This window comes from Streptomyces sp. NPDC051921 (genome assembly GCF_040680975.1).
Taxonomy (GTDB): domain Bacteria; phylum Actinomycetota; class Actinomycetes; order Streptomycetales; family Streptomycetaceae; genus Streptomyces.
Genome location: NZ_JBFAXU010000008.1, coordinates 113,428 through 169,322 on the forward strand (window position 1 = coordinate 113,428; position 55,895 = coordinate 169,322).

The 55,895-nt window shown below is 72.6% G+C and carries 54 protein-coding genes, 1 tRNA gene and 3 pseudogenes (2 of these 58 only partly in view); 26 read left to right on the plus strand and 32 right to left on the minus strand.

The window, feature by feature from the left end:
• Positions 1-1,718, plus strand: the 3' portion of a protein-coding gene (locus AB0M16_RS13130) for a glycoside hydrolase family 3 C-terminal domain-containing protein (protein WP_365342014.1). 721 nt of this gene lie to the left of the window's left edge; 1,718 of the gene's 2,439 nt are visible here — the last part of the coding sequence; its start codon lies off the left edge, out of view; it ends in the stop codon at positions 1,716-1,718.
• Positions 1,719-1,779: 61 nt separating this feature from the next.
• Here the strand turns inward: AB0M16_RS13130 and AB0M16_RS13135 are convergent, their stop codons facing one another.
• Complete coding sequence (locus tag AB0M16_RS13135) at positions 1,780-2,649, minus strand: SGNH/GDSL hydrolase family protein (RefSeq protein WP_365342016.1); 870 nt, start codon at positions 2,647-2,649, stop codon at positions 1,780-1,782.
• 262 nt (positions 2,650-2,911) lie between these two features.
• Between AB0M16_RS13135 and AB0M16_RS13140 the strand changes: the two genes are divergently transcribed.
• The gene (locus AB0M16_RS13140; RefSeq protein WP_365342018.1) at positions 2,912-3,406 is read left to right on the plus strand and encodes a DUF3145 domain-containing protein; all 495 of its coding nucleotides are present in this window, start codon (positions 2,912-2,914) and stop codon (positions 3,404-3,406) included.
• Between the two features lie 274 nt (positions 3,407-3,680).
• Here the strand turns inward: AB0M16_RS13140 and fabF are convergent, their stop codons facing one another.
• From fabF to fasR, 5 genes are all read right to left on the minus strand, one after another.
• The gene (fabF, locus tag AB0M16_RS13145; RefSeq protein ID WP_365342020.1) at positions 3,681-4,943 is read right to left on the minus strand and encodes a beta-ketoacyl-ACP synthase II; all 1,263 of its coding nucleotides are present in this window, start codon (positions 4,941-4,943) and stop codon (positions 3,681-3,683) included.
• A 79-nt stretch (positions 4,944-5,022) separates the two neighbouring features.
• Complete coding sequence (locus AB0M16_RS13150; protein WP_365342022.1) at positions 5,023-5,271, minus strand: acyl carrier protein; 249 nt, start codon at positions 5,269-5,271, stop codon at positions 5,023-5,025.
• Positions 5,272-5,328: 57 nt separating this feature from the next.
• The gene (locus AB0M16_RS13155; protein ID WP_365342024.1) at positions 5,329-6,360 is read right to left on the minus strand and encodes a ketoacyl-ACP synthase III; all 1,032 of its coding nucleotides are present in this window, start codon (positions 6,358-6,360) and stop codon (positions 5,329-5,331) included.
• Between the two features lie 18 nt (positions 6,361-6,378).
• Positions 6,379-7,332: an ACP S-malonyltransferase gene (locus AB0M16_RS13160; protein WP_365342026.1), complete on the minus strand. Its 954-nt coding sequence runs from the start codon at positions 7,330-7,332 to the stop codon at positions 6,379-6,381.
• Positions 7,333-7,421: 89 nt separating this feature from the next.
• Positions 7,422-8,603: a fatty acid biosynthesis transcriptional regulator FasR gene (gene fasR / locus AB0M16_RS13165; protein ID WP_365342028.1), complete on the minus strand. Its 1,182-nt coding sequence runs from the start codon at positions 8,601-8,603 to the stop codon at positions 7,422-7,424.
• Positions 8,604-8,693: 90 nt separating this feature from the next.
• Here fasR and AB0M16_RS13170 point away from each other — a divergent pair, with 90 nt between their 5' ends.
• Positions 8,694-9,353 carry a pirin family protein gene (locus AB0M16_RS13170; RefSeq protein WP_365342030.1) on the plus strand — a complete coding sequence of 220 codons (660 nt, stop codon included), beginning with the start codon at positions 8,694-8,696 and terminating at the stop codon, positions 9,351-9,353.
• Between the two features lie 205 nt (positions 9,354-9,558).
• On the opposite strand, the gene AB0M16_RS13175 is transcribed toward AB0M16_RS13170, so the two are convergent.
• Entirely contained in the window at positions 9,559-10,728 is a 1,170-nt protein-coding gene (locus tag AB0M16_RS13175) for an Ig-like domain-containing protein (RefSeq protein WP_365342032.1), read from the minus strand.
• Positions 10,729-11,007: 279 nt separating this feature from the next.
• On the opposite strand from AB0M16_RS13175, the gene AB0M16_RS13180 reads away from it, so the two are divergent.
• The 5 genes from AB0M16_RS13180 to AB0M16_RS13200 all read left to right on the plus strand — a co-directional run bounded on the left by AB0M16_RS13180 (position 11,008) and on the right by AB0M16_RS13200 (position 16,775).
• Positions 11,008-12,141, plus strand: a complete 1,134-nt coding sequence (locus AB0M16_RS13180; protein WP_365342345.1) for a peptidoglycan bridge formation glycyltransferase FemA/FemB family protein — start codon at positions 11,008-11,010, stop codon at positions 12,139-12,141.
• Entirely contained in the window at positions 12,138-13,886 is a 1,749-nt protein-coding gene (gene murJ / locus AB0M16_RS13185; protein ID WP_365342034.1) for a murein biosynthesis integral membrane protein MurJ, read from the plus strand. Before AB0M16_RS13180 ends, murJ begins: the two co-directional genes overlap by 4 nt.
• 128 nt (positions 13,887-14,014) lie before the next feature.
• Complete coding sequence (locus AB0M16_RS13190; RefSeq protein ID WP_365342036.1) at positions 14,015-14,695, plus strand: response regulator transcription factor; 681 nt, start codon at positions 14,015-14,017, stop codon at positions 14,693-14,695.
• Positions 14,696-14,703: 8 nt separating this feature from the next.
• The gene (locus AB0M16_RS13195; RefSeq protein ID WP_365342038.1) at positions 14,704-16,173 is read left to right on the plus strand and encodes a HAMP domain-containing sensor histidine kinase; all 1,470 of its coding nucleotides are present in this window, start codon (positions 14,704-14,706) and stop codon (positions 16,171-16,173) included.
• Positions 16,170-16,775, plus strand: coding sequence for a hypothetical protein (locus AB0M16_RS13200; RefSeq protein WP_365342040.1), 606 nt, complete (start codon positions 16,170-16,172; stop codon positions 16,773-16,775). Before AB0M16_RS13195 ends, AB0M16_RS13200 begins: the two co-directional genes overlap by 4 nt.
• A gap of 30 nt (positions 16,776-16,805) precedes the next feature.
• On the opposite strand, the gene AB0M16_RS13205 is transcribed toward AB0M16_RS13200, so the two are convergent.
• Entirely contained in the window at positions 16,806-17,621 is an 816-nt protein-coding gene (locus AB0M16_RS13205) for a serine hydrolase domain-containing protein (RefSeq protein ID WP_365342042.1), read from the minus strand.
• A 52-nt stretch (positions 17,622-17,673) separates the two neighbouring features.
• On the opposite strand from AB0M16_RS13205, the gene AB0M16_RS13210 reads away from it, so the two are divergent.
• Positions 17,674-18,084 carry a MerR family transcriptional regulator gene (locus AB0M16_RS13210; RefSeq protein ID WP_365342044.1) on the plus strand — a complete coding sequence of 137 codons (411 nt, stop codon included), beginning with the start codon at positions 17,674-17,676 and terminating at the stop codon, positions 18,082-18,084.
• Positions 18,081-19,109 carry an aldo/keto reductase gene (locus AB0M16_RS13215; protein ID WP_365342046.1) on the plus strand — a complete coding sequence of 343 codons (1,029 nt, stop codon included), beginning with the start codon at positions 18,081-18,083 and terminating at the stop codon, positions 19,107-19,109. The genes AB0M16_RS13210 and AB0M16_RS13215 overlap by 4 nt, the downstream gene beginning before the upstream one ends.
• Positions 19,110-19,901: 792 nt before the next feature.
• Here AB0M16_RS13215 and AB0M16_RS13220 read toward each other — a convergent pair.
• The 7 genes from AB0M16_RS13220 to AB0M16_RS13250 all read right to left on the minus strand — a co-directional run bounded on the left by AB0M16_RS13220 (position 19,902) and on the right by AB0M16_RS13250 (position 27,891).
• Positions 19,902-21,116, minus strand: coding sequence for an acyltransferase (locus tag AB0M16_RS13220; RefSeq protein ID WP_365342048.1), 1,215 nt, complete (start codon positions 21,114-21,116; stop codon positions 19,902-19,904).
• Positions 21,113-22,093 (minus strand): alpha/beta hydrolase, encoded by a 981-nt coding sequence (locus tag AB0M16_RS13225; RefSeq protein ID WP_365342050.1) that lies wholly within the window; start codon positions 22,091-22,093, stop codon positions 21,113-21,115. Before AB0M16_RS13225 ends, AB0M16_RS13220 begins: the two co-directional genes overlap by 4 nt.
• A 482-nt stretch (positions 22,094-22,575) precedes the next feature.
• Entirely contained in the window at positions 22,576-23,259 is a 684-nt protein-coding gene (locus AB0M16_RS13230) for a response regulator transcription factor (RefSeq protein WP_365342052.1), read from the minus strand.
• Between the two features lie 44 nt (positions 23,260-23,303).
• Positions 23,304-24,608 (minus strand): sensor histidine kinase, encoded by a 1,305-nt coding sequence (locus tag AB0M16_RS13235; RefSeq protein ID WP_365342054.1) that lies wholly within the window; start codon positions 24,606-24,608, stop codon positions 23,304-23,306.
• A 307-nt stretch (positions 24,609-24,915) separates the two neighbouring features.
• A complete protein-coding gene (locus AB0M16_RS13240; protein ID WP_365342056.1) occupies positions 24,916-25,785 on the minus strand; it encodes a DUF4429 domain-containing protein in 870 nt (289 codons plus the stop codon).
• Between the two features lie 85 nt (positions 25,786-25,870).
• Complete coding sequence (locus AB0M16_RS13245) at positions 25,871-27,073, minus strand: alpha/beta hydrolase (RefSeq protein WP_365342058.1); 1,203 nt, start codon at positions 27,071-27,073, stop codon at positions 25,871-25,873.
• Positions 27,074-27,261: 188 nt separating this feature from the next.
• Entirely contained in the window at positions 27,262-27,891 is a 630-nt protein-coding gene (locus tag AB0M16_RS13250; RefSeq protein WP_365342060.1) for a TetR family transcriptional regulator, read from the minus strand.
• Between the two features lie 126 nt (positions 27,892-28,017).
• Between AB0M16_RS13250 and AB0M16_RS13255 the strand changes: the two genes are divergently transcribed.
• On the plus strand, positions 28,018-29,643 hold the full coding sequence (locus tag AB0M16_RS13255; protein WP_365342062.1) for an MFS transporter: 1,626 nt from the start codon (positions 28,018-28,020) through the stop codon (positions 29,641-29,643).
• 151 nt (positions 29,644-29,794) lie between these two features.
• Entirely contained in the window at positions 29,795-30,163 is a 369-nt protein-coding gene (locus AB0M16_RS13260; protein WP_365342064.1) for a peptidase inhibitor family I36 protein, read from the plus strand.
• Here the strand turns inward: AB0M16_RS13260 and AB0M16_RS13265 are convergent.
• Together AB0M16_RS13265 and aceE are read right to left on the minus strand one after the other, a co-directional pair.
• Entirely contained in the window at positions 30,144-31,091 is a 948-nt protein-coding gene (locus AB0M16_RS13265) for a potassium channel family protein (RefSeq protein ID WP_365342066.1), read from the minus strand. The genes AB0M16_RS13260 and AB0M16_RS13265 overlap by 20 nt on opposite strands.
• 175 nt (positions 31,092-31,266) lie before the next feature.
• A complete protein-coding gene (aceE, locus tag AB0M16_RS13270; protein ID WP_365342068.1) occupies positions 31,267-33,999 on the minus strand; it encodes a pyruvate dehydrogenase (acetyl-transferring), homodimeric type in 2,733 nt (910 codons plus the stop codon).
• A 417-nt stretch (positions 34,000-34,416) separates the two neighbouring features.
• On the opposite strand from aceE, the gene AB0M16_RS13275 reads away from it, so the two are divergent.
• The 6 genes from AB0M16_RS13275 (at position 34,417) to AB0M16_RS13300 (ending at position 38,927) form a co-directional block, all read left to right on the plus strand.
• A complete protein-coding gene (locus AB0M16_RS13275) occupies positions 34,417-34,839 on the plus strand; it encodes a DUF3052 domain-containing protein (RefSeq protein ID WP_365342070.1) in 423 nt (140 codons plus the stop codon).
• A gap of 144 nt (positions 34,840-34,983) precedes the next feature.
• Positions 34,984-35,454 (plus strand): peroxiredoxin, encoded by a 471-nt coding sequence (locus AB0M16_RS13280; RefSeq protein ID WP_365342072.1) that lies wholly within the window; start codon positions 34,984-34,986, stop codon positions 35,452-35,454.
• Positions 35,455-35,613: 159 nt separating this feature from the next.
• Complete coding sequence (locus tag AB0M16_RS13285) at positions 35,614-36,189, plus strand: TerD family protein (RefSeq protein WP_365342074.1); 576 nt, start codon at positions 35,614-35,616, stop codon at positions 36,187-36,189.
• A 128-nt stretch (positions 36,190-36,317) separates the two neighbouring features.
• Positions 36,318-36,893, plus strand: coding sequence for a TerD family protein (locus tag AB0M16_RS13290; RefSeq protein WP_365342076.1), 576 nt, complete (start codon positions 36,318-36,320; stop codon positions 36,891-36,893).
• 30 nt (positions 36,894-36,923) lie between these two features.
• Positions 36,924-38,069, plus strand: coding sequence for a DUF475 domain-containing protein (locus tag AB0M16_RS13295; protein ID WP_365342078.1), 1,146 nt, complete (start codon positions 36,924-36,926; stop codon positions 38,067-38,069).
• A 123-nt stretch (positions 38,070-38,192) separates the two neighbouring features.
• Positions 38,193-38,927: a Tellurium resistance gene (locus AB0M16_RS13300; protein ID WP_365342080.1), complete on the plus strand. Its 735-nt coding sequence runs from the start codon at positions 38,193-38,195 to the stop codon at positions 38,925-38,927.
• A gap of 12 nt (positions 38,928-38,939) precedes the next feature.
• On the opposite strand, the gene AB0M16_RS13305 is transcribed toward AB0M16_RS13300, so the two are convergent.
• Positions 38,940-39,821, minus strand: a complete 882-nt coding sequence (locus AB0M16_RS13305) for a TerD family protein (RefSeq protein WP_365342082.1) — start codon at positions 39,819-39,821, stop codon at positions 38,940-38,942.
• A gap of 154 nt (positions 39,822-39,975) precedes the next feature.
• Between AB0M16_RS13305 and AB0M16_RS13310 the strand changes: the two genes are divergently transcribed.
• Genes AB0M16_RS13310 through AB0M16_RS13320 form a run of 3 tightly spaced genes read left to right on the plus strand, consistent with a single transcriptional unit; the run spans position 39,976 to position 44,516 of the window.
• Positions 39,976-41,178, plus strand: coding sequence for an HpcH/HpaI aldolase/citrate lyase family protein (locus AB0M16_RS13310; protein WP_365342084.1), 1,203 nt, complete (start codon positions 39,976-39,978; stop codon positions 41,176-41,178).
• A gap of 18 nt (positions 41,179-41,196) precedes the next feature.
• Positions 41,197-43,647 (plus strand): phosphoribosyltransferase, encoded by a 2,451-nt coding sequence (locus tag AB0M16_RS13315; protein WP_365342086.1) that lies wholly within the window; start codon positions 41,197-41,199, stop codon positions 43,645-43,647.
• Positions 43,644-44,516, plus strand: a complete 873-nt coding sequence (locus tag AB0M16_RS13320) for an HAD family hydrolase (protein WP_365342088.1) — start codon at positions 43,644-43,646, stop codon at positions 44,514-44,516. Before AB0M16_RS13315 ends, AB0M16_RS13320 begins: the two co-directional genes overlap by 4 nt.
• Here AB0M16_RS13320 and AB0M16_RS13325 read toward each other — a convergent pair.
• Positions 44,479-44,762: pseudogene (locus AB0M16_RS13325) on the minus strand (DedA family protein); the annotation flags it as partial. The gene AB0M16_RS13320 and the pseudogene AB0M16_RS13325 overlap by 38 nt on opposite strands.
• Before the next feature lie 7 nt (positions 44,763-44,769).
• Here AB0M16_RS13325 and AB0M16_RS13330 point away from each other — a divergent pair.
• Positions 44,770-44,934: pseudogene (locus tag AB0M16_RS13330) on the plus strand (sensor histidine kinase); the annotation flags it as partial.
• Positions 44,934-45,558 (plus strand): annotated as a pseudogene (locus AB0M16_RS13335) (response regulator transcription factor); the annotation flags it as partial. The pseudogenes AB0M16_RS13330 and AB0M16_RS13335, both read left to right, overlap by 1 nt.
• 286 nt (positions 45,559-45,844) lie before the next feature.
• On the opposite strand, the gene AB0M16_RS13340 reads toward AB0M16_RS13335, so the two are convergent.
• Together AB0M16_RS13340 and AB0M16_RS13345 are read right to left on the minus strand one after the other, a co-directional pair.
• Positions 45,845-46,063: a zinc ribbon domain-containing protein gene (locus AB0M16_RS13340; protein WP_365342090.1), complete on the minus strand. Its 219-nt coding sequence runs from the start codon at positions 46,061-46,063 to the stop codon at positions 45,845-45,847.
• 9 nt (positions 46,064-46,072) lie between these two features.
• The gene (locus tag AB0M16_RS13345) at positions 46,073-47,428 is read right to left on the minus strand and encodes a hypothetical protein (RefSeq protein ID WP_365342092.1); all 1,356 of its coding nucleotides are present in this window, start codon (positions 47,426-47,428) and stop codon (positions 46,073-46,075) included.
• Between the two features lie 169 nt (positions 47,429-47,597).
• Between AB0M16_RS13345 and AB0M16_RS13350 the strand changes: the two genes are divergently transcribed.
• Positions 47,598-47,672 (plus strand) — tRNA-Val (locus tag AB0M16_RS13350).
• 72 nt (positions 47,673-47,744) lie between these two features.
• Here AB0M16_RS13350 and AB0M16_RS13355 read toward each other — a convergent pair.
• The 10 genes from AB0M16_RS13355 to AB0M16_RS13400 form a co-directional block, all read right to left on the minus strand.
• Positions 47,745-48,896 carry a tyrosine-type recombinase/integrase gene (locus AB0M16_RS13355; protein ID WP_365342094.1) on the minus strand — a complete coding sequence of 384 codons (1,152 nt, stop codon included), beginning with the start codon at positions 48,894-48,896 and terminating at the stop codon, positions 47,745-47,747.
• Complete coding sequence (locus tag AB0M16_RS13360) at positions 48,896-49,084, minus strand: helix-turn-helix domain-containing protein (protein ID WP_365342096.1); 189 nt, start codon at positions 49,082-49,084, stop codon at positions 48,896-48,898. Before AB0M16_RS13360 ends, AB0M16_RS13355 begins: the two co-directional genes overlap by 1 nt.
• Positions 49,081-50,448: a replication initiator protein RepSA gene (repSA, locus tag AB0M16_RS13365; RefSeq protein WP_365342098.1), complete on the minus strand. Its 1,368-nt coding sequence runs from the start codon at positions 50,446-50,448 to the stop codon at positions 49,081-49,083. The genes AB0M16_RS13360 and repSA overlap by 4 nt, the downstream gene beginning before the upstream one ends.
• 90 nt (positions 50,449-50,538) lie before the next feature.
• Positions 50,539-50,850, minus strand: a complete 312-nt coding sequence (locus AB0M16_RS13370) for a SpdD-like protein (RefSeq protein WP_365342100.1) — start codon at positions 50,848-50,850, stop codon at positions 50,539-50,541.
• A gap of 44 nt (positions 50,851-50,894) precedes the next feature.
• Positions 50,895-51,053, minus strand: coding sequence for a hypothetical protein (locus AB0M16_RS13375; protein ID WP_107063396.1), 159 nt, complete (start codon positions 51,051-51,053; stop codon positions 50,895-50,897).
• A gap of 13 nt (positions 51,054-51,066) precedes the next feature.
• A complete protein-coding gene (locus tag AB0M16_RS13380; RefSeq protein WP_365342103.1) occupies positions 51,067-51,261 on the minus strand; it encodes a mobile element transfer protein in 195 nt (64 codons plus the stop codon).
• A 17-nt stretch (positions 51,262-51,278) separates the two neighbouring features.
• On the minus strand, positions 51,279-51,944 hold the full coding sequence (locus AB0M16_RS13385; RefSeq protein ID WP_365342105.1) for a DUF2637 domain-containing protein: 666 nt from the start codon (positions 51,942-51,944) through the stop codon (positions 51,279-51,281).
• An 88-nt stretch (positions 51,945-52,032) separates the two neighbouring features.
• Positions 52,033-53,388: an FtsK/SpoIIIE domain-containing protein gene (locus AB0M16_RS13390; RefSeq protein ID WP_365342107.1), complete on the minus strand. Its 1,356-nt coding sequence runs from the start codon at positions 53,386-53,388 to the stop codon at positions 52,033-52,035.
• 2 nt (positions 53,389-53,390) lie between these two features.
• Positions 53,391-53,747, minus strand: coding sequence for a hypothetical protein (locus AB0M16_RS13395; RefSeq protein ID WP_365342109.1), 357 nt, complete (start codon positions 53,745-53,747; stop codon positions 53,391-53,393).
• 138 nt (positions 53,748-53,885) lie between these two features.
• Complete coding sequence (locus AB0M16_RS13400) at positions 53,886-54,665, minus strand: GntR family transcriptional regulator (RefSeq protein WP_359721109.1); 780 nt, start codon at positions 54,663-54,665, stop codon at positions 53,886-53,888.
• 18 nt (positions 54,666-54,683) lie between these two features.
• Between AB0M16_RS13400 and AB0M16_RS13405 the strand changes: the two genes are divergently transcribed.
• Both AB0M16_RS13405 and AB0M16_RS13410 read left to right on the plus strand, forming a co-directional pair.
• Positions 54,684-55,151, plus strand: a complete 468-nt coding sequence (locus tag AB0M16_RS13405; RefSeq protein ID WP_360606504.1) for an NUDIX domain-containing protein — start codon at positions 54,684-54,686, stop codon at positions 55,149-55,151.
• A 20-nt stretch (positions 55,152-55,171) separates the two neighbouring features.
• On the plus strand, positions 55,172-55,378 hold the full coding sequence (locus AB0M16_RS13410; RefSeq protein WP_365342112.1) for an e9imm peptide: 207 nt from the start codon (positions 55,172-55,174) through the stop codon (positions 55,376-55,378).
• Between the two features lie 497 nt (positions 55,379-55,875).
• Here the strand turns inward: AB0M16_RS13410 and AB0M16_RS13415 are convergent, their stop codons facing one another.
• Positions 55,876-55,895, minus strand: the final stretch of a protein-coding gene (locus AB0M16_RS13415; RefSeq protein WP_365342114.1) for a DUF6119 family protein. Its footprint extends 1,717 nt past the window's final position; 20 of the gene's 1,737 nt are visible here — the last part of the coding sequence; its start codon lies off the right edge, out of view; its stop codon occupies positions 55,876-55,878.

Here is a 55,895-nt window from a genome sequence, read left to right on the forward strand (position 1 = left end):
ACATCGAGGGCGGCCTGGACGTCGCCATGCCCGGTCCGCGGACCGTCTACGGCGAGGCGCTCGCCACCGCCGTCCGCGCCGGCGAGGTCGACGAGACGGCCGTCGACGCCGCCGTACGCAACGTCCTCCGGCTCGCCGCCCGCGTCGGCGTCCTCGACGGCGCCCCGGCCGCCGTCACCGAACCGCCCGCCCCCGTGGACGGGGACGCCCTCGCCCGCGAGATCGCCCGCCGCGGCTTCGTCCTCGTCCGCAACGAGAACGGCGCGCTGCCCCTGGAGCGGGGGAGCGTCGCCCTGTCCGGCGCGGCCGCCCGCGACGCCCGCGTCCTCGGCGGTGGTTCCGCCCAGGTCTTCCCCGAGCACACGGTCTCCCCGCTCGACGGCCTCACCGCCGCCCTCCCCGAGGGCAGCCTGTCGTACGTCGTCGGCGCCGACCCCAGCGACGAACTCGCCCCCGCCGACCAGGGCTTCACCCTCCGGGCCGTCTGCCGTGACGCCGCCGGCGACGTCCTCGGCGAGGGCAGCCTGCCCAACGGCCAGGTCCAGTGGATCGGCGACGACCTCCCGGCCGGCGTCACCCACGACGCCCTCGCGTCCATCGAGGTCGTCGGCACCTTCACGCCGCGCGAGAGCGGCGAGCACTCCTTCGGCACCCGAGGCCTCGGCGCCTACGCGCTGACCGTCGCCGGACGCGTCCTGTTCGACGGCGTGCAGGCCATGGGCCCCGAGACCGACCCCTTCGAGGCCTTCTTCGGATCCCCCGTGGAGCGCGGCACGGTCGCCCTCACGGCCGGCGAGACCGTCGAGGTCTCCCTGCTGCACACCCTGGACAAGGAGTTCGCGGCCCCGCTGCCCGCCGTCATGTTCTCCTTCGTCCACCTCGGTCCGCGCCGGGACCCCGACGAACTGATCGCCGAAGCCGTCGAGGCCGCCCGCGCCGCCGACACCGCCGTCGTGGTCGTCGCCACCACCGAGCGCGTCGAGTCCGAGGGCTTCGACCGCAAGGACCTCGCCCTGCCCGGCCGCCAGGACGACCTCGTCCGCGCCGTCGCCGCGGCCAACCCGAACACCGTCGTCGTCGTCAACGCCGGCTCCCCGGTGGAGCTGCCCTGGCGCGAGGACGTGGCCGCCATCCTGCTCACCTGGTTCCCCGGCCAGGAGGGCGGCGCCGCCCTCGCCGACGTCATCACCGGCGCCGAGGAGCCCGGCGGCCGCCTCCCCACCACCTGGCCGGTCGCCCTCGCCGACGTCCCCGTCACCGAGGTCACCCCGACCGACGGCGAACTCGACTACGCCGAAGGCGTGTTCATCGGCTACCGGGCCTGGGACAAGGCCGGCGCCGTCCCCGCGTACCCGTTCGGTCACGGCCTGGGCTACACCACCTGGACGTACGACTCCCTCGTGGCCACCCCGGAGAGCGCCACCGTCCGCCTCACCAACACCGGCGCGCGCGCCGGCCGTGAGGTCGTGCAGATCTACCTCGCCCCCGTCGCCGACGGCGTGGAGCGGCCGGCCCGCTGGCTCGCCGGCTTCGCGAGCGTCGAGGCCGGGGCGGGCGAGACCGTCGAGGTCACGGTGGAACTCCCGCGCCGCGCCTTCGAGATCTGGGACGAGGAGAAGGGCGGGAGCGGAGCCTGGACCTTCGTGCCCGGCGGCTACGAGGTCCTCGCCGCCCACTCCCTCTCCGACGCCCGGCTGACCGCGCGTCTGGACGTCTGACGCCGTCCGACGCCGGCCCGTGAAGACCGGCCCCGGAGCGCACCTGACACCCGCTCCGGGGCTACTTCCGCGTGACCTGCCGGTACGCGATCTCCGCGAGCCGCGCCTGCCCGTCCCTGCTCGGATGGAAGAAGTCCCACGGGCTCAGCTGCGCGCCCTCGAAGGCGAAGCCGAAGACCGCCCCGCCGTCGTACCGGCAGCGCGTGTCCTTCGCGCACACCTCGCCCAGCACCCGGTTGTACGCGACCACCCGGTCCCGCACCCGGGCCCTGCGCCTCTCGGCCGCCGGGCCCAGGTCCTCCGCGTCCGCGAGCATCGCACCGCAGATGCCCAGCTTCCACACCTGACGGCCCATCGGACTGACCCGCCCGGTTTCCCACAGGCGCCTCAGGTCCGGCAGGCTCGACACGTACACCTGCGCCTTCGGCGCGCCGGACCGCAGCCGGCCGAGCGCCGCCGTGAAGGAGGCGCGGAACTCCTCGACCGGGGTCATCTGTTCCGGACGGGCCCGGCACGCGTCGTTCGCGCCCATCATGACCGTCACCAACTCCGGCCGTTCGGCCGCCGCCGCGTCCATCTGCTCCGGCAGCTCCGCCATCCGTGCCCCGCTGCGGGCCAGGTTCCAGCTCTTCCCGGCGACCCCGGACGGGCCGAGCAGGCGCAGTGCGAGGCTGTTGACCGCGCGGTCCGTACCCGTCGCCCAGGACACCTCCGGGCAGTCCGCCAGGACCGTACAGGCGTCGAAGGCGCGGGTGATGGAGTCCCCGACGGCGGCCACGGAAGCGGGCGCGGCGTTCCACGCGGGCGTCGGCCTCGGCCGCGGCGCGGGGGCCACCGCGTCGGGGCCGCCCACCGAACATCCGGCCAGCGGTGCCGCGCACAGCATCGCCATCGCGGCCGCGGTGGTACGGAAACGGCGTCGCCCACGCATCCCTGGGGCCCCTCCTCGGCGTCCTGGCGAGTGAAAGCTTGGTGTCCACCCGCCCCCGACCGACCGTACGTCACCCCGATGCGGGCGTGGCACGGTAGCTTTTCCCCCGTCGAACCTGAGGCGCCCCTTGCCGATCGGCTCCGGTAAATTACATCACGTCACATGCTGTCCCCTTTTTGGGGGTTTGCGTAGCCCCCTCTTCGTGATGTTGTTTACTGAGGCCGCTGGGAAGGCGAACCTCGTCCCCACACTGGAGGTCCCGGTGACGACACGTGGAGTCCTGTACGTACACTCCGCACCGCGTGCGCTCTGCCCGCACGTCGAATGGGCGGTCGCGGGCGTCCTCGGTGCGAGGGTCCAGCTCGACTGGATCCGCCAGCCGGCGTCCCCCGGGACCTGGAGAGCCGAATTCTCCTGGCAGGGGGAGACCGGCACCGCCTCCAAACTCGCCTCCGCCCTGCGCGGCTGGCAGATGCTCCGCTTCGAAGTCACCGCGGAGCCCTGCCCCACCGCCGAGGGCGAGCGCTACAGCGCCACCCCCGAGCTCGGCATCTTCCACGCCGTCACCGGCATCCACGGCGACATCCTGATCCCCGAGGACCGGCTGCGCGCCGCCCTGGCCCGCGCGGCCCAGGGCGAGACGGTCCTGGAGGCCGAGATCGCCAAGCTCCTCGGCAAGCCCTGGGACGACGAACTGGAACCCTTCCGCTACGCGGGCGAGGGCGCCCCGGTGCGCTGGCTCCACCAGGTCGTCTGACCTCCCGTCCCCACGACGCGCGGACCCACGGCGGCCTCGACGGCCGCCGCCCTGCTGTCGGGGGGCGCCGCCCACCACCGTGCGGCCGACCGGCCGTCGGGACATCCGCCCACCCCGGGGCGGCACGCCGAAGGCCCCTGCCGGGACGTCCCGGCAGGGGCCTTCGAAGCGTTGTCACCGACCGTGGACACGACCGGCGGACGGAGTCCGGCGCGGCGCGCCGGAGCCCGCGAGGCGCCCCGGCGCCGAGTGGCGCGCGGGCCGCGTCGGGAACTCAGACCGTGCGGAAGGCGAGGACCACGTTGTGGCCGCCGAATCCGAACGAGTTGTTGATCGCGGCGATCGTGCCCTGCGGCAGCTCGCGCGGCTCGCCGCGGACGATGTCGGCGTCGACCTCCGGGTCCAGGTCGTCGACGTTGATGGTCGGCGGGGCCAGACGGTTGTGCAGCGCCAGGACCGTCGCGACGGTCTCGATGCCGCCCGCGCCACCCAGGAGGTGGCCCGTCATGGACTTCGTCGCGGACACCGCGACGTGGTCCAGCTCGTCGCCCAGGATCTTGCGCAGCGCCTTGATCTCGGCGACGTCGCCCTGCGGCGTCGACGTGGCGTGGGCGTTGAGGTGGACGACCTCGGACGGCTTCAGGTCGGTCGCGTCGAGGAGGTTCTGCAGCGCCGCGGCGATGCCCCGGCCGGTCGGCTCGGGCTGCGCGATGTGGTGGCTGTCGGCCGACAGGCCCTGCCCCAGCACCTCGCAGTAGATCTTCGCGCCGCGCGCCTTCGCGTGCTCCTCGGACTCGATCACGATCACGCCCGCGCCCTCGCCCAGGACGAAGCCGTCACGGCCCTTGTCGTAGGGGCGTGAGGCCTTCTCGGGCTCGTCGTTGCTCTTGGACATCGCCATCATGTTGGCGAAGGCCGCGATCGGCAGCGGGTGGATCGCCGCCTCGGTGCCGCCCGCGACGACCACGTCGGCACGGCCGGTGCGGATCATCTCGACGGCGTAGCCGATCGCCTCGGCACCCGACGCGCACGCGGAGACGGGGGTGTGCACGCCCGCGCGGGCGTTCACCTCCAGGCCCACGTTGGCGGAGGGGCTGTTGGGCATCAGCATCGGCACGGTGTGCGGGGAGACCCGGCGGACGCCGGACTCCTTCAGCACGTCGTACTGGTCGAGCAGGGTGGTGACACCACCGATGCCGGAGGCGATGACGGAGCCGAGCCGCTCGGGCACGACCTTCTCGTCCTCGCCGGCCGGGCCGGTGTAGCCCGCGTCGGCCCACGCCTCACGGGCCGCGATCAGCGCGAACTGCGCCGAGCGGTCCAGCTTGCGGGCCAGCGGGCGGGGGAGCACCTCGCTCGGGTCCACCGCGGCGCGCGCCGCGATGCGTACGGGAAGCTCCGCGAAACGCTCGCCCTCCAGGGGCTGCACGCCGGAACGGCCCGCGAGGAGGCCTTCCCAGGTGGAAGCGGAGTCGCCACCCAGCGGAGTGGTTGCGCCGATACCGGTGACGACCACGGTGCGATTGGTCGAGCTCACAGGAAATCTTTCTCCATGTGTGTGATGGTCGGAAAACGGCGCCACCGCTGGGTGGCGGACCGGGTCAGCAGAGGCCGAATCAGGCCTGGTGCTTCAGGATGTACTCGGTCGCGTCGCCGACCGTCTTGAGGTTCTTGACGTCCTCGTCCGGGATCTTGACGTCGAAGCGCTCTTCGGCGGCCACGACGACCTCGACCATGGACAGGGAGTCGACGTCCAGGTCGTCGGTGAAGGACTTGTCGAGCTCGACGTCCTCGACCGGAATGCCGGCGATCTCGTTCACGATCTCGGCGAGACCCTTGACGATCTCTTCCTGGGTGGCGGCCATGCTGGCGCTCCTTCTTGTGTGTGCTGAGGTGACAAGCTTCCGGATGATCCGGAGTGCCTAGGGGAGAGTAACGACCGTCGCGGCGAAGACGAGACCCGCCCCGAAGCCGATGATGAGCGCCGTGTCGCCGCTCTTCGCCTTCCCGGTCGCCAGGAGCCGCTCCATCGCGAGCGGGATCGAGGCGGCCGAGGTGTTGCCGGTGGTCTCCACGTCACGGGCGACCGTGACGTGCTCCGGCAGCTTCAGCGTCTTCACCATCGAGTCGATGATCCGCATGTTGGCCTGGTGCGGGATGAAGACGTCCAGGTCGTCCGCCGAGATGCCGGCGGCGTCCAGGGCCTGCTGGGCGACCTTCGCCATCTCGAAGACGGCCCAGCGGAACACCGCCTGGCCCTCCTGCGTGATGGCCGGGAACTTGATCTCGCCCTGCTCGTTGAGGGGCAGCTTCGACACGTCGCCGACGTGGAACTCGTTCCACGGCACGGTCTGCTTGATCGTCTCGGACTTGTCGCCCTCCGAGCCCCAGACCGTGGGGCCGATGTGCGGCTCGTCCGAGGGGCCGACGACCACGGCGCCCGCGCCGTCGCCGAACAGGAAGGCCGTCGCGCGGTCCTCCAGATCCGTCAGGTCGCTGAGCCGCTCCACGCCGATGACGAGGACGTACTCGGCCGAACCCTCGACGATCATGCTCTTGGCGAGGGTGAGGCCGTAGCCGAAGCCCGCGCAGCCGGCGGAGATGTCGAACGCGGCCGGCTTGCCGGCGCCGACCTTGTCGGCGATCTCGGTGGCCACGGCCGGGGTCTGCTTGAAGTGCGACACCGTCGAGACGATGACCGCGCCGATCTGCTCGGGGTCGATGCCGGCGTCGGCGATCGCCTTGCCCGAGGCCTCCACCGACATCGCGGTGACGGTCTCCTCGGGGGACGCCCAGTGCCGGGTCGCGATGCCGGAGCGGGACCGGATCCACTCGTCGGACGAGTCGATCTTCTCCAGGATCACCTCGTTCGGCACCACGCGGGTCGGGCGGTAGCCGCCGACACCGATGATGCGGGCGTACGGGGCGCCCTTGCTGGGCTTGATCTTGGCCATGCTTCTCGACACTCCTTGTCAGGCCGTGGCGGTCGTCTCGGCGACGAGCGTGCGGGCCGCGTCGAGGTCGTCCGGGGTCTTCAGGGCCACGGTGCGCACGCCGGGCAGCGCGCGCTTGGCCAGGCCGGTCAGGGTGCCGCCGGGGCACACCTCGATCAGGCCGGTCGCGCCGAGCTCCTGGAAGGTCTCCATGCACAGGTCCCAGCGAACCGGGTTGGCGACCTGGCCGACGAGGCGGGAGATGACCTCCGCGCCGGTCGTCACGACCCGGCCGTCCTTGTTGGAGACGTACGCGGTGGCGGGGTCGGCCGGGGACAGCGCCTCGGCCGCCTCCTCCAGCTTCGCGACCGCCGGGGCCATGTGGTGCGTGTGGAACGCGCCCGCGACCTTCAGGGCCACGACGCGGCGGACACCCTCGGGCTTGTCCGCCTCCAGGGCGGCCAGCTGCTCCGCGGTGCCGGCGGCCACGATCTGGCCCGCGCCGTTCACGTTCGCCGGGGTGAGGCCCAGCTTCTCCAGGTGCGGGACGATCACGTCGGGTTCGCCGCCGAGCAGCGCCGACATGCCGGTCTGCGTGATCGCGGCGGCCTCGGCCATCGCGAGACCGCGGGTGCGCACGAGACGCAGCGCGGACTCGGCGTCGAGGACGCCCGCGAACGCGGCCGCGGTGATCTCGCCGACGCTGTGGCCGGCGACGGCGCCGGGGGCGACGTCACCGAGGCCGAACGCGGCGTCGGGCGCCACGTCACCGAGGGCGGCGGCGGACAGCAGGCCGGCCGCGACGAGCAGCGGCTGGGCCACGGCGGTGTCGCGGATCTCGTCCGCGTCCGCCTTCGTGCCGTAGTGGGCGAGGTCGAGCCCGATGGCGTCGGACCAGGCCGCGATGCGGTCGGCGGCACCGGGGAGTTCGAGCCAGGGGGTCAGGAAGCCGGGCGTCTGGGCGCCTTGGCCGGGAGCGACGAGTACGAGCACCCTCACACTCTCTCTTGGGGACGGTCCCGGACGCCCGTGAGGACAAGGACGAAGAACCGCCGGGGGAATTGTTGGCGTTCGACAAAAGTCTAGGACTGCGTCTCCGCGTCGGCCAAGCGCCCGAGGATCAGCGCGATCCGCAAGGTGAACGCCGAGCGGACATCAGAGGGTGACCAGCCGGTGACGTCGGTCACACGTCGAAGCCGGTAGCGCACGGTGTTGGGGTGCACGAAGAGCATGCGGGCCGCGCCCTCCAGGCTGCTCGCCTGCTCCAGATAGACGCTCAGCGTCTCCAGCAGGGCCGAGCCCGCTTCCTCCAGCGGTCTGTAGATCTCCTCCACCAGCTGCTCACGGGCCGAAGGGTCGGAGGCGATGGCCCGCTCCGGGAGGAGATCGTCCGCGAGAACCGGGCGCGGGGCGTCCTGCCACGCCGAGCAGGCCTTCAGTCCGGCCGCCGCGGCCTGCGCGGAGCGGGTCGCCGCGAGCAGGTCGGGCACGACGGGCCCGGCGACGACGGGCCCGGGCGCGTAGGGCCCGATCAGCGCCTTCGCGACGGCCAGCGGATTGTCGTTGCCGCCCGCGATGACGACGAGCCGGTCGCCGAGCACCCCGGTGAGCACCTGGAGCTTGGCGTGCCGGGCGGCCCGCCGGATCGCCTCGACCGTCAGCTCGCTGTCCCCGTCGGGCGCGGTGCCGAGCACGACGCACACGTTCTCGGGCGAGTTCCAGCCGAGGGCGGCGGCCCGGGACACGGCCCCCTCGTCGGCCTCCCCCGACAGCACCGCGTTGACCACGAGCGACTCCAGCCGGGCGTCCCAGGCGCCGCGGGCCTCGGCGGCCTGCGCGTACACCTGCGCGGTGGCGAAGGCGATCTCGCGCGCGTAGACGAGCAGCGCCTCGCGCAGCACGCTCTCGTCACCGGGCGCGGCGACCTCGTCGATCGCCGATTCCATGACCTCGATGGTCGTCCGCACCATCTCCACGGTCTGGCGCAGGGTGATCGCCCGGGTCAGCTCGCGGGGCGCCGTGCCGAAGACGTCCGTGGAGATCGCCTGTGGGGTCTCCGGGTGCCGGAACCACTCCGTGAACGCGGCGATACCGGCCTGCGCGACCAGGCCGATCCACGACCGGTTCTCGGGCGGCATCGCCCGGTACCACGGCAGCGTCTCGTCCATGCGTGCGATGGCGCTGGCGGCGAGGCGCCCCGAGGACTGTTCGAGGCGCTTCAGGGTCGCGGCATGCGGGTGAGCGGCGTTCACGGGTTCAGACACGGGGACAAGACTGCCTTATCGGGACGGCGCCGTGCGGGGGCGGGGCGCTTTCGCCGCCGACGCGGCGGCCGCCGCGGCTACCGTGATCCCGTGATACGCATCCAGCGCGCCGGAGAGCGCTACGCGGGCGGCGACCCCGGAACCGGGATCGACACCCGCCACGCCTTCTCCTTCGGCCGGTTCTACGACCCCGACAACCTCCGCTTCGGCGCGCTGCTCGCCTGCAACGAGGAGCGCCTGGCCCCCGGCGCCGGCTTCGACGAGCACCCGCACAGCCACACCGAGATCGTCACGTGGGTCGTCGAGGGCGAGCTCACCCACCGCGACTCGGCCGGCCACGCCACCGTCGTCCGCCCCGGCGACCTGCAGCACCTGAGCGCGGCGGCCGGCGTCCGCCACGTGGAACGCAACGACGGCGACGTGCCGCTGGTCTTCGTCCAGATGTGGCTGGCCCCGCTGGAGGCCGGCGGTGATCCCTCGTACGAGATCGTCCGCGGCATCGCCGACGCGACCCCGTACGCCCTCCCGGCGGCCGGCGCCATGCTCCACGTCCGCCGCCTGGAACCGGGCGAGCGCGCGGGCCTGCCGGACGCGGACACCCTCTACGTCCACGTGGTGCGCGGGACGGTCCGCCTGGCGGGCGAGGAGCTGGCGGCGGGGGACGCGGCACGGGTGGAGGGCGAGAAGGACCTGGCGCTGCTGGCGACGGGGGAGGCGGAGGTACTGGTGTGGGAGATGCGGGGCGCTTGACCCGCGCCCCCCCGCCCGGCTCCCTCGGTCCGCGGGCGGCCCGAGGGAACCTGCCCTGGTCCCACCAGAAGGACCACACCTGCCTGCCCAGGACGCGGCGGGACGCCTACGTGCGGAGGATCTCGTCCTCGCCCTGGACGATGGTGTCGGACGAGAAGGCGCAGCTATCAGCCGGGTCCGACATGCCGGTTCGCGGAGCCGCGGGTCAGCGCAGCGCGCTCTTCGCCTGCCAGGCGGTCCAGCTCAGGTTCCAGGCGCCGTAGCCGTTGCCCGGTGCCACGACGCCCTTGGTGTCCTCGCCCTTGATCTCGAAGGGGTCGCCGGGGCGGACCAGGGCGTAGAAGGCGGAGGCCTGTTCGGTGCTCATGCCGATGCAGCCGGAACTCTTGTTGGCGCGGCCGAAGTAGGCCGCGTTCCAGGGGGCGGCGTGGGCGTACATGCCCGACCAGGTCAGGCGCATCGAGTAGTCGACGTCCTTGTTGTAGGCGTCGCCGAGGCCGACCGTCTCGGAGTTCATGTTGATCGTGCCCTCCTTCGCCATGAGGACGGCCGTGCCGCGCCACGAGCGTTTGTCGCCGCCGGGGGTGCCGCCGGAGACGGGGATCGTGCGGACCGTGCGGCCGTCGCGGAGGAGGGTGAGCTTCTTGGCGTCCAGGTCGACCTTGATCACCTGGGCCTGGTCGGAGACGGTGAAGCCGGTGCGGTAGTCGCGGACGAACCAGCCGCCGCCCGAGTCCGTGCCGTTCAGGGTCGCGTCCAGGGTGACCTTGGTGCCGGGCTTCCAGTAGTCCTTCGGGCGCCAGTCGACCCGGTCCTTGCCCGAGTAGTCCGTCAGCCAGCCCCATGAGCCCTCCGTGTTGTTGGAGGTCGTGACCTTCAACTGGCGCTCCACGTCCGCCTTGTTCTTCACCGGGCGGTCGAAGACGATCGACAGGGGCTGGGCGATGCCCACGGTGGTGTTCTTGCCGGGGGCCAGAGTGAGCTTGTTGACCTTGTCGGCTTCCGGCGTGGAGAACGTGGACTTCGACGTCGTCTCCTTGCCGCCGGCCGTACGGGAGGTCACCTCCACCGTGTACTTCGTGCCGGGCGCGGCCTTGCGGTCCGAGATCCAGGAGACGCCGTTCGCGGCCGTACGGCCCACCAGCGACGTGCCGTCCGCGTCCACCACCTTCACCTGGGCCAGGGTCCCGCCGCTCGCCGTCACGGTCACCTGCTTGCCCGCCGCCGGGGGCACCACGGTCACCTTCGCCGGGGCGTCGTCCTTCCCGGCGGCCTTCGGTCCGGCCGGCTCGTTCGCCGTCGCCGCCGAACAGGCGGTGAGCGCCACCGCCGTGAGGAGGAACAGGGGTATGCGTATGCGGGCGACAGGCAGCACGGGACGGACCTCCGCGGAAGCGTGGAAGGGGAAGAGGAAGAGTGGGATGTTCCGGACTCTAGGTGGCCGCCGGCCGCCCGCGCCGCCTCCCGGGCCCATGTGACGGACCCTGCAGAGAAACGGTCATCGTCCGGTCACATTCCTCGCGCGGAGCGGTCAAGACCGGCTGTGAGCCTGCTGTGCGCCCCACCACCGACGGGGCGGAACAAGGAGGCTCCCGTTGTGTCAGCGCTGCTCGTGACGGCCGCACCCACCGACCGCCGCGCCCCGGCCGGCCCGTTGTGGCTCGGACCCGTCACGCCCGAGGCGTACCGCGCGTTCCTCGCCGCCCGCTCCACCGGCCCCGACGGGCCCAGCTTCCTCCAACTTCCGGCGTGGGCCGAGGTGAAGGAGGGCTGGACCCATCAACTCGTCGGCTGGGGAGGCCGCCCCGGGGAGCTCGACGGCGTCGCCCTCGTCCTGCTGCGGGCCTTCCCCGGCACCCGCAAGTACCTCGCCTACCTCCCCGAGGGGCCGGTCGCCGACTGGGCCGACCCCGACATCGACGGCTGGCTCGAACCGCTGCTCAGGCATCTGCGGGGGCTCGGCGCCTTCGCGGTCCGCATCGGGCCCGGGCCCGCCTACCGGCGCTGGTCCGCCGCCACGCTCAAGGCGCACACCGGACCCGGCCGGCGCCTCTCCGACGTCCTCGCCAGCGAGGTCGACCCGCTGGGCTCCGCCGTCGCCGAGCGGCTGCGCGCACGGGGATGGCGGAAGTGCGGCGGCGACAGCGAGGACGGCGCCGACGCCCAGCCACGGCACGTCTACCAGGTGCCGCTCACCGGGCGCACGATGGACGACCTGTGGTCGGGCCTCAACCAGGAGTGGCGGCGCAACATACGCAAGGCCCGGAAGTCGGGCGTCGAGGTCGTCGTCGGCTCGGCCGCCGACCTGCCCGACTTCTACCGGCTGCTGCGGATCACCGAGGAGCGCGACGGCTTCCGGCTGGGGCGCTCGCTCGCCTACTACGAGCGCCAGTACGCCGTTCTCAACGCCGAGCACGCAGGCCGCATGAAGCTCTACCTCGCCCGGCACGAGGGGGAGGTGCTGGCCGCCCACACGATGATCACGGTCGGCCGGCGCGTCTGGTACCAGACCGGCGCCTCGGCCGACCACCGCCGCGAGGTCCGGCCCTCCAACGCCCTGCAGTGGCGCATGATGCTCGACGCGCACGCCGTCGGCGCCGACGTCTACGACCTGCGCGGGGTACCCTCCACCCTCGATCCGGACGACCGCGCCCACGGCCTGCTTCGATGGAAGCTCGGCACCGGCGGGCAGGTCGTCGAGACCCTGGGGGAGTGGGAGATTCCGTTGCCCGGCACGACCAACCACACGCTGTACCGCGCCTTCCAGGCGTACCTGGCCCGTCGATGACGGCCACCGCCACCGAGGGCAGGGCCGCGGCGCCGTCCGTCCTGCGCAGCGGCGCCCTCATGGCCGCCGGTTCGCTCGTCTCGCGCGCCACCGGCTTCGTCCGCTCCGCCGTCGTCGCCGCGGCCATCGGCACCGGGCTCGTCGCCGACGGCTACGCGGTCGGCAACTCCGTTCCCACGATCGTGTACATGCTGCTGCTCGGCGGCGCCCTCAACGCCGTCTTCGTGCCCGAACTGGTGAAGGCGTCCAAGGAACACGAGGACGGCGGCGTCGCCTACACCGACCGGCTGCTCACCGTCTGCGTGCTCGCCCTCACGGCGCTCACCGCCGTCGCCGTGCTCGCGGCCCCGGCGATCGTCGACGGCTACACCGACTACACCGGCGCGCAGCGGGACATGACGATCGCCTTCGCCCGCTCCTGCCTGCCGCAGATCTTCTTCCTCGGGCTCTTCACCCTGCTCGGGCAGGTGCTCAACGCCCGCGGCCGGTTCGGCGCGATGATGTGGACCCCGGTCCTCAACAACGTCGTCGCGATCGCGGTGTTCGGGCTCTTCCTGGCGGTCTCCGACGGGGGCCGGCTCACCTCCGGCGAGACCGCGCTCCTCGGCTGGGGCACGACCGCCGGCATCGCCCTCCAGGCCCTCGCCCTGCTGCCCTCCCTGCGGGCGGCCGGCTTCCGCTGGCGGCCCCGCTTCGACTGGCGCGGCAGCGGACTCACCGCGCCCCTGCGGGCGGCCGGCTGGCTGGTGCTGCTCGTCCTCACCAACCAGGCCGCCTACTGGGTCACGACGAAGGTCGCCACGGCGGCCGGCCAGCGAGCCGAGGGCGCGGGGCTCAGCGCGTACAACAACGCCTACCAGCTGTGGATGGTCCCGCACGGCATCATCACCGTCGCCCTCGTCACCGCCCTCATGCCCCGGATGAGCGGTGCCGCCGCCGAGGGGGACCTCGCGGGCGTGCGCCGCGACGTCGGCTACGCCCAGCGCACCAGCGCGGCGGCCGTCGTCCCCGCCGCCTGCGCCCTGTTCGCGCTCGCGGTGCCGGTGATGGGCACGGTCTACCAGTACGGCCGCACCGACGCGGACGCCGTACGGTCGATGGCCTGGATCCTGATGGCGCTCGCGCCCGGACTCGTCGCCCTGTCCGGCCAGTACGTGTGCACGCGCGCCTTCTACGCGATGCGCGACACCCGTACCCCGTTCCTCCTCAACCTCCTCATCGCCGGCCTCAACGCCCTGCTCGCCGTCTGCTCCTACGCCTTCCTGCCGGCCCGGTGGGCCGTGGCGGGGATGGCCGCGGGCTACTCGCTCGCGCTGTGGGCCGGCTGGGGGCTGACGGCGTACGTGCTGGGGCGGCGCCTGAAGGGGATCGCCGGGGCCGCCGGGACCGCCGGAGCCGCGGGGACCGCCGGGGCCGCGGGGACCGCCGGGGCCGCGGGGATCGCCGGGGCCGCCGGGGCCGCCGGGACCGCCGAGGCCGACGGACCCGCGGCGGGGGCCGCCGCCGACGGTGTCGTCGCACCGCTGTCGCGGCTGCTCGTCGCCGCCGTGCCCGCCGCCGGGCTCGGCCTGCTCGCCGCCGACGCGACGGCCGCGGCCGGCTCCGTGGCCTCCGGCCTGGCCGGCGCGGCCGTGATCCTCACCGTCTTCGCCCTGCTCGCCCGCCCCCTGCGACTCACCGAGGTCCAGGCGCTGTTCTCGGGCGCCACCGGCCGGGCCCGCCGCCTCGTCCGCCGCGGCGGCTGACCGACCCGCTCCCGCCGAACCCGGTTCCACCGACCCCGTCCCCGCCCGGGGACCCGCCCCCGCCGACCTCGTCCCCGCCGGGCCCCCTCCCCGGCGGGGACCTCCTACGACCCTGGGATACTCCACAGATGCCACGCGTGCTGCTGATCGAAGACGACCCCTCGGTCCGCGAAGGCGTCGAGCTCGGGCTCCGGCGCCGCGGTCACGAGGTGCGGACCGCCGCCACCGGGGAGGCGGGACTCGCCGCGCTCGGCGAGTTCCGGCCCGACCTGCTGCTGCTCGACCTCATGCTGCCCGGAATGAACGGCGTCCAGGTCTGCCGCCGCGTCCGCGAGACCAGCCAGCTGCCGATCATCATGCTCACCGCCCGCGGCGACGACTTCGACGTGGTCATCGGCCTGGAGGCCGGCGCCGACGACTACATCGTCAAGCCCGCCCGTACGGAGGTCATCGAGGCCCGCATCCGCGCCGTGCTCCGCCGCATCGAGGAGCCGGGCGGCGGCCGGCCGGCCGTCGAGTTCCACGGGGAGCTGGCCGTCGACCGGGCCGGGCTCACCGTCGCGAAGAACGGCGAGCGGGTCGCCCTCGCCCCCTCCGAGCTCAAACTGCTGCTGCACCTCACCGCCGCGCCCGAGCAGGTGTTCAGCCGTCAGCAACTCCTCGAACACGTCTGGGAGCACAGCTTCCACGGCGACGCCCGGCTCGTCGACGCCTGCGTCCGCCGGCTCCGCACCAAGATCGAGGACCCCGGCGAGCCCCGCTACATCCAGACCCTGCGCGGCTTCGGCTACCGCTTCGGTCCGCTGTGAAGGCGCACGTGCCCGGCGACCAGCAGCCTCCGAGACGCCGCCGCCCCCGCGCCTTCGGACTGCGCACCCGGCTCGTCCTCGCCTTCCTGCTCGTCGCCGCCGTCGGCTGCGGCACCACCGCCGCGCTCACCTACCGCGCCGCCCGCAACGCGATCCTGGAGCAGACCCAGGACACCGCCGTCACCGCCTTCCGGCAGCAGGTCGAGACCCTCAACACCACGATGCCGATCCACCCGGAAGGGCTTCGCGACGAGCTCCTGCGCATCGCCCGGCAGGGCAAGCCGCGCCCCTGGCGTGTGTACGCCGAGTACGGCACCCTGCGGGTGTCCTCCACCGACCGGCCCGAGTCGACCGTCCTCACCCCCGAACTGCGCAGCCGCGCCCACGCACTCGGCACCACCCACGGGAGCTTCCAGCGGGTGGTCAGGAACGGCACCCCGTACCTCACCATCGCCGTGCCCGCCGTCTTCAGCGGCCGCGGCGGCGGCTACCCCGCGGGCCGCCCGACCGGCCTCGTCGTCTACGCGGTGATGGACCTGGGCGAGGAGGAGGCCAACATCGAGGCCATGGTCGTCGCCGCCCGCGACGGCGCCCTGCCCGCACTGCTCGTCGCCCTGATCCCCGCCCTCGTCGCCGCGCGGAGCGTGCTGCGGCCGGTACGGGAGCTGCGGCTCGCCGCCCACAGCATGGGCCGGGGCCGGCTCGACACCCGTATCCACGCCAAGGGCAGCGACGAACTCTCCGACCTCGCCCGCACCTTCAACGAGTCCGCCGCCGAGCTGGAACGTTCCGTCGCGGAACTGCGGCGGGCCGAGGCACGCGCCCGGCGCTTCGCCTCCGACGTCTCGCACGAACTGCGCACCCCGCTCGCCGGCATGCTCGCCGTCACCGAGGTGCTCGACGAGGATGCCGGCGCCCTCGACTCCGACACCGCCCGCGCGGTCCGCCTGATCAGCGCCGAGACCGGCAAACTGGCCGTCCTCGTCGAGGACCTGATGGAGATCTCCCGCTTCGACGCGCGCGCCGCCGAACTCCACACCGACGAGGTCGACGCCGCCGAGACCGTCCGCAAGACCCTGATCCGGCGCCACTGGACCGACCCCGCCGAGGTCGTCACCGACCTCACCGACGGCATCCGCGCCCGGCTCGACCCACGTCGCTTCGACGTGGTCGTCGCCAACCTCGTCGGCAACGCCCTGCGGCACGGCGGCCCGCCGGTCACCGTCCGGGTGTACGAGGACGGGGCGCGCGCGGAACTCGTCACGGAGGTCGCCGACCGGGGGCCCGGCATTCCCGACGACGTCCTGCCCCACGTCTTCGACCGCTTCTACAAGGGCGACCCGGCGCGCACCCGCTCCGCGGGCAGCGGACTCGGACTGGCCATCACCCTGGAGAACGTGCGGCTGCACGGTGGTACCGTCGTCGCCGCCAACCGCCCCGACGGCGGTGCCGTCTTCACCGTCAGGATCCCGCTGTGACCCGGACCCGCGCACCGTGGCGGCGCCTGGCCGCCCTGCTGAGCCTGCTGCCGCTCGCCGCCTGCGGCATACAGAAGAGCGACGTCGTGGAGGCCGGCGGCGCGGCCACGGTCGCCGTGCACCCGACCAACGGCGTGAAGATGGTGCTGTTCCTCGTCGGTCCCGACGGGCGGCTGATGCCGACCGTCCGGGACTTCGGTCTCTCCTACGGTCCCGACGGGGAGACCGGTCTCGTCGACCGCGAGGGAAACCTCCAGAGGCTGCCGACCGAGCGGGCGGAGATCGGCGGCTACCGCATCGCCACCGACAAGGTGCTCAGTACCCTCCTGGAAGGCCCGGACCAGCGGGAACGCGCCGCCGGACTCACCACCCGGCTCGCCCTGCACGGGGCCTTCTCCCCGCACACCGAGGCCCGGCCCGGCCCCGACGGCGACACCGTGCTGCGCCTGCGGCTCACGGCCCGCGTGCAGGACATCGACCCCGTGGCCGTCCAGCAGCTGGTGTGCACGGCCGCCTACGCCGAGGAGCTCGGCCAGGCCGCGCAGGTCGTCGTCTCCGGGATCGACGCGGCCCTGCCCGCCGTCCGCTGCGAGGCGGACTGACGGGCCCGCGGGGCCGGCCCGGACGCCGTCCTAGCCGCGCAGCTCCGCCAGGACCCCGTCCGTGAACGGCGGCCACGCCTCGATCGCCCACGGCCCGAAGGGCCGGTCGGTCAGCGCCACGCACGCCGCGCTCGCGTCGGGGTCGATCCACAGGAACGTTCCGGCCTGGCCGAAGTGCCCGAAGGTGCGCGCAGAGGACGTGGCGCCGGTCCAGTGCGGCGCCTTGCCGTCGCGGATCTCGAAGCCGAGGCCCCAGTCGTTGGGCCGCTGGTGCCCGTAGCCGGGCAGGATGCCCGTGACCCCCGGGTACGCGACGGTCATCGCGTCCAGGACGGTCCGCGCGTCGAGCAGCCGCGGCGCCTGCACCTCGGCGGCGAAGCGCACCAGGTCGTCGACGGTCGACACGCCGTCCCTCGCGGGCGAGCCGTCGAGCGTCGTGCTCGCCATGCCGAGCGGCTCCAGGACGGCCTGGTGCAGGTACTCGGCGAAGGGGATGTCGGTGGCCTTGGCGACATGGTCGCCGAGCACCTCGAAGCCGGTGTTGGAGTAGATCCGGCGGGTGCCGGGCGCGGCCATGACCCGGTTCTCGTCGAAGGCGAGCCCGGACGTGTGGGCCAGCAGGTGGCGGACGGTCGAGCCCTCGGGGCCGGCCGGCTCGTCCAGGTCGATCGCCCCCTCCTCGTACGCCACGAGGACCGCGTACGCCGCGAGCGGCTTGGTGACGGAGGCCAGCGCGAAGCGCTGCCCCGTGGGGCCGTGGGACCCGGCCAGGGTGCCGTCCGCGCGGACGACGGCGACCGCCGCGGTGGGGACGGGCCAGTTCTCGATCGACGCCAGGCTCTGCATGAAGCCGAGCCTACTTGCTTCGAGTGCACTCCAAGTCTTTAGCGTGGTGGGCATGAGCGTGATCGAGAGCACGACCGGGCCCGCCGTCAAGGACCGCTACACCATCAGCGAGGTGGCCGCCCTGACCGGACTCAGCGCGCACACCCTGCGCTGGTACGAGCGGATCGGCCTCATGCCGCACGTGGACCGTTCGCACACCGGCCAGCGCCGCTTCACCGAGCGCGACCTGGGCTGGCTGGCGTTCGTCGGCAAGCTGCGGCTCACCGGCATGGCGGTGGCCGACATGGTGCGCTACGCGGAGCTGGTGCGGGAGGGCGAGCACACCCACGACGCGCGCCGGGCGATCCTGGAGGACACCCGGACCGACGTCGTCGCCCGGATCGCCGAGCTGCAGGACGCCCTCTCCGTGCTCGACCGCAAGATCGACCACTACGCCACCGTCTGCGGAGGTACGACTTCATGAGCGACACCGACGCCAGGATCGAGACCGTACGCCTCGGCGGCCCCGAAGGCCCCGAGACCGGCGTCCAGGGCTTCGGCGCCATGGGCATCAGCGAGTTCTACGGCGACACCGACGAGGCCGCCGCCCGCGAGACCCTCGACGCGGCCCTGGAGGCCGGCGTCACCCTGATCGACACGGCCGACTCCTACGCCTTCGGCGCCAACGAGGAGTTCCTCGCCCCCTTCGTCGCCGCGCACCGGGACGACATCGTCCTCGCCACCAAGTTCGGCATCGAGCGGCGCGCCGACGACCCCCGCTTCCGGGGCGTCAACAACGACCCCGCCTACATCCGGGCCTCCGTCGAGGCGAGCCTGCGCCGCCTCGGCGTGGAGACGATCGATCTCTACTACATGCACCGCACCGACCCGGCCGTGCCGTTCGCGGAGTCGGTCGGCACGATGGCCGAGCTCGTGAAGGAGGGCAAGATCCGGCAGATCGGGCTGAGCGAGGTCACCGGCCCCGAACTGCGCGAGGCGCACGCGGTGCACCCGGTCGCCGCCCTGCAGTCGGAGTGGTCGCTCTTCTCCCGCGACGTCGAGCACAGCGCGGTCGGCGCGGCGGCCGAGCTCGGCGTGACCTTCGTGCCGTACTCGCCGCTCGGCCGGGGCTTCCTCACCGGATCCTTCGCGGACGCCGCCAAGGAGTTCGGGAGCGACGACTTCCGGCGCCGCCAGCCCCGCTTCACCGGCGAGAACGCCGAGCGGAACGGCGCCCTGCTCGCCCCGCTCCACGCGATCGCGGCCGATCGCGGAGCGACCTCGGCGCAGATCGCGCTGGCGTGGGTCCACCAGCGCGCCGCCGTGCACGGCCTGACGGTCGTCCCCATCCCCGGCACCCGCAAGCGCTCCCGCCTCCTGGAGAACGCTGCGGCCACCCGGATCACCCTCACCGAGGCGGAACTCGCCACCCTGGAGCCGATCGCCGACCAGGTGGCCGGAGACCGCTACCCGGACATGACCTTCACCTCAGCCGCCCGCGAGGCGTAGCCCACCCCCGCACGCCAACAGCCGCCCTCCGCCCCCCACACACCGCCCTACCCTGCTCCGCGCGCTTCCCCGTTCCGCGCGCTCCCCCTGTTCCGCGCCGGCTCCCCCCACGCGGTGGGCCGCCCGCCGCGTCGCGTGGGCGCCTGCCTCACGGGGGTGGTGGGGCTCCGGCCTTTCCGCGCCCCGCGCCCCGCGGTGGGGGCCGCCTCATCGTGTGGGCGCCTCCCTCACGCGGTGGGGCTCCGGGCCTTCCCGCGCACCGTCGTGGGGGCCGCCTCTTCCTGGTGGCGCTCGCCTCACGCGGTGGGGCTCCGGGCCTCGCCGCGGCGGCTCCCGCCCTCCTCCGTGCGGGCGCTCACCCCTCCGTGGGGCTTCCCGCCCCTCCGCGGTCGCTCCCGCCCTCCTCCGTGTGGGCTCCCGCCTCACGGGTCTGGGCTTCCGGCCCCGCTGTGTGGCTTCCGCGCTGCACCGTTCGGGCGCCCGCCTCAGCCCGTGTGGGCTCCCGCCTCAAGCGGTCTCGGCTCCCGGCCCACGCGGTGCGGGCGCCTTGCTCCGCCCCGGCTCCCGCCCTCTCCGCGCGGCCCCCGCGCCACGCGTGCGGCGCCCCGCCGCTCCGTGGGGGCTCCCGCGCTCCTCCGTGTGGGCAATCGTCCCGCAGGGCGGGACGGGTGGGCACACGGGACGTCGCCCCTTGCCGGGCCGAGGCTCCCCGCGCCCTGACCCCCGCCGCACCACGGGCGCCGCGCCAGAGGAACCGTGCGCCCCGGGACCGCCGCCGCCGTCACCGGCACCTCACGCCAGACCCAGCGCGAAGACCGCGAAGCCCGCCGCCAGGGCGCCCGCCACGGCCCGCCGCGCCGTGCCGGTCCGCGTCCACGGGGACTCGAAGCCCCGCGCGTACCGCCCGATCAGGACGAGCAGTCCGGCGAAGAGCGGCATCCAGGCCAGCCGCGCCAGGATCCAGCCGACCGAGTCCGGCGCGCCGACCAGGCCCGGGATCTCGCCCAGGTACGAGCCGGGGATCGCGGCGGCCAGCATGGCCGTCTGGTGCCAGCACAGGATGGTCATCGCGGACAGGTTGATCACGACCACCGGCGCCCACAACGCGGGCCGCTTCAGCAGCCGGCCGAGCCGGTCCCGCAACAGGATCGCCGCGCCGCCCTGCGCGGCGGCGAGGGCCAGGACCAGCAGCGACGGCGGGTGCGAGTTGGTGCGGGCCTCGCCGGGCACGCCGACCATCGACATCGGATAGCCGCACCACACCAGCAGCGCGGCGAAGAGCGCGGCGCCGCCGAGCAGCAGCCCCCAGGCGTGCCGACGGCTCACCCGTCCCTCGCCCCAGGAGACGCCCAGCTGATAGGCGAAGAGCCAGCCGGGCAGGATGTTGAGGACGCCCAGCCAGGACGGCATCGCGTCGGCGTACGGCCCGTAGCGCAGGAGGTCGACGACGGCGACCGAGCCGAGCAGCGGGGCCGCCGCCCACACGCCGAGCCGGCGTGCGGCCCGGACGCAGAACGGGGTGAGCGCGGTGACGACGGTGTAGACGCCGACGAACCACAGCGGCTGGATCACCAGCGTCGACGCGGTCCGCAGGCTGTCGCCCGGCACGCCGAAGCCGTGGTGGAGCAGCGGCAGCAGCGCCGCCCACACGGCGGTCACCCCGAGCACCGGCCGGCCGAGGCGGGCCAGCCGGCTCTTGAGCCACTCACCCGTGGAGCCCTCGTGGCGGCGGAAGGAGAGGACGGAGGCGTAGCCGCCGACCAGGAAGAAGATCCCCAGCATCTGGAGGATCCAGCTGACGGGCGCGAAGCCGCCGAAGGCGGACAGCGGACTGGCGTTGTGGATCGCGCCGTCGGCGGAGCGCGTGAACCCGCCGAGCAGCCAGTGCCCGGTGGGCACGGCCAGCAGGGCGAGGGCGCGCAGCCCGTCGATCGCGCGGTCGCGATGCGCGGGGGTACGGGCCTCGATCTTCCGGACGAGCGTCCCCGCCGTCGACGGCGCCTTCATCGGACCTCCCCCTCGGCGATCGCGGCGAACGCGCGGAGCGACTCGGTGCCCGGCGTGAAGTAGCCGTCGTGGCCCTGCGCGTCGGCGGCGGGCACGCGCCGGGCGCCGAACTCCGGCGCGGCGGGGTCGGTGCCGTGGCCGAGGCCCGCGAACTCGACGTAAGGGACCCGGTCGATCCAGTCGGTCGGGTCCTTCGCCGCCCATACCCGGGCCGTGGTGTTCAGCGCGGCCACGTCGTCGGCGCGCATCCCGGGGGAGGCGATCGCGACCAGGTCCTTCGCCTTGAGCTCGTGCGCGGCGAGCCCGCAGACCACCGAGCCGTAGCTGTGGCAGAACAGCGACGGCTCGGCGGTGCCGACGGCCCGCAAACCCTCCGTGAAGCGGGTGAGCCGCTCGGCCCCGGCCTCGGCGAGGTCGCCGGTGGCGGCGTCGAGGCCGACGCCGACGGGGGTGGTGTACCCGGCCCAGGCCACGACGGCCGTCCGGTCGCCGGTGGCGGCGCGCAGGGCGGCGGCCTTGCGGGCCAGCGGAGCGAAGTTCCGCGCGTCGACGTCGGACCCCGGCACGATCACCGCCACGTGCGAGGCGTTCGCGAGGTCCCCGTAGACGAGCACGGCCTGACCGCGCCCCCGCGGGTCGTACGCGAGGACCTGCTGTCCGGCGAACCCGGCCCCCGCGGTACGGGCGTTGGCGGCGTAGCGCAGGGCGAGCGGGGCGCCGTCGAGATTGCCGACGACGCTCGGATGCTCGCGCAGCAGCCGCGCCCGGTTGCCCTCGCCCAACTCGGCGAAGTACGTCGCGACCTGAGCGGGCGTCATGCGCTCCGGGTCGGGCAGGCCGTCGGCCCGCCAGGCCGCCGTGCCCACCGGCGCTCCGGTCACGGCCTGCTGGGTGGTCCCGGACGCCCAACCGGCGGTCCCCGCCACCACGGTGGCGGTGAGCGCGGCGGCCACCAGGGTCCTCGTGAACCGGCGCATGCGGTCCTCCGTTCCTGTCTCTCTCGGGCGATCTCGTCGCTGGCGAGAGGAAGGTAGGAACGGGGTGGGTGACGGCACGTCACACCGGGGCGCCAACCGTGAAGTGATACCGGGGTAGGGGGCGGACGAGCTGCCACCCCGAGCCCGGGGGTGGGGTTTTCCCCCCGCTCCCGGGCTGCCGCGGGGCTCGCGGGACGCCCGGCGGGCGACCGCCGCCCGGTGTGCGCCGCCGGGATGCGGCCCGGCATGCGCTGCCTGGGATGCCACCCGGGGCCGCTGCCGCCCGGTGTGCGCCGTCCGGATGCCGTCTGGTGTGCGTCGCCCGGGATGCCGTCCGGCGTGCGTCGCCCGGGATGGCACCCCGGGTCCCGCCCGGCGTGCGCCGCAGGCGTCCGGCAGGCGGCGGTCGTCCGGCATCCGGCCCGGCGTGCGCCGTCCGGATGCCCGCCCGGTGTGCGCCGCCCGGCGCGCGCCAGCCCGCCCTAGCGTCCGCTGCCCGGCGTGACCAGGCCCGACTCGTACGCGAAGACCACCGCCTGCGCCCGGTCGCGCAGGTCCAGCTTGGCGAGGACCCGGCCGATGTGGGTCTTCACGGTCTGCTCCGCGAGGACCAGGTGGTCGGCGATCTCCTGGTTCGACAGCCCCCGGGCGATCAGCTCCAGCACCTCCGTCTCGCGCGGGGTGAGCCCGTTGAGCCGCAGGGCCGCCCGGTCGGCGCGGGGCGCGGGCCGCGACGCGGCGAAATCGGCGATCAGCCGCTTGGTCACGGAGGGCGCGAGCAGTGCCTCGCCGGCCGCGACCACCCGCACCGCGGCGATCAGGTCGGCCGGCGGCGCGTCCTTCAACAGGAAGCCGGACGCGCCCGCCCGCAGCGCCTCGTACACGTAGTCGTCCACGTCGAAGGTGGTGAGCATCAGCACCTTGGGCCGGTGCACCATGCCCGGCGGCGGGTCGAGGATCTCCCGCGCCGCCGCGAGTCCGTCCATCTCGGGCATGCGCACGTCCATGAGCACCACGTCCGGGTGCGTGCTCCGTGCCACGTCCACTCCCTGCCGCCCGTCCGGCGCCTCGCCCACCACGTCGATGTCGGGCTGCGCGGAGAGCAGGGCGGCGAAGCCGGCCCGCACCATGGCCTGGTCGTCGACGATGATCACGCGGATGGTCACAGGGCGCCCTTCGTCAGGGTTCATCAGGGGGTCGGCAGGGTTCGTCAGGGGTTCGTCAGCGGCAGCCGGGCGGCGACCCGGAAGCCCCCGTCCGGCAGCGGCCCCGTGTCGAGCGAGCCGCCGGTCAACCGTACGCGCTCGCGCATGCCGACGAGCCCGTGCCCGGTGCCCGAGCCGCCCTCCAGCGGCGAAGTCCGCGCCGCGCCCGGCCCGTTGACGACCAGCACGTTCAGCCAGCCCGCCCCGTCGCCCCGTACGGACACCCGGGTGGCGGCGCCGGGCGCGTGCCGTACGACGTTGGCCAGCGCCTCCTGCACGATCCGGTAGGCCGACAGGTCCACCGCCTGCGGCACGTCCCCCAGGTCGGCGGCCATCGACAACTCGGCCGGGACCCCCGCCCGTACCGTCGCCTCGACCAGTTGCTGCACCCGGTCCAGACCCGGCTGCGGCGCCCGCTCGCCCTCCGTGCCGTCGCTGCGCAGCACCGCGAGCAGACGCCGCATCTCGGCGAGCGACTCGCGCGCCCCGGACGCGATCGACGCGAACTCTTCGCGTGCCGCGTCCGGCAGGTCCGGGATGCGGAACGGGGCGGAGTCCGCCTGCACGGTGATCACCGACATGTGGTGGGCGACCACGTCGTGCAGCTCGCGGGCGATCCGGGCCCGCTCCTCCAGGAGGGTCCGGCGGGCCCGTTCGCCCTCGCTGATGGTCGCCTGCTCGACGAGTCTCCGCTCCGCCTCGCCGCGTCCGCGCAGGGTCGCCGTGAGCAGCAGCACGACACCGCTGAGGACGAAGAGCAGGACGACGACCCCGTCCCCCGGCCGGTTCGGTGCGACGGCCTCGAAGACGGCCCCCGCGACGCCCGTCATCAGCCACACCCCGACCAGCGCGCGCCGGGACTCGCGGAGCCCGAGGGCGATCATCAGGAAGAGGTAGCCGACCACGACCATGGGCGTCCACGGCCAGGGGAGCCCGTCGGTGTGGTCGGCGGCGAGCACCACGAAGCCGCCGGCGACGTCCGCCGCGAAGATGATCCACCAGGCCTGGAGGGGGCGGGTGACGGCCAGCAGCAGCGGCGCGGTCTGCGCGGTGGCGAGGGCGCCGGCGAGGGGGCCGTCGACCTGGTACTCGTGCACGAGCACGGTGATGGTGACGGGCAGCAGCGCCGAGACGAGCAGGAGCGCGACCGCGTACGGCAGCCACCGCACCCAGCGCGAGGACGCCCGCCCGAGCAGCGCCTCACCGGGCCCGGTGGGCGTGGCGAGCGCGGTCGCGAAACTCCGCACGGACGCCTGCGCCCGCGCCCCGACCTGTGGCATACGCGGCCGACGCCGCTGTTCTTCCTTCATGGCCCGCCCAGGGTAGGCAGGGCGGGCACGACCGGACGTCATACCGGGGTCTCGGCGGGGGGTCATACCGAGGTACGGGGTTCGGGGTTCGAGCTTCGGGGGTCGGGAGCATGGAGCACGGGGTGCGGAGGTGCGGAGGTGCGGAGCGCGGGCGGGTGCTCGGGTACTGCCGGTGCGGGCAGGCGGAGGCCAGGGATCCGGGCCGCACTGGAGTACGGGCGGCCGGCCGGGCCGGGCCGGACGGGACCGGACCGGGCCGGGTCCCGCCCCCGGCGACGCCACGCCGTCCCCCTCACGGCTCCACGGGTTACAGCTCCGCGAGCAGTTCCGCCTTCTTGCTGGAGAACTCCTCGTCCGTCACGAGCCCGGCGCGGTGCAGCTCGCCGAGGTGGCGGATCCTTTCTGCGACTCCCGCCGGATCCCGCGTCGCCGCCGCGGCGGGAACGGCCGCGGGCACCCGTACGGACGCTCCCCGGACCGCGGCGAGCACCGCCGCGGCGAACGGCAGGGACTCGTGGACCAGCCCGTACCCGAGGCCGAAGACGACGGACGCGGGGTCGTGGTCGGGCTGCTCCGGCCGGGCGTCGTGCCCGTCCCGGGGCACCAGCCGCAGATAGCCGTCCAGGACCTCCGGCGAGCGCCACTCGACGCCGCTGAGCTCGCTCACCCGGAAGGTCCGGTCGCCGGCCTTCCACTTCTCCGAGGACGCCCCGGTCCAGAACCAGCGGAAGGCCACCTCGCCCTTCCCGTCGAAGCTCGCCTTCCCGTCGTACGCCTTGAAGGACTGCGGTCCCTCCGGCGCGGCCACCAGGAAGCGGTCCGCGGGCTCCGAGGCCTCGTACGGCCTGAGGACCGAGCGCAGCTCGTCGCGGTAGTACTCGGCGAGCGTCTCGCGGTCGGCGGGCAGCACGAGCCGGTACGGGTCGGACCCGTCCTTCAGCTGCCCGGCCGCCGCCTCCATCAGGGGATCGGCGCCCGCTCTCGGCTCGGCGTGCAGCACGACGGTGCCCCGCTTGCCCGGGGCGAGCGTCACCGACGCCAGCGCCTCGTGCGGGATGCGTCGTTCGCGCAGCGCCTGGAAAAGCCTCGGTGTGCGGATCCCCCGTTCGAAGCGGATGACGACGGCGTCGCTCTCGAACTCCCAGGTGGCATGAATTCCGGCCAGCACATCACCCATACGCCTCATCGTATGCGGCGTATGCCCCGACGTCGCCCCTCCGCAACCATCGTAAATTCGCCGTGATCTACGCGCGTGGGACAGGTCACGCGCCGGAGATTCCACGGAGGCAAGCGCTGTCCGGGTCCGCACAGGTCAGATCGTCGTACGCGCCGACCCCTATCGCGGCGAAGTTCTCCACGCTCGTGGTGCCCGGCTCGAAATAGCCGGTGTGCCCGATCGCGCCCGCAGCCGAGAGCAGTCGCGCCCCGAACTCCGGGGCGACCGGGTCGGCGCCGTGCCCGACCCCGCCGACCTCCAGGTGGGGCACGCCCGCGATCCAGTCGTCGGCGTCCCGCATGGCCCAGACCCGGGCCGAGGTGCGCAGGTCGGCGGCGCTCTCGGCGCGCATGCCGGGACTGCCGGCCACGACCACGTCGGTGACCCGAGCGGGCAGCCGGGGCGCGGCCACCCCGCAGAGCACGGAGCCGTAGCTGTGGCAGAAGAGGCTCACGCGCGCGTCGCCGGGCAGGGCGGCGGTCAGGTCGACGAGTCGGACGGCGCCGTTCTCGGCCAGCCGTCCGATGGCCGCCTCGATGCCGACGCCGACGGGCGCGGTGTAGTCGGCCCAGGCGATGACGGCGGTACGGGCCCCGGGGTCGGCCCGGTGCTCGGCGGCGTACAGGGACGCGGCCATCCCGGCGGGCGCCGAGAAACGGCGGGCGGTCTTCTGGAAGGTCAGCAGATTGGTGTCGACCCCCGGGACGATCACCGAGACCCGCCGGGCGTGGTCCAGGTCGCCCAGGACCTCCGCCGTCCGGCCGCTGCCGTTGGGGTCGAAGGCCAGGATCTGGCGGTCCGGGCTCATCAGGCTGGTGAAGCGGTGCACCCGGCGCAGCGCCTCGTGGCGGCCGTCCGCGCTGAGCCGCGGATCGTCCACCCGGCCCCGCTCGGCGGCGAGGGCGCGGGACAGCGACGCGCGGTTGGCGCGGTAGCGCAGGGTCACCGGGGCGCCGTTGAGGTTGCCGACGACGAGGGGGTGGGCGTCGGCGAGCCGGGCGCCCTGGACGGGGCCTATGGCGGCGAAGAAGGCGGCGATCGCGCGGGCCGGGGCCTTCGGGTCGGGCAGCGCACGGTGCCCGGCCCTGTCGTGCGCCCAGGCGGTCAGCGCCTGCTCCCGGGTCTGCCCTGGCGTGCGTTGATGCCGGATCGTGGTCCACCCGGTGGTCGCGAGGAGCACCAGCACCACACCGAGCGCGAGAAGGATCCGCCAGACGGAGAGGGTGGGGGAGGAGTCGAAGGAAGGCATCGGGCGCCACCCTAGGGGGCGCCGAGGCGGGCCCGGAGGGCGAGTGACGCGGATCACCCCGGGGGGAGGGGTGCGGTCACGCTGTGTGCGCGCGGTCGCACGCCGAGCTCATGCCGGAGGGCTGGCGGCGGCTCGGTGCACGGCTGACGGTGACTCAGGACGGCTGCGGGGCACGGCCCATGACCGGCTCATGTCCGCCAGTGCGGCTCCAGGGCCGGTGCCAGGTGGTCGAGGTAGTGCTCGGTGAGCGCGCGGATGGCTTCCAGGGTGGGGTCCGCGCTGCGGCCCCACAGCTGCCCCGTCACCCGCATCACCCCGCTGAAGGCGGCGACCGCGATCCGCGGCCGCGGGTCCTCGTCCACGTCGAGCCCCTCGCGTTCGGCGATCAGGCGGGCGATGGACTCCTCCATCTCCGTGGAGCGGCGCAGGTGGACGGCGAGGAGGGCGGGCGTCGACTCGATGACCTGGAAGGTGCGCACGTACAGCTCGACGGGCACGACCTCGGCGATCGCCTCGCCGATGGTGTCCCAGGCGCTGAGCACCGCGTTGCGCATCGCGGTGAGCGGCCCCTCCTCGGGCGGCCGGCCGGCCAGCGCGTGCACGAACCGCTCCTCCACCATCTGCTGGACGGCGAAGGCCACGTCCTCCTTCGTGGCGAAGTAGCGGAAGAACGTGCGCTGGGAGACGTCCACGGCGTCGACGATCTCGTCGACCGTGGTCCTTTCGTACCCCTGGGTGGTGAAGAGCTCCAGGGCGACCCGGATCAGCGCGTCGCGGGTGCGCTGCTTCTTGCGCTCGCGCAGACCGGGAACGGTCACGTATCGATCCCCACTTCCGCGAGTTTCCGCCACTTCATCCGGGCCAGGCTACCTGTGAGCTACGTGACAGTTACCGCCGTGTGAAACGCTTTGTCAATTGTCAGTCACTGTCATTAGCCTGCTGGCATGACTAGTCAGACCACCGTGGAAAAGGCCCCGCAGGGTCAGGGGGGCGACCGGGCGCACGCGACGCCGGCCCCGGCGAAGGGACTGCGCGGTCACCCGTGGTTGACCCTCTTCAGCGTCGCCGTGGGCGTGATGATGGTCGCGCTGGACGGCACGATCGTCGCGATCGCCAACCCCGCCATCAAGGAGGACCTGCAGGCCTCGCTCGCCCAGGTCCAGTGGATCACCAACGGCTATCTCCTCGCCCTGGCCGTCGCGCTGATCACCGCCGGCAAGCTCGGTGACCGCTTCGGCCACCGCCAGACCTTCCTCATCGGCATCGCCGGCTTCGCAGCCGCCTCCGGCGCGATCGGCCTGTCGGGCTCGATCGGCCTCGTCATCGCCTTCCGCGTCCTTCAGGGCCTCTTCGGCGCCCTGCTCATGCCGGCCGCGCTCGGCCTGCTGCGCGCGACCTTCCCGGCCGAGAAGCTCAACATGGCCATCGGCATCTGGGGCATGGTCATCGGCGCCTCGACGGCGGGCGGCCCGATCGTCGGCGGCCTGCTCGTCGAGAAGGTCAGCTGGCAGTCCGTCTTCTTCATCAACGTGCCGGTCGGCGTCCTCGCGCTCGTCCTCGGCCTGGTGATCCTCAAGGACCACCGCGCCGAGAACGCCCCGCGCTCCTTCGACGTCCTCGGCATCCTGCTGCTCTCCGGCGCGATGGCCTCCCTCATCTGGGGCATCATCAAGGCCGGCGAGTCCTGGGGCTGGGGCAGCGGCAAGACCTGGGGCTGCCTGATCGGCGCGGTGCTGCTCTTCGGCGTCTTCGCCGTGTGGGAGACCAAGGTCAAGGAACCGCTCATCCCGCTGCAGATGTTCCGCTCCGTGCCGCTCTCGGCCGGTGTGGTCCTCATGGTCCTCATGGCCTTCGCCTTCATGGGCGGCCTGTTCTTCGTGACCTTCTACCTCCAGGGCGTGAAGGGGCTCAGCCCGGTCGACAGCGGTCTCGCCCTGCTGCCGCTGACCGGCATGATGATCGTCTCCTCGCCGCTGGCCGGTGTGCTGATCACCAAGCTCGGCCCGCGGGTCCCGCTGGTCGGGGGCATGGTCTGCACGGCCGCCGCCATGTTCGGCATGCTCTCGCTGACCCCGGACACGGGCGCGCTCGCGATGTCCCTCTGGTTCGCACTGCTCGGCCTGGGCCTCGCCCCGGTCATGGTCGGTGCCACCGAGGTCATCGTCGGCAACGCGCCGCTCGAGCTCTCGGGTGTCGCCGGCGGTCTGCAGCAGGCCGCGATGCAGGTCGGCGGCGCGCTCGGTACGGCGGTGCTCGGCGCGGTCATGTCGTCGAAGGTCTCCAGCGCCTTCGCCGACAACTGGAAGGACGCCGGCATCCCGGTGCCCGCCGACCCGCGCCTGGAGCAGGCGGCCGAGTTCGGCATGGTGCCGCCGGAGCTGGCCAAGGCGCCGGGCATGACGCCCGACCTGGTCACCACGATCGGCAAGGTCATCCACGACACGTTCATGGAGGGCATGGGTCTCGCCTTCACCGTCGCCGGTGTCGTGGCCGTCGGCGCGGCCCTCGTCGCCATGCTGACCAAGCGCGGCGAGAACGCGGAGGCGGGCGCGGGCGCGGCCCACATCTAGGTCGCCCAGGTCGCCCAGGTCGCCGGTCCGTCAGGGTTCCCGTAGGGGGCCGTCACCCGTTCGCATGAACGGGGGCGGCCCCCCTTCCGTTCGGGGGCGGCCTCCGTCATTCTCTTGATTACAGAGAGTGACGAAACGGGGGTTCATCAGCATGAATACGAAGACCGTTCTGGCCGTCTCGGCCGTCCTGACCGCCCTTCTCGTGGCGCCCGCGAGCGCCGCGTCCTCCGGTACGGCCCTCGGCGCCTGCGCGCCCGGGCAGCTGTGCCTGTGGCCCAAGGCCGACTTCAAGGGCCGGGCGCAGAGTCAGGAGCTGGCCTCGGTGGACATCGAGAGCTGCATCGCCCTGCCGGCCGGGACGAGCGCCCAGTCGCTCGCCAACCGCACGGGGCGGCCGGTGACGACGTACCAGTCCCCGGTGTGCGCGGAGACCGGAGAGTTCGAGACCTACCCGGGAAGAGGGGTGTGGGTACCCCAGACGCCCTACCAGGTCCGGGCCTTCAAGATCTGGGAGAGGTAGCGGACCCAGGAGAGACCGGAGAGACCGGAGAGACCGGAGAGACCGGAGAGACCGGAGAGACCGACGGAGAGACCGGAGAGGCAGGAGAGGCGAGAGGGGCAGGGGAGGCGAGAGGGGCAGGGGAGGTAACAGAGGCGGGCGAGCCAGGAGGGACGGGCGAGACAGGAGAGGCAGGCGCCGGGACCTCGACCCCGTCGGGGGCGCCGGACGGCGGGGCAGAGAGGCGCGCGACCTCGGCCCGCAGTTCCCGCACCTCCGCGGTCAGCGCCTCCAGGAGCGCGGTCTGCCGGCGTTCCACCTCGTCGTCCCGCTCGAAGCGGGAGATGAACCAGGCGGCGATGTTCGCCGTGACCACACCCAGCAGGGCGATCCCGGAGAGCATCAGGCCGACCGCGAGCACCCGGCCCAGGCCCGTCGTCGGGGCGTGGTCGCCGTAGCCGACGGTGGTCATCGTGGTGAAGGACCACCAGACCGCGTCCCCGAGCGTCTTGATGTTCCCGTTCGGGGCGTCCCGCTCCACGTGCAGCACCGCGAGCGAGCCGAACATCATCAGCCCGATCACCGCGCCCGCCACGTACATGGTGAGCGTTATCTGCGGGGCCATCCGGGCCCGCCGGCCCACGAGGAGGAGAGTGGCGACCACCCTGAGCAGCCGCAGCGGCTGCACCATCGGCAGTATCACCGCGAGCAGATCCAGCGGATGCCCGCGCACGAAGGCCCAGCGGGACGGCGCGAGCGCCAGCCGTACGAGGTAGTCCAGGGCGAACGCCGCCCAGACCGCCCACTCCACATGGGTGCACAGCCGGTGCACCCACGGGGCGGCGTCCGGCGCCACGATGGGTACGGCGTAGGCGATCCCGAACGCCACCGCCAGCACCAGCAGCGGCGTCTGGGTGCGTTCTTCCCAGCGATCCTTCATGTCCGGCATCGTAAGGAACGGCGAAGGGCGGCAGGACCATCGGTCCCACCGCCCTCACCAGCGGAGATATCCTGCGCGCCGCTACAGCCGCGCCGCTACGGCCGTGCTGCCGCAACCGCGCCGCGGCGACCGCGCCCGCTGCGGCCGGCCGCGCCGCCGCGACCGGGCCGTCACGGCCGCACCGTCACGCGTCGCCGCCCGCGGCGCCCGGGTCGGCGGCCGAGACGTCGAGGAGCTGGTAGCGGTCCACGGCCTGCTTCAGCGCCGAGCGGTCGACCTTGCCGTCACGGGCCAGCTCGGTGAGGACCGCGAGCACGATCGACTGGGCGTCGATGTGGAAGTAGCGGCGGGCCGCGCCACGGGTGTCCGCGAAGCCGAAGCCGTCCGCGCCCAGCGAGGTGTAGGCGCCCGGCACCCAGCGGGAGATCTGGTCCGGGACCGAACGCATCCAGTCGGAGACCGCCACGAACGGACCCTGGGCGCCCTGGAGCTTGCGGGTCACGTACGGGACGCGCTGCTCCTCGTCCGGGTGGAGCAGGTTGTGCTCCTCGACGGCCACGGCCTCGCGGCGCAGCTCGTTCCAGGACGTGGCGGACCAGACGTCGGCGCGGACGTTCCACTCCTCGGCGAGGATCCGCTGGGCCTCCAGGGCCCACGGCACGCCGACGCCGGAGGCCATGATCTGCGCGGGGATCGCCCCGGACTCGCCGCGCCGGTAGAGGTGGATGCCCTTGAGGATGCCGTCGACGTCCACGTTCTCCGGCTCGGCGGGGTGCTGGATGGGCTCGTTGTAGACCGTCAGGTAGTAGAAGACGTCCTCGGCCTCGGGGCCGTACATGCGCCGCAGGCCGTCCTGGACGATGTGGGCGATCTCGAAGCCGAAGGCCGGGTCGTAGGCGAGACAGGCCGGGTTGGTCGAGGCGAGCAGGTGCGAGTGCCCGTCGGCGTGCTGGAGGCCCTCACCGGTCAGCGTCGTGCGGCCGGCGGTGGCGCCGAGCACGAAGCCGCGGGCGAGCTGGTCGGCCATCTGCCAGAACTGGTCGCCGGTGCGCTGGAAACCGAACATCGAGTAGAAGACGTAGACCGGGATGAGCGGTTCGCCGTGCGTGGCGTACGCCGAGCCGGCGGCGATCAGCGAGGCGGTGCAGCCGGCCTCGGAGATGCCGTCGTGCAGCATCTGGCCGGTCGGGGACTCCTTGTAGGCGAGGAGGAGTTCGCGGTCCACGGCCTCGTACTGCTGGCCGAGCGGGTTGTAGATCTTGGCGCTCGGGAAGAAGGAGTCCATGCCGAAGGTGCGGTACTCGTCGGGCGCGATCAGCACGAAGCGCTTGCCGATCTCCTTGTCCCGCATCAGGTCCTTCAGGAGCCGGACGAAGGCCATGGTGGTGGCGATCGACTGCTGGCCCGAGCCCTTCTTCACCGCGGCGTAGGTCTTGTCGTCGGGCAGGACCAGCGGCTTGGCGCGCACCACTCGGGTCGGCACGTACCCGCCGAGCGCCTTGCGGCGGTCGTGCATGTACTGGATCTCCTCGGAGTTCCGGCCCGGGTGGTAGTAGGGCGGCAGGCCCTCCTCCAGCTGCCTGTCCGTGATCGGGATGTGCAGCCGGTCGCGGAAGCGCTTGAGGTCGTCGACCGTCAGCTTCTTCATCTGGTGCGTGGCGTTGCGGCCCTCGAAATTGGGGCCGAGGGTCCAGCCCTTGACGGTCTTGGCGAGGATCACCGTCGGCTGGCCCCTGTGGGCCTTGGCCGCCGAGAACGCCGCGAAGATCTTCTTGTGGTCGTGACCGCCGCGGCCCAGGTGCAGGATCTGGTCGTCGGTCATGTTCTGGACCATGGCCCGCAGCCGCTGGTCGTCGCCGAAGAAGTGGTCGCGGATGTAGGAGCCGGTCTCGGTCGCGTACGTCTGGAACTGCCCGTCCGGCGTGGTGTTCATCTTGTTGACGAGGATGCCGTCGCGGTCCTGCGCGAGCAGCGGGTCCCAGGAGCGGTCCCAGATCAGCTTGATCACGTTCCAGCCGGCGCCGCGGAAGACGGACTCCAGCTCCTGGATGACCTTGCCGTTGCCGCGCACCGGGCCGTCGAGCCGCTGCAGGTTGCAGTTGACGACGAAGGTCAGGTTGTCGAGGTTCTCGCGGGCCGCGAGGGTGAGCTGGCCGAGCGACTCCGGCTCGTCCATCTCGCCGTCGCCGAGGAAGGCCCACACGTGCGACTTGGAGGTGTCGGCGATGCCGCGCGCCTCCATGTAGCGGTTCATCCGGGCCTGGTAGATCGCGCCGAGCGGACCGAGGCCCATCGACACGGTGGGGAACTCCCAGAAGTCCGGCATGAGCCGCGGATGCGGGTAGGAGGAAAGGCCGTGGGGGTACTTCGACTTCTCCTGGCGGAAGGCGTCGAGCTGCGTCTCGTCCAGCCGGTCCAGGAGGAAGGCCCGGGCGTAGATGCCGGGGGAGGCGTGCCCCTGGAAGAAGATCTGGTCGCCGCCGTCGCCCTCGTCCTTGCCGCGGAAGAAGTGGTTGAAGCCGACGTCGTACAGCGAGGCGGAGGAGGCGAAGGTCGCGATGTGGCCGCCGACGCCGATGCCCGGGCGCTGGGCGCGCGAGACCATCACGGCCGCGTTCCAGCGGGTGGCGTTGAGGACCTTGCGCTCGATCTCCTCGTTGCCGGGGAAGAAGGGCTCGTCCCGGGTGGCGATGGTGTTGACGTAGTCCGTGCTGCGCATCTCGGGCACCGCGACGCGCTTCTCGCGGGCCCGCTCGATCAGCCGCAGCATGAGGTAGCGGGCCCGCTCACGGCCCCGCTCGTCGACCGCGGCGTCGAGGGAGTCGAGCCATTCCCGGGTCTCCTCGGGATCGAAGTCCGGGACCTGGCTGGGAAGGCCGCCAATGATGATCGGGTTGCGATCGGATGCGGAAGCCACGCTGTTCCTTCGCTGGTCGGTGGAGCCCGCGGGGGACCGGAGCCCCGTTGAGGCCGGGATGTCCATCGTGTACCCCGCCGACGTCAAACGTCATCTTTACCGAGGGGTAACCCCCGCGGGGTGCCTTGTTCGGTCAAATCGCAACCTTACGCCCATCCCGCGCATGCGTTTCGGCAGCACGTTCGGCAGACTGAAGCCGCAGAGGCCCACATTGCGGGGCGAAGAGTGCAGGATCTGTCACGGAGCGCGACGGGTGTTCGCCGGAAGTTGCGGCGAGACGGCCCCAAACGTCACCGTTTCGGCGGTCTCATCGGCCGGGTACTTGCGCGATCCGCCCCGGCACGTGTGGACTACGGCCAGCGCCGCGCGTACGCGCGCGGACCAAGCATTTTCCGATACATGATCAGGAGGCAAGCCGTGAGCGCGACCGCGGACCACGCGGAGGAGCGGACCAACCCGGCAGCGAGGCTGGGGTTCGAGCCCGGACAGGTGGTCCAGGAGATCGGCTACGACGACGACGTCGACCACGATCTCCGTGAAGGCATCGAGTCCCTCATCAACCAGGAGCTCGTCGACGAGGACTACGACGACGTCGCCGACGTCGTGCTGCTGTGGTTCCGCGACGAGGACGGTGACCTCACCGACGCCCTGGTGGACGCCATCGGTCTTCTGGAGGACGGCGGCAACATCTGGCTGCTGACGCCGAAGACCGGCCGCGACGGCTACATCGAGCCGAGCGACATCCAAGATGCCGCGCAGACCGCTGGTCTCTCCCAGACCAAGAGCATCAGCGTCGCCAAGGACTGGGTCGGCACTCGCCTGGCCGCCCCGAAGCGCTGATCCCCTAACGCTGCACGGAGCCCCCGCCGGTCGCACCGGCGGGGGCTCTGCGCATCCCGGGCCCGCCCGCGCCCGGCCGCCCCTTAGGGTGGGTTTCACCGATTCGGTCCAACGCTGGGCCGTCGGCGAAGGGATGCGTACGCGATGGCGATCGAGATCGGCGCCGAGGCCCCGGACTTCGAGCTGAAGGACAACCACGGCCGCACCGTGCGGCTCTCCGACTTCTTCGGGGACTCCGCGGCGAGCAGGAACGTCGTGCTCTTCTTCTACCCCTTCGCCTTCACCGGGGTGTGCACCGGTGAACTGCGCGCGCTGCGCGACGACCTCGACACCTTCGTCAACGACGACACCCAGCTGCTCGCCGTCTCCAACGACTCCGTCCCCACCCTGCGCGTCTTCGCCGAGCAGGAGGGCCTGGAGTTCCCGCTGCTGTCCGACTTCTGGCCGCACGGCGCGGTCTCCCGCGCCTACGGCGTCCTCGACGAGGACAAGGGCTGCGCCGTGCGCGGCACCTTCGTCATCGACAAGACGGGCGTCGTCCGCTGGTCGGTCGTCAACGCCCTCCCGGACGCCCGCGACGTCGAGGAGTACGCGAAGGCCCTGGCGGCGCTCTGAGAACCTCACGGCCGCTTCCCGCGTCCTCCAGGGCGATCGCCCGCCAACACTCGGGCGAAACGTCTGTTTCGACTGGGAACCCGTCACTAGGATCCAGACGTTGATCCGATGCCAACGCACGACTGGGGGCGCTGCCCCTGGAAACCAATGGAGGGACTCGTGGGAGTCAGCCTCAGCAAGGGCGGCAACGTCTCGCTGACCAAGGAGGCCCCTGGCCTGACCGCCGTCACCGTCGGTCTGGGATGGGACGTCCGCACCACCACCGGTACGGACTTCGACCTCGACGCCAGTGCCATCCTGGTGAACGAGGCGGGCAAGGTCCGCAACGACGGGGACTTCGTCTTCTTCAACAACCTGAAGAGCGCCGACGGCTCCGTCGAGCACACCGGTGACAACCTGACGGGTGAGGGCGAGGGCGACGACGAGCAGGTCAAGGTCAACCTGGCCGCCGTCCCCGCCGACGTCGCCAAGATCGTCTTCCCGGTCTCGATCTACGACGCCGAGAACCGGCAGCAGTCCTTCGGCCAGGTCCGCAACGCGTTCATCCGCGTCGTGAACCAGGCCGGCGGCGCCGAGATCGCGCGGTACGACCTCTCCGAGGACGCCTCGACCGAGACCGCCATGGTCTTCGGCGAGCTGTACCGCAACGGCGCGGAGTGGAAGTTCCGGGCCGTCGGCCAGGGCTACGCCTCGGGTCTGCGCGGCATCGCGCAGGACTTCGGCGTCAACGTCTGAGCCGACGCACCGCATCCCGTCCGGCGCCGCACCTCCGTGCGGCGCCGGACGTGCCTCATCGCGCGATCGCCTCGGTGCGCCGTGGCCGCGTCGCGCATTCGCAGAACCCTCGGGGAGGAACCACCGTCATGGGCGTCACGCTCGCCAAGGGAGGCAATGTCTCCCTCTCCAAGGCCGCACCCAACCTCACCCAGGTGCTCGTGGGGCTCGGCTGGGACGCGCGCTCCACCACCGGAGCCCCCTTCGACCTCGACGCCAGCGCCCTGCTGTGCCAGTCGGGCCGGGTGCTCGGCGACGAGTACTTCGTCTTCTACAACAACCTGAAGAGCCCCGAGGGCTCCGTCGAACACACCGGTGACAACCTCACCGGTGAGGGTGACGGTGACGACGAGTCGCTCATCGTGGACCTCATCAAGGTGCCGGTCCAGTGCGACAAGATCATCTTCCCCGTCTCGATCCACGAGGCCGACAACCGCGGCCAGACCTTCGGCCAGGTCAGCAATGCCTTCATTCGCGTGGTGAACCAGGCGGACGGCCAGGAGCTCGCTCGTTACGACCTCTCCGAGGACGCCTCCAGCGAGACCGCGATGATCTTCGGTGAGCTCTACCGCTACAACGGCGAATGGAAGTTCCGGGCGGTCGGACAGGGGTACGCGTCCGGCCTTCGGGGCATCGCTCTAGACTTCGGGGTCAACGTTTCGTAAAGCCGCGTAAATATCACGATGGGGTAGACAGTGGTTCTGAAAACCTTCGGCTGGTCGTTCGCGATCACCGCCCTCGGCCTGGTCGCCGCGGTGCTCTACGGGGGGTGGGAGGCTTTCGGGGTCGTCGCGATCCTCTGCATCCTCGAGATCTCGCTCTCGTTCGACAACGCGGTGGTCAACGCCGGAATCCTGAAGAAGATGAATGCCTTCTGGCAGAAGATCTTCCTCACGATCGGTGTGCTCATCGCCGTCTTCGGTATGCGGCTCGTCTTCCCCGTCGTGATCGTCGCGATCAGTGCCAAGATCGGCCCGATCGACGCCGTCGACCTGGCGTTCAACAACCCCGACAAGTACCAGGAACTGGTCACCGACGCGCACCCGTCGATCGCCGCCTTCGGTGGCATGTTCCTGCTGATGATCTTCCTCGACTTCATCTTCGAGGACCGTGACATCCAGTGGCTGCGCTGGATCGAGCGCCCCCTGGCCAAGCTCGGCAAGGTCGACATGCTGTCGGTCTGCATCGCGCTGATCTTCCTGCTGATCGCCTCGATGACCTTCGCGACGCAGGCCCACCAGCACGGCGGCGCCCACGTCGACAAGGCGCAGACGGTGCTGATCTCCGGCATCGCCGGCCTCATCACGTACCTCGTCGTCGGCGGCCTCTCCGGTTACTTCGAGAACAAGCTGGAGGAGGAAGAGGAGCGCGAGCACGAGGCCGAGGAAGAGGCCGCGCGCTCCGGCAAGAAGGTTTCGGCAGTCCAGCTCGCCGGCAAGGCCGCCTTCTTCATGTTCCTCTACCTGGAGGTCCTCGACGCCTCCTTCTCCTTCGACGGAGTCATCGGCGCCTTCGCCATCACCAACGACATCGTCCTCATGGCCCTCGGCCTCGGCGTCGGTGCCATGTACGTGCGTTCGCTGACCGTCTACCTGGTCCGCCAGGGCACGCTCGACGACTACGTCTACCTGGAGCACGGCGCCCATTACGCCATCGGCGCCCTGGCCGTGGTCCTCATGATCACCATCCAGTACGAGATCCCCGAGATCGTCACCGGCGGCATCGGCGTCGCGCTCATCGCCTGGTCCTTCTGGTCCTCCGTCCGCCGCAACCGCAGGCTCGCGGCGGCCGAGGGAAAAGCTGACGCCTCGGACAAGACCGAGGTGACGTCCGGGGTGTGACAGCACCGACAATGAGGAACGCTTCACTGCGGGGCGGCCGGAGCACCCGGCCGCCCCGCGGCGCGTGACGGGGGTGAAGCGCGCGCGACCGTGACGGTGGGGACAAGTGGGGGGTGCGGAGCCATGGGCTTCCTGGAAAATCTCTTTCCGGGCAGGGGAGAGCCGTTCGACTCGGGAAGTGCCGCGTCGAACTCGATCGACCTGACGAAGCGCCGCCCCAGCGTCTCCCTGTCCAAACAGGGCGCCGCCACCGGAAACCTCCGGGTCAACCTCTCCTGGCGGATGCGGACCTCCGACATCGAGGGCCCCCGCCGGTCCACCAGCCTGCTGCGCCACCCCCTCAAGCTCTTCAAGCCCGAGGAGGTCCAGGCCCACACCCAGGGCGTGGTGAACGTCGACCTCGACCTCGGCTGCCTCTACGAGCTGGCCGACGGCAGCAAGGGCGTGGTGCAGCCGCTCGGCGGCTTCCTCGGCGAGCTGAACGAGGCCCCGTACGTACGCCTCAGTGGCGACGACCGGTTCGGCGCGCCCTCCGGCGAGACGATCTTCGTCAACCTGGACCACCGGGACGAGATCAAGCGGCTGCTCTTCTTCGTCTACATCTACGACCAGACCCCGGCCTTCGACCGCACCCACGCCAAGGTCACGCTCTACCCGAGCAACGGCCCGCGGATCGAGATCGAGCTGGACGAGCGTGCCCCGCAGGCCCGCTCCTGCGCGGTGTTCACCGTCGAGAACGTGAAGAACGAGCTCGTCGTCCGCCGCGAGGTGCGGTTCGTGTACGGCTTCCAGGCCGAGCTGGACCGGCTGTACGGCTGGGGGCTGCAGTGGGGCCGCGGCTACAAGTCCAAGACCTGACCGGCCGCCGCGTCAGCGCCCGAGGAACTGCGGCCCCATCGGCGGCATCCGGAACTCGCGCGCCGCGTGCGGGTAGCCGTACGCGGGGGCGGGCACCGGGGCACCGGCGGGCTGCGGATAGCCGTACGCGGGCGCCGGGGCGGACGTGGGCTGCGCGGGCACGGCCGACGGCGGCGTGGCGGGCGCCCCGGACCCTGGGGACGGCCGCGGATCGGCCGGAAGCGGGGTGGGCGGCTGTGGCTGGACCATCGTCGCGTCCGGATCGTGCGCGGGAGCCGAGGGAGCCGAGGGAGCCGAGGGCGCCGCGGAAGCCTCCTCCGGGCCGCCCTCCGCCGCCCCGTCGTCGACGGACACCCCGAAGTCCGTGGCGAGCCCGATCAGACCGGTCGGATAGCCCTGGCCGACCGCACGGAACTTCCAGCCGTCCCCGCGCCGGTACAGCTCGCCGCAGATGATCGCCGTCTCCTCGCCGGTCTCCGCAGACACGTCGAAGACCGCGAGCGGCTCCCGGTCCGCCGCGCCCGCGGCCGCGTCGTACAGCAGGATCCGCAGGTCGGAGACGGAACGGAAGGTGCCGCCGTCCGAGGACGCGGCGATCACCACCTGGTCGACCGCGGCGTCCAGCCGGCCCAGGTCGGCCTCCACCGTGTCCGTCAGCCCCTCCGGGCCGCGCTGCTTCGCCAGATGGCGGACCAGACCCGAGGGGTGCCGTGGCTGGTTGTAGAAGACGAAGTCCTCGTCGGACCGCACGCGCCCGTCCGGGCCGACCAGCAGGGCCGAGGCGTCCACGTCGGGCACCCCGGGTCCCGGAGTCCAGCGGAGCACGGCCCGTACGGCCGCGGTGTCGAGAGGGACGTTGGAGCCCTTCAGCATCGCGTGCGTCATGTCGGTCATCTTCCCTGCCCGGCCGCCTTCCGGACAACGCGGGGGGCCGGAAGCGGACGAGTTACCTGAACTTCACGTCCGCGGGGAACTACGGACACCCTTACCTACGTACTATTACCGGCCACATGTCGTCAGCGCCGTCCAGGCCAGTCGGGGGAGATACATGCGTCATTTCGGGCACATCCCGGCCGCTGTGCGGACCGGGCTGTTCCACCAGGAGCCGGCCGCCTTCACGGCCGACTCCGACGCGCGCACGCTCGCCGTGGCCCTCGGGGCCACGCTCTACAGCCCGGCCACCCGGCCCCGGCTCGCCGACGCCGTGCGCAAACAGGCCGCGCGCGGAGTCGTCTCCATGGTGCTCTGCCTGGAGGACTCCATCAGTGACGCCGAGGTGGAGGCGGGCGAGGCCAACCTGGTCGCCCAGTTCGCCGACCTCTCGGCGCGGGCCCCCGGCGACGAGGCCGCCGAGCTGCCCCTGCTCTTCATCCGCGTCCGCGAGCCGCAGCAGATCACCGACCTGGTCGCCCGGCTCGGCGAAACGGTACGGCTGCTGTCCGGATTCGTTCTGCCCAAGTTCACCGCGACCCGCGGCCGGCCCTTCCTCGAAGCCCTCACCGTCGCCGAGCGGACCTGCGGCCGGCGGCTCTTCGCCATGCCGGTCCTGGAGTCCCCCGAGCTGCTCCACCTGGAGACCCGGGCCGAGACCCTGGCCGGCATCGCCTCCCTCACCGAGAAGTACCGCGAACGCATCCTCGCCGTCCGTCTCGGCGTCACCGACTTCTGCTCCAACTACGGCCTGCGCCGCTCGCCCGACATGACCGCCTACGACGTCCAGATCGTCGCCGCCGTCATCGGCGACGTCGTCAACGTCCTCGGCCGCTCCGACGGCACCGGCTTCACCATCACCGGACCCGTGTGGGAGTACTTCCGGCCCGGTGAGCGCATGTTCAAGCCGCAGCTGCGCCGCAGCCCCTTCCTGGAGGGCCGCGCCGAGGACCTGCGCACCGCCCTCATCGAGCACGACCTCGACGGACTGCTCCGCGAGATCGAGCTCGACCGCGCCAACGGGCTCCTCGGCAAGACCTGCATCCACCCCACCCACGTGCTGCCGGTGCACGCACTCTCCGTGGTCAGCCATGAGGAGTACAGCGACGCCCAGGACATCCTGCGGCCGGAACGCGACGGCGGCGGCGTGCTCCGATCCGCTTATACGAACAAAATGAACGAAGTGAAGCCGCACCGCGCCTGGGCCGAACGAACCCTGCGGCGCGCCGAGGTCTTCGGCGTCGCCCGCGAGGACGTCGGCTTCGTGGAGCTGCTCACCACCGGACTCGCCGCCCTCACGGCCGGCCGGCCCGACAGCTGACGAAGGGACGACAACGACGTGGTGTGGACCGGAACCTGGGTCGCGGAGCGACTGGGCGTCGAACTGATCGGCGACGAGGCGCTGCCCGACCTGCTGGGCCTCGCACTGCGCCGCAACCCCAAGCGCGCCCACCTGCTCGTCTCCAACGTGCTGGGCAAGCACGTCCCGCAGCGCCCCTCGGTGGTGCGGGAGGCAGGGCATGACCTGGGGGTACGGGTACGGCGGCTGCTCGGCGACGAGGAGGCGGCCCGGGCCGTCGTCCTCGGCTACGCCGAGACCGCCACCGGCCTCGGCCACAGCGTCGCCGACGGCCTCGCCCTGGCCCCGTACCTGCACTCCACCCGGCGCCCGGTCGCCGGCGTCGCCACGGCCGGCGGCTTCGAGGAGTCGCACTCCCACGCCACCTCCCACCTGCTCCTGCCCGAGGACCCGAAGCTGCTCGCCGGCGACGGTCCGCTGGTCCTCGTCGACGACGAGTTCTCCACCGGCAACACCGTCCTCAACACCATCCGCGACCTCCACGAACGCCACCCGCGCGAGCGGTACGTGGTCGTCGCCCTCGTCGACATGCGCGGCCCCGCCGACCGCGCCCGCCTCACCGCCTTCGCCGACGAGCTCGGCGCCCGCGTCGACCTGATCACCCTGGCGGCCGGTACCGTCGGCCTGCCCGAGGGCGTCCTGGCCAAGGGGCAGGAGCTCGTGGCACGACAGGAGGCGGCGGCCCCGGCCGTCCCCTGGCCCCGGGCCCCGCGCCGGGCCCCGGTCCGGGTCGACCTCGGCTGGCCGGCCGAGCTCCCCGACGGCGGCCGCCACGGCTTCGGTCCCGACGACCGGGCCCGCCTGGAGGCCGCGCTGCCCGCGATGGCCGCCCGCGTCGGCGAGGCCCTCGGGCACGCGCCCGGGCGAGCCTCAGCGGCCGTCGGCCCCGCCGCTCCCCGCGTCCTCGTCCTCGGCTTCGAGGAGCTCATGTACGCCCCGCTGCGGCTCGCCGGCGAGCTGGAGCGGTCCGGCGTCGACGTCCGGTACTCCACCACCACCCGCTCGCCCGTCCTCGCCGTCGACGACCCCGGGTACGCCATAAGGACCCGGCTCGTCTTCCCCGCCCACGACGAGCCCGCCGACGGCCCCGGCGAGCGGTACGCCTACAACGTCGCCGGCGGCGGCTTCGACGCGGTCGTCGCCGTCGTCGACTCCGTCGCCGACACCCCGGAACTGCACGCGCCGGACGGACTCCTCGCCCAGCTCGCCGCGCACATACCGCACGTCGTGCTCGCCGTCGTCCCCTCCTACGTACCCCAGGCCCCCGAAGCTCCCGAAAGGAGCTCCATGCTGCCCGAGCCCCTCCGCGGCCCAGCCTTCTCCTCGTACGCGCCAGAGGAGGTCGGCTGGCTGCTCCAGGACCTCTCGGACGTCGAGCTCGAGGCCCCGACCGAGGAGCGCGAGGAGGCCATCCAGAGCGGCGGCGCGCACTACGCCGAGTCGCTGCCCGTCGAGTACCAGCCCGACGCGCGCTACCAGGAGCTGTTCCGCACCGCCCTCGACGGCTCCGCCGCCCGGATCGCCCGCGCCGTCGGCACCGTCACCGAGACCGTGCTCGCCGAGCGCTCCCCGCGGCCCGTCCTGGTGTCGCTCGCCCGCGCCGGCACCCCCGTCGGCGTGCTGATGCGGCGCTGGGCGCGGCACCGGCACGGCCTGGAGCTCCCGCACTACGCCGTCTCCATCGTCCGAGGCCGCGGCATCGACACCAACGCGCTGCGCTGGCTCGCCGAGCACCACGAGCCGTCCGACGTGGTGTTCGTCGACGGCTGGACCGGCAAGGGCGCCATCACCCGCGAACTCGCCGACGCCCTCCGCGACTTCCCGGGCTTCTCGCCCGAGATCGCGGTCCTGGCCGACCCCGGCTCCTGCGTCCGCACCTACGGCACCCGCGAGGACTTCCTCATCCCCTCCGCCTGCCTCAACTCCACCGTCTCCGGCCTGATCTCGCGCACCGTCCTGCGCTCCGACCTGGTCGGCCCGCACGACTTCCACGGCGCCAAGTTCTACCGGGAGCTGGCCGGCGCCGACGTGTCCGGCGCCTTCCTCGACGCCGTCGCCGCCCGCTTCGACGAGGTCGCCGGCGCCGTCGACGCCGACGTCAAGGAGCTGCTCGCCGCCGACCGCACCCCCACCTGGGAGGGCTGGGCGGCCGTCGAGCGGATCAGCACCACGTACGGCATCAACGACGTCAACCTGGTCAAGCCGGGCGTCGGCGAGACCACCCGCGTGCTCCTCCGCCGCGTGCCCTGGAAGATCCTCGCCAAGCGCGGCGCGGGCGCCGACCTGGCGCACGTACGGCTGCTCGCCGAGCAGCGCGGCGTACCGGTCGAGGAGGTCGACGAACTGCCCTACAGCTGCGTCGGGTTGATCCACCCCCAGTACACACGCGGAGCGACCGGCGCCGACGGCAGGGCGGTGGTGTCCCAGTGACCGCCGACCGCACCGTCCTCGTCGCCAGCGACCTCGACCGCACGCTCATCTACTCCACGGCCGCCCTCGCACTCGGCATGCCCGACCCACAGGCGCCCCGGCTGCTGTGCGTCGAGGTCCACGAGTCCAAGCCGCTCTCGTACCTGACCGAGCAGGCCGCCGCCCAGCTCCGCGAACTCGCCGCCGAGACCGTCTTCGTGCCGACCACCACCCGCACCCGCAAGCAGTACCAGCGCATCCGGCTGCTCGGCGACACCACCCCCGCGTACGCGATCTGCGCCAACGGCGGGCACATCCTCGTCGACGGCGTCTCCGACCCCGACTGGCACGCGGGGGTCCTCCGCCGGGTCGCCGACGCGTGCGCCCCGCTCGCCGAGATCCGCGCCTACTTCACCGCCACCACCGACCTGTCCTGGGTGCGCAAGCACCGGGTCGCCGAGGACCTGTTCGCCTATCTCGTCGTCGAGCGCGAGCGGATGCCGCAGGACTGGCTGGAGCGGTTCACCGAGTGGGCGGGGGAGCGCGGCTGGACCGTCTCGCTGCAGGGCCGCAAGGTGTACGCCGTGCCGAAGCCGCTCACCAAGAGCGCGGCCGTCCGCGAGGTCGCCCGCCGCACCGGCGCCGGCCTCACCCTCGCCGCCGGCGACTCGCTCCTCGACGCCGACCTGCTGCTCGCCGCCGACCGGGGCTGGCGCCCGGGCCACGGCGAGCTCGCCGACACCGCGTGGACCGCGCCGCACGTGGAGGCGCTGGCCGAGCGGGGCGTGGCCGCGGGCGAGGAGATCGTGCGCCGCTTCCGGGCAGCCGCCCGGGAGCACACGGTGCCGCGGATCAACGGCGCCCCCGCCGCGCTCCCGGACCCGGCCTGACCGCCCGCACGACCCGGACGGCCACACCGCACGCACCCGCCGCGAGCGCCGTGACGAGCACCGCCTTCGAGTAGACCGACACGTAGTCGGTGACCTGCTCCCCGTTCTCGCCGAGCACGTACCCGGCGAGGACGAAGGCGGTGTTCCCCAGCGCGCTGCCCACGGTCGTCAGGGCCAGGAAGACCGGCAGCGGCATCCGCTCGACCCCGGCCGGCACCGAGTCAGGCTGCGGAAGACCGGCAACAACGGGGAGTTGGACGTACGGGTACGGGACGACGGGGTGGGCGGCGCGGACGCCGCCGCGGGCAGCGGCCTGGCCGGGCTCGCGAGCCGGGTCGCCGCGCTGGACGGACGCTTCACGGTCGACAGCCCGACGGGCGGACCGACCGTCATCGGGGCGGAGCTGCCGTGCGCGTGATGCTCGCCGAGGACTCCACCCTGCTGCGCGAGGGACTCGTACGGCTCCTCGCCGAGGAGGGCCACGAGGTGCGCGCCGCCGTGGGCACCGCCGTCGAACTCCTCGCGGCCGTCGCGCCCGACCCGCCGGACGTCGTCGTCGCCGACGTCCGCATGCCGCCCACCCACACCGACGAGGGCCTGCGCGCCGCCCCGGAGACCGCAGGTCGGCGTTCTGGTGCTCTCGCAGTACGGGGAGAAGCGCTACGCGACGGAGCTGCCGACCGACGGCACCGGAGGCGGCGTGGGCTAGCTCCTGAAGGACCGAGTGGCCCAGGTCGACGACTTCCTGGACGCCCTGGACCGGGTGGGCCAGGGCCGCACCGCCTTCGACCCCGAGGTCGTCCGCCGCCTCCTGGCCCGCTCCCCCCACACCGACCCCCTGGCCCGGCTGACGCCGAGGGAGACGCAGGCCCTCGCGGCGATGGCCGAGGGCGACACGAACGCCTCCCTGGCGCGGCAGCTGCACGTGTCGCCGAGCGCGGTGGAGAAGCACGTCAACGCGACCTTCGACAAGCTGGAGCTCACGGGCCGGAGCGAGGGCTGCAGCAAGAGGGTGCTGGCAGTACTGAGATACCTGGACAGCCAAGGCATGTCTCGCCGCCCGGCGCCGTCCGCGCCGCCCGGCGCTGTCCGCGCCGCCCGGCGCTGTCCGCGCCGCCCGGCGCTGTCCGCGCCGCCCGGCGCTGTCGGCGCCGCCCGGCGCTGTCGGCGCCGCCCGGCGCTGTCGGCGCCGCCCGGCGCTGTCCGCGCCGCGCGAGCCGCCCGAGCGGGCGCGGCGCTCGGCATGCGCGGTCCTGCCTGCTGGAGCCCGTCCGGCGGATCAGGGCCGGCCGGGCGGAGAGCCCGCCCTTGTTGGCGGCCTGACGCTCCTAGCCGCAGCACCCTCCGCCGCAGCAGCCACCACCACCGGAGGAGGGACCGGCCGGCGCGGCGGCGCCACCACCGACGGCCACGGCGACGGCGGAGAGCATCTTGACGGTGTCGTCGTGCCCGGCGGGGCAGACGGCGGGATCGCCGGACTCGGCCATGGGCCGGCTCAGCTCGAAGGTGTCGTCGCAGGTCCGGCAGCGGTACTCGTAACGAGGCATGGGCACAGGTTACGGCTTGCCCCGCTCCTCACGAATCCGTTCGACGACCTGGCCGGCGGTCGCGCGGACGGCCTCCAGCTCGGTGAGGAAGGCCCAGTAGTCGGGGTGGCGGCCGCTGTCGAGCGAGCCGACGGCCCGGTCGAGCCGGGCAACTGCCTCGTCGAGGGGACGCGCGTGCCGCGGCTCGGGCGTGTTGCGCCCGGCCATCGCCAGCCGCTGGGCGTCGCGTACGACGAAACGGGTGTGGTCGATCTCGGCCTGGGGGTCCTTGGCGACGGCGTTGAGGCGGCGCAGCCGCTCGCCGGCCGCGGAGACGCCCTCGTCGGCGGTGTTGAGCAGGGCGCGGGCGGTGGCGAGCAGGGAGGTCGCGTCCGGCCAGCGCTGCTCGGCGCGCGCCTTCGCGGCCTCGGCGAGCCGCTCCTCGGCCTGCCGGGCGGCGGTGGCGGCCTGCTCGGGCACGTGCTGCAGGTCCTGCCAGCAGGCGGCGGAGAAGCGGCGGCGCAGCTCGGACAGGACGGGCTCGACGCCCCCGGCGCGGGTGGCGAGGGCCTCGGCCCGGGTACGGAGGGAGACGAGTCGCTTGTCGATCTCGGCGGCCCGCTCGGGCAGGCGCTCGGCCTCGGCCCGCACCCCCTCGGCCTCGCGCACGACGGTGTCGGCCCGCTGCAGCGTCTCGCTCACGCCGTGCCGCCCGGCCCCTTCGTTGAGCCTGGTCAGCTCGGGCCCGAGCGCGGCGAGCCGGCCGGCGAGATCGTCGGCCCGAAGCCCCGCCTCGCGGGCGGCGTCGAGAGCACCGCTCGCGGCCCGGAGCGCCTGCCGCGCCCGCTCGACGGCGGGCGCGAGCCGCGCCAGCTGGCTCTCGGCCCGGCCGAGCAGCGGCGCGAGCCCCTGCTCGAAGCGGTCGAGCTCCCCCTTGACCCGTACGAGCTCGTCCTTGGCCCGCTCCAACTCGGCGCGGGCCCGACCGGCGGTGGCGGCGTCCAGCTCGACGCGGTCGAGGTCGTGGGCGTCGACAGCGGTGATGTAGGTGTGACTGACCTCGTCGATCCGCCGCCCGAGCGCCGCGAAGCCCTCGACGGCGCGGCGGGCGTCGGCGGAGTCGTCCACGGCGGTGATCGTCTCGATGGAGATCACCAGCCCGCGCTGAGCGGTGTCGAGCTCGTAGAACGCGGCAGCGGCAGCATCCTTGGCCGCCTGCGCCTCGGCCCGCCGACTCTCGTCCCGCCCCCCGAACCACCGCCGGGTCCCGCCCCCGGCGAAGGCCTGCGGCAACAGCGCTCCGACGAGCAGCGGCAACGCGAGCGCCAACCGCAGCGTGCCGGTGATCCCGGGCGCCGTCCCACCCCTGTCCTCGGTCGCCGCCACGTTCCCTCTCCCGTGCTGTGTCCGCCGCCCTGCCCGGTCCGCTTCATTCTCCCACCAGCCAAGGACGAAGACACGGCCCCATCAGTTCACCCCGCAGCCGCCCCACTACACCCCGGTACTGGTTTGCGGGACCCACCCGTCGGCCATGTACGCTGTTGCTTCCTTCCACGGGTGCGTAGCTCAGGGGTAGAGCGCTGCTCTTACAAAGCAGATGTCGGCGGTTCGAAACCGTCCGCGCCCACCAGTGCAGAGGCCCCGGACCGATCATGGTCCGGGGCCTTTGACATCCACTTCTGACATCAACGGAGGCGGTCGATCACGACCGGGGGCGCCTCCTGAGCAGCCGGTCCAGGTGGCTCACGGCCTCGCGCTGGGTGTCCTGGACGACGTGCGCGTAGACGTTCATCGTGACGGCGATCTGGCTGTGCCCGAGGATCTCCATCACGACCCGGGGCGGGACGCCGGCGGCGGTCAGGAGGGTCGCCGTACCGTGCCGGGCGTCGTGTAGCCGGACGACGCGGAGACCGGCGTTCTTGGCGACGCGAGTGAACGAGCGGTAGAGGTTGCGCGGCTCGATGGGCTGGCCGGTGCGCGTGGTGAAGACGTACCCGGTCTCCGTCCACTTCTCCCCGGCACGCTCACGGGCGGCGGCCTGCTTGAGACGCTGCCACCGCAAGGGAGCGACGCAGATCGCGGGAAGGGGAAGCGTCTGCTTGCGCCGGCGCCCCTTGGGATCGTCCTCGTACACCTCACCGGCGACCCGCTGCCGCTGCGTCCTGACCCGGATCTCTCGCTTGTCGAGGTCGACGTTCTCCCAGCGGAGGCCGACGACCTCCCCGCGGCGGAAGCCGAGGGCGATGGCGAGGACGAAGGCGGCGTACAGCGGGTCCTTCCGGGCGGCGGCGAGGAAGTCGAGCGTCTCGTCCAGGGACCAGGGCGAGAGGTCCCGTTCCGGTACCTTCGGCGGCGCGACGAGCGTGGCTACGTTCCGCGTGACGAGTTCCTCGCGGCAGGCGGCGGTCAGGGCCGTCCGCAGGACACGGTGCGACTCCTTCGCCGTGGCAGCGCTGGTCTTCTTCTCCAAGGCGACGAGGAACCGTCGAACATCGGCGACGCTGAGCGACTCCAGCCGTTTGGAGCCGATCATCGGGATGAGGTACAGGCGGACATGCACGTCGTACTTGGCGGCGGTGGTCTTCTTGAGGTGAGGCTTGACGATGTTGTCGAGCCAGTACGGCAGCCACTCGGAGAGCTTCATCGAACGGGTCGGGACGGGAATGCCGTTGTCGACCTTGTCGAGGAGAGCGCGGCGCTTGGCGTCGCACTCGGCCCAGGTCTTGCCGTAGGCGAACTTCCGGGCCCGCGTGCCGTCGGGCTGGAGGACGTAGACGGCAGCCTGATAGCGGCCGTCGGACCGCTGGGTGATGGTGCCGGCCCCGTTGGGGTTGCGCTTGCGCTGGGTGGCCATCAGGCGGCCTCCTCGATCTGGTGGTCGATGAAGTCCCGGACGGCGTCGAGGGGGACGCGGCGCGATCGGCCGACTGTGATCGAGATCAGGCGGCGGGACCGGATGAGGTCGTAGACGGTCGAGCGGCCGAGCTTGAGCCGCTCCATGACCTCCGGGACGGTGAGGAGTTCGGCGGTGGCGGTGGTCATGCGGCGGCTCCTTCCAGGCGGAGTGCTTCTCGTGCGGTCTGGCGGTTGAGGTGGATGTCCCGGGCGATGGTGGCGGCGAGGGCGGCCTCGCCGGGGGAGTGGCCGTGGCCCGCGTACTGCCAGGAGGCGAGGACGAGCACGGTGTCCGGGTCGGTGTGCTCTTCCTGGGCGGTGCGGTAGTCGGCGCGGATCTGGCGGAGGGCGCCGAGGGTGGTCGAGTAGCGGCGGGACTTGGTGGAGAAGTGACCGCGGAAGCCGAGCATGTGAGCCCAGGCGGTGAGCTTGCGGTCCGGGTAGAGCGGGGCCAGGTCCAGGCAGGCTTCGATGAGGCGGCGGGGGTGGTCGGGGACGTCGAGGAGGTCGAGCACCTCCCGGTTGCCGATCCGGCGGTCGAGGCTGCCGGTGGTCTCGGCGGCCTTGGTGGCGTACTTGGCGACGTACGCGGCCACGGCCTGTTCGGTGATGTCGGAGCCGTCCCCGAACGCCTTGACCGGACGGACGTCGAGCTGTCGTCCCCACTGGAACCGCCGGCGCGGCTGGTCCCCGGCGGCCGGGACAGTGATGGTGGTGTACGCGTGGACGGCGGCGGCCCGAATGGCATCGTCCAGCAGCGGCACGGTGGCCCAGGAGGGCGGGGCGCTGCCGGGCCCGTCCGGTCCGTCGAGCCGGATGACGGCGTGGAAGTGGATGGCGCCGCGCTTCTGGAACTCGGCGACCTTCCCGTACGAGACCCGTAGGACGTCCTTCATCGCGCGCTGCGTGAGGCCGGCGCGGGCGGCCAGTTCACGGCGGAGGCGGTTGGTGAAGCGCTGCCAGAGCTGTCCGGCGTGGTTGTTGAAGAGGACGGCGCCAGCGTAGTCGTACGAGTCGGGGGCGAGGGCCGTCCCCAGGGCGGGGTCGTCGTCCCGGTGCCGGACGCCGCAGCGGCAGGCGCCCCGGTCGGGTCGGTTGTGAACGGGGCCGAAGGACGGGGCGGTGAGCGTCGCGAACACGCGAGGGTGGTCGCGGACGGTCGCGGGGATGTCCTTGGTCTCGTCACCGGCGAGGCCGGCGCGGATCAGGTGGTACGTGTCCCCGGCGTACGTGTGCGCGCAGGAGGGGCAGCGGGAGGCCCGGCGGTTGCCGCAGGCGACGCGGAGGCGCCCGCCGGGCTCGGCCTCCGTCGAATACCGGCGGAGGGTCTCGCCGGACGTCCGGTCCTTGGCGAGGGACCAGCCGGTGAGGTGGACGGGGTCGGAGCAGCCGCCGGTGCGGTGCACCTGGTCCTTCCAACGGTCGAAGTCGGGGTCCGCGGCCACGCGGAGGATGTCGTGCAGGGTGGCCGGGTCCAGGCCCGCCGCGGTCGCGGCGTTGGGCTGGGCCATGATGGCTCTTCCTTCCGGTCGAGAGATCGGCGAGGGGTACGGCTCCCGGGCGGCGGATGCTTGGCGGTATCGAGGCCGCCCGGGGGCCGGTCAGCGGCGGCGCTTGTTCGGGGACGTGAGCAGCGAGCGGACGACGACGGCGCAGACGGCGACCGAGGCGGCGGTGACGGCGGTCGCGAGCAGCATCGAGACCAGGACCGTGCCGACGACCAGGACCACAGCGGTGCCGGCGCCGACGACGGCGAGGACGCTGCCGGGGGTGAGCTGGACGGCGGGCCGGGTGGTCGGGACGACCGGGGCCATGGTCTGCGGCGCGGGCTCCACGGCGGTCGGCTGGACGACGGCGGGCGGCGCGGTGACGCCGACCGGGGTCGGCATGGTGGGGATCTTGGGGCGGAGCATGGGTGGTTCTCCTTTCCGGGCGGGTCGGATCCGTACGGGTCGGGTCACTCCGAGACGGCGGCGTCGATGACGGGCGCCAGGAGGCTGTCGGCGAGGAGGAAGCCGCCGAGAAGGAGCACAGCGACGAGCCACCAGGGCGGGCGGATCAGCTTGATGCCGAGGGCGCCGACGACGAGGAGGGTGAACCAGAGCGGGACGTCCACGGTCGGTCTCCGTTCAGTCGGTGAGGCGGCAGCGGTGGGTGCGGGCGGCGAGCTGGGCGGCCGAGGAGCTGGAGTAGTCGGCGGACCAGCCGCAGCGATCGGCGGTGCAGACGGCCGCGTACTTGGTGCGTCCGTGGCGGTCGCGGTGGGTGCCGATCTGCACGGGGCCGATGCGCATCAGGGAGTGGAAGTGGTCGCGGGCGGACATGCCGTTCTCCTTCCGGTTCAGGCGAGTTGGGAGGCGATGGCGCGGGCCATGGGCGCGGGGACGCCGAGGCGGGCGCGGAGAGTGTCGGTGTCGATGGGGGCGCCGGTACGGGCGTGGTGGTCGGCGGCTACCTTGCGGGCGTGCTCGACGAGCGCCGCCGGGACGGCGGGAGCCGGGGCGGGCTCAGGGGCCGGAAGGGCGGGTACGTCGACCGGCTCGCTCTCCGCCTCAGTCGCGGGCCCGGCGTCCCCGCTGTCCTCCGGCTCGGGTACGTACTCCGGCTTCGTAGGTTCCGGCTCGACGGCCGGGGCAGGGGTCGGAGCAGGCGTGGAGTGGGCGAGGAGCGTTCCCCCGAGGAAGGCGACCGCAGGCCACCCGGCGACGCCGAAGCGCAGCCAGGCGGGCGGGTCGGCGAGGTCGAGGAAGCCGGCGGTGGCGACGTTGGCGCCGAGCGAAGCGAAGAGCGAGACCAGGAACCAGCACCAGGCGAGGCGGGACGAGCCGTCCGCGCGGAGCCGGCGCCAGGCGGCGACCAGGAGGAGGTCGACGGAGACGGGGTAGGCCCACGCCTTCCATCCGGCCTGTCCGGCAGCGGCGGCCAGGTCGTGCAGGTGGGCGAAGGACAGCGCACCTGCGATCAGGGCTTGGACCAGCACGGCGTCGACGCGGAGCTTGCTGGTCATGACGGAACCTCCTTGGTGGGCGTTTCGGGCCTGGCGGGGGTAGGGACGTGGCGCGAGGAGGCCGCGTCGGCCAGGAGCGCGGGAAGCCTCAGGGAGTCGCCGGGGCAGCCGGGGACGGAATGGCCACGGGCACGGCGGGCGAGGCGAAGACCGGCCGGAACGCGTCCAGAGCGGGCAGGTCCGGGGTCAGGTGGGCGTGCTTGTTGCAGGCGTCCACGGCGGCGCGGAGCGAGGTGTGGGGTGACCGGATGCGGGACCAGCCGCCCGACGCGTCGCCGGTGATGGCGAGGCCGGGAGCGGAGACGGGGATCTGGACGGTGGCGAGGACGGCGTCCGGCGCGATGTCGCCGAAGGCCATGTTGGCGCTGGTCTCGTCGTTGACGCGGTGGACGGTACGGACGCTGAGCTGGGCGCGGAGCATGGTGATGCCCTTGCCGAGTTCGGAGCCGAAGCGCTGCCCGCAGATCTCCAGGTAGATGCCGGCGGCACGGCCGAGTTGGGCGAGCCGGGCGAGGGCGGTGATGATCCGATCGCGCCGCTTCTCCTCGTCCTTCGTGGCGAAGAGCGCGAGTTCGGCGACCTCGTCCACGAGGAGGACGATGGGAACGGGGCGGAGGTGGTCGGGGAGGTCCCAGATGTCGGCGGCGATGTCGGCGTCCGGGGTGTCGGCGGTGATGCGCTGTTCGGCGCGGATGAGTTGGTAGACGTCCTCCATGTGCGAGATGAGGGCATCGAACAGGTCGGCGGCGGTGTCGGGGTTGTCGGCCAGCGCGGAGAACCGCCGAGCCAGAGGGAACAGCTCCACCCCCTGCTTGCAGTCGATCCCCACCAAGGCGACTTCCTGAGCGGCGAGTTCGGCAACCAGATTCCGCTGGTACACCGACTTCCCCGACTTGGTGGCACCGATGGTGAGGGCGTGCGGCGTGGTCCGGTAGTCGCGGTAGTGGACGTCTCCGTCCTCACGGAGGGCGACCGGCACCCGCGTGGTCGAGCGTTCGGCCCGCGCCGGCATCTGAACCCGCCGGAGCACGTCGTACCCGGTCATCCGCAGTTCGACCACGCCGGAGCGGATCTCCCGCGAGGTGACCCCGAACATCCCGAACGAGTGCCGGAGCCGGTCGCACGAGGCCGCCACGTCGAAGGCGTCCTGTCCGGGCCGGAGCCCCAGCCGTAAGACGAGCCCGGTACGGGTGGGCCGGAGCCGCAGGATGCGCGGCGCCCGCGGTTCGGGGACGGGCCGGTTCGCCATCCGGGCGATGGCGAGACGCCAGCGGGGCGGCGGAACGGTGAGCCCGCAGGCGTCCATGACCGCCCGGTACCGGCCGAGGAGTCGGCACGTGGCGAACGTGACGCCGAAGGAGAGCCAGTACCAGGCGGGCCGCCGCCACCGCAGGAGGCCCGCGAGGACGGCGACCAGCACCACGGCGGCGATCAACCATCGCATGATCAGGCGGCCTTCGGCATCGAGGCGCCGGCGGCGAGCGAGGTGACGGCCACGGCTCGGAAGGCGATGCCGTGCCGCCGCTGCCCGTTGAACTCGCTCTCCCACGGCCGGGCGACGAGCCCCGTGATCGCCACGGGGGTCCCCATGGTCAGGCCGGCGGAGACACCGGTCTCCGGGACGGTCACGCTCAGGATCTCCACCTCGCCGTTGGCCGCGAACATGACGTCCACGGTCGACAGCGCGGCCCCGGTCTCGGCGTCCATGGCGCGCTCGCCGGTACGGCGGTCCTTCACCTTGGGCTGCGGGGGCTGGGCCACCATCACGGTGGCGGCGGAGGTGTCGACGGGAATCTGACGCACGAAGATCACTCCTCTAGAAGTCTTGAACTCCTCCACTCATGTACATGAGTGACATGAAGAAGAGTGCACCACTCCTATACATGAGTCAACCCGCCTGGACGAAGAAGTCCAAGCGGGTTGGGAGGAGTTGACCGCGTGTCAGTCGGCGGCGGGGATCCGGTACTCGAAGACGAACTGGTCAGCGGCCATGAGGGTGTCGCAGACCTCGACCACCCGCCCGGTCTTGGTGACGGCGTTCCGCAGCAGGTGAACGACAGGAGCACCAGGACTCAACGCCAGCTCGGACGCTTCGGCCTTGGACGCCGGCCGGGCCTGGAGCGTCTCCACGAACTCCTCGAAGACGTGCCCGTCGTCCTCAAGCCGGGCGTAGATCCCCCCGGGCCCGGGGTTCTCGGAGAACAGCTCGGGGATGTCCTTCACGACGTCCCACGGCAGGTACGACGAGGCGGTCTCGACGGGCGTCCCGTTCCGGAAGTACAACCGCCGCCGGGCCAGCACCTGAGCCCCGGGCTCGACCCCGAGCCGCTCGGCGATCTCCTCGGAAGCCTCCATGGGCCCGATGAACAGCACGCTCACCTTCGCGGTGGCCCCGGACTGGGCCGACTCGGCCAGATAGGCAGCCTTCCCGCCCCGCCGATGGGACGCCCGGAACCGATCCGACGACCGCAGCCGCACAGGCGGCCGGTCCTTCACGATCGACCCCTTCCCGTGCCGCGTCTCCACGAGCCCACTGGCCCGCACCTCGACCATGGCCTTCCGAATGGTCCCGCCGGCGACGCCGTACCGCTCGACAAGCTCGGACTCGCTCGGCACCAGGTCGCCAGGCTTGAGAACGCCGGCCCGGATCTGCTCCACGATCTCGTCGGCGATCTGGACGTACCGGGGTACCGCCCTGCCACCCCCTGCAGTCGTACCCATAGTCCTCTTCACTCTCCTATGCTCCTGTACATGAGTAACAGCGCCCAGAAGACGACGTCAACGCCACTGCACTCCGTGTCCGTCGCGGGCGCAGTCGTACGCGAAGACGGCCGCCTCCTGGCGATCCGCCGAGCCGACAACGGCACCTGGGAACTCCCGGGCGGCGTCCTCGAACTCACGGAGTCCCCCGAAGCCGGCGTGACCCGCGAGGTCTGGGAGGAGACCGGCATCCGGGTAGAGGTAGAAGAGCTGACCGGCGTCTACAAGAACACCACCCGAGGTGTCGTCGCCCTGGTCTTCCGCTGCAAGCCCGCCGGCGGCGAGGAACGAACCTCCGCCGAGTCGACCGCGGTCGAATGGCTCACCCCGGAAGAGATCACCGCCCGCATGACCGAGGTCTACGCAATCCGCCTCCTCGACGCCTTGGACGACAAGGGCCCCCACGTCCGCAGCCACGACGGCCGCCACCTGATCACCCAGCAGTGACCACACAGCCACCGCGGCGAATGCCCCGCGAAGAAGCGATCCTCCTGGTCGAACGCCTGATGAACCCGGAGACACCCGAGGACCAGTCCTCCGAGATCCTGACCACGCTGCAACAGGGCCTGGCCTGGCCCCACATCAGCGACTACGTCTTCTGGAGCTCCGACCCCAACCCGACCCCGGAGAAGGTCGTCGACCGAGCCATGGCCTACAGGCCGATCGCCCTCTGAGGCCAGCGCGGTAAGAGTTTCCCTACTTCATCAAGGCACCCGCCGCGCACGGCGCGGCGCGCGCGGCCCGTCGCCCGGGCCTGCGCTCCTGTCTCCGCCCCGCTCCAGCCCGACCGCCGGCCGCACGCCTGACAGCTCGGGTTGATGGGCGACGAACCACGACGCGGCCGAGGCCGTACGCGAGTGCGGCTCAAGACGATGCCTCCGGCGGGGGCGCTCCGACTCCGGGATGACCAGGGCCCGTCCTGCGACTGCCGACCGGTTCGCGGTTCGGGTGGGAAGCTGTCATCCCGTCTGCCGCCGACCCAGGCAAGCCATAGCAGACCAGGCTTCTGGGGCCCAGGTCGTTCGTCCAGCAGGGCGCTCCACCTGGGCCCCAGAAGCCTGCCCCGCTATCACTCCGTGTGGGTCGACGGCAGACGGGATGACAGCAAAGTCAGGTGGTGCCAGGTGTGCTGGGGCAGAAGACGGGACCACGCGCTTTTGTTCCTAGGTAGTTAGGTAGTCGACAGGTCAT

Excerpts from the sequence above, each read along its gene's own strand:
- AB0M16_RS13135 (WP_365342016.1), bottom strand. The coding sequence starts at position 2,649 with ATGCGTGGGCGACGCCGTTTCCGTACCACCGCGGCCGCGATGGCGATG.
- AB0M16_RS13150 (WP_365342022.1), bottom strand. The coding sequence starts at position 5,271 with ATGGCCGCCACCCAGGAAGAGATCGTCAAGGGTCTCGCCGAGATCGTG.
- AB0M16_RS13155 (WP_365342024.1), bottom strand. The coding sequence starts at position 6,360 with ATGGCCAAGATCAAGCCCAGCAAGGGCGCCCCGTACGCCCGCATCATC.
- murJ (WP_365342034.1), top strand. The coding sequence starts at position 12,138 with ATGACGGCCACCGCCACCGAGGGCAGGGCCGCGGCGCCGTCCGTCCTG.
- AB0M16_RS13190 (WP_365342036.1), top strand. The coding sequence starts at position 14,015 with ATGCCACGCGTGCTGCTGATCGAAGACGACCCCTCGGTCCGCGAAGGC.
- AB0M16_RS13205 (WP_365342042.1), bottom strand. The coding sequence starts at position 17,621 with ATGCAGAGCCTGGCGTCGATCGAGAACTGGCCCGTCCCCACCGCGGCG.
- AB0M16_RS13210 (WP_365342044.1), top strand. The coding sequence starts at position 17,674 with ATGAGCGTGATCGAGAGCACGACCGGGCCCGCCGTCAAGGACCGCTAC.
- AB0M16_RS13215 (WP_365342046.1), top strand. The coding sequence starts at position 18,081 with ATGAGCGACACCGACGCCAGGATCGAGACCGTACGCCTCGGCGGCCCC.
- AB0M16_RS13220 (WP_365342048.1), bottom strand. The coding sequence starts at position 21,116 with ATGAAGGCGCCGTCGACGGCGGGGACGCTCGTCCGGAAGATCGAGGCC.
- AB0M16_RS13225 (WP_365342050.1), bottom strand. The coding sequence starts at position 22,093 with ATGCGCCGGTTCACGAGGACCCTGGTGGCCGCCGCGCTCACCGCCACC.
- AB0M16_RS13235 (WP_365342054.1), bottom strand. The coding sequence starts at position 24,608 with ATGAAGGAAGAACAGCGGCGTCGGCCGCGTATGCCACAGGTCGGGGCG.
- AB0M16_RS13240 (WP_365342056.1), bottom strand. The coding sequence starts at position 25,785 with ATGGGTGATGTGCTGGCCGGAATTCATGCCACCTGGGAGTTCGAGAGC.
- AB0M16_RS13245 (WP_365342058.1), bottom strand. The coding sequence starts at position 27,073 with ATGCCTTCCTTCGACTCCTCCCCCACCCTCTCCGTCTGGCGGATCCTT.
- AB0M16_RS13255 (WP_365342062.1), top strand. The coding sequence starts at position 28,018 with ATGACTAGTCAGACCACCGTGGAAAAGGCCCCGCAGGGTCAGGGGGGC.
- AB0M16_RS13260 (WP_365342064.1), top strand. The coding sequence starts at position 29,795 with ATGAATACGAAGACCGTTCTGGCCGTCTCGGCCGTCCTGACCGCCCTT.
- AB0M16_RS13265 (WP_365342066.1), bottom strand. The coding sequence starts at position 31,091 with ATGCCGGACATGAAGGATCGCTGGGAAGAACGCACCCAGACGCCGCTG.
- AB0M16_RS13280 (WP_365342072.1), top strand. The coding sequence starts at position 34,984 with ATGGCGATCGAGATCGGCGCCGAGGCCCCGGACTTCGAGCTGAAGGAC.
- AB0M16_RS13290 (WP_365342076.1), top strand. The coding sequence starts at position 36,318 with ATGGGCGTCACGCTCGCCAAGGGAGGCAATGTCTCCCTCTCCAAGGCC.
- AB0M16_RS13300 (WP_365342080.1), top strand. The coding sequence starts at position 38,193 with ATGGGCTTCCTGGAAAATCTCTTTCCGGGCAGGGGAGAGCCGTTCGAC.
- AB0M16_RS13305 (WP_365342082.1), bottom strand. The coding sequence starts at position 39,821 with ATGACCGACATGACGCACGCGATGCTGAAGGGCTCCAACGTCCCTCTC.
- AB0M16_RS13310 (WP_365342084.1), top strand. The coding sequence starts at position 39,976 with ATGCGTCATTTCGGGCACATCCCGGCCGCTGTGCGGACCGGGCTGTTC.
- AB0M16_RS13340 (WP_365342090.1), bottom strand. The coding sequence starts at position 46,063 with ATGCCTCGTTACGAGTACCGCTGCCGGACCTGCGACGACACCTTCGAG.
- AB0M16_RS13355 (WP_365342094.1), bottom strand. The coding sequence starts at position 48,896 with ATGGCCACCCAGCGCAAGCGCAACCCCAACGGGGCCGGCACCATCACC.
- AB0M16_RS13360 (WP_365342096.1), bottom strand. The coding sequence starts at position 49,084 with ATGACCACCGCCACCGCCGAACTCCTCACCGTCCCGGAGGTCATGGAG.
- repSA (WP_365342098.1), bottom strand. The coding sequence starts at position 50,448 with ATGGCCCAGCCCAACGCCGCGACCGCGGCGGGCCTGGACCCGGCCACC.
- AB0M16_RS13370 (WP_365342100.1), bottom strand. The coding sequence starts at position 50,850 with ATGCTCCGCCCCAAGATCCCCACCATGCCGACCCCGGTCGGCGTCACC.
- AB0M16_RS13380 (WP_365342103.1), bottom strand. The coding sequence starts at position 51,261 with ATGTCCGCCCGCGACCACTTCCACTCCCTGATGCGCATCGGCCCCGTG.
- AB0M16_RS13385 (WP_365342105.1), bottom strand. The coding sequence starts at position 51,944 with ATGACCAGCAAGCTCCGCGTCGACGCCGTGCTGGTCCAAGCCCTGATC.
- AB0M16_RS13390 (WP_365342107.1), bottom strand. The coding sequence starts at position 53,388 with ATGCGATGGTTGATCGCCGCCGTGGTGCTGGTCGCCGTCCTCGCGGGC.
- AB0M16_RS13400 (WP_359721109.1), bottom strand. The coding sequence starts at position 54,665 with ATGGGTACGACTGCAGGGGGTGGCAGGGCGGTACCCCGGTACGTCCAG.
- AB0M16_RS13405 (WP_360606504.1), top strand. The coding sequence starts at position 54,684 with ATGCTCCTGTACATGAGTAACAGCGCCCAGAAGACGACGTCAACGCCA.
- AB0M16_RS13410 (WP_365342112.1), top strand. The coding sequence starts at position 55,172 with ATGCCCCGCGAAGAAGCGATCCTCCTGGTCGAACGCCTGATGAACCCG.